This is a genomic window from Sphingomonas radiodurans (genome assembly GCF_020866845.1).
Classification (GTDB): Bacteria; Pseudomonadota; Alphaproteobacteria; order Sphingomonadales; family Sphingomonadaceae; genus Sphingomonas; species Sphingomonas radiodurans.
The window spans coordinates 1,194,838-1,249,636 of record NZ_CP086594.1; the positions used below are offsets into that span (position 1 = coordinate 1,194,838).

General features: G+C 66.6%; 57 protein-coding genes, 1 tRNA gene and 1 pseudogene (1 of these 59 cut by a window edge). 27 read left to right on the top strand and 32 right to left on the bottom strand.

The genetic code is table 11. The features are described 5' to 3' along the window. The first annotated feature begins 71 nt into the window (after nt 1-71). The gene (locus tag LLW23_RS05755) at nt 72-923 is read left to right on the top strand and encodes a sensor domain-containing diguanylate cyclase (RefSeq protein ID WP_228947813.1); all 852 of its coding nucleotides are present in this window, start codon (nt 72-74) and stop codon (nt 921-923) included. Here the strand turns inward: LLW23_RS05755 and LLW23_RS05760 are convergent, their stop codons facing one another. From LLW23_RS05760 to LLW23_RS05780, 5 genes are all read right to left on the bottom strand, one after another. Then, entirely contained in the window at nt 924-2,711 is a 1,788-nt protein-coding gene (locus LLW23_RS05760; protein ID WP_333473795.1) for an SLC13 family permease, read from the bottom strand. Between the two features lie 72 nt (nt 2,712-2,783). After that, complete coding sequence (locus LLW23_RS05765) at nt 2,784-5,009, bottom strand: xanthine dehydrogenase family protein molybdopterin-binding subunit (protein WP_228947814.1); 2,226 nt, start codon at nt 5,007-5,009, stop codon at nt 2,784-2,786. Further along, nucleotides 5,009-5,992 (bottom strand): FAD binding domain-containing protein, encoded by a 984-nt coding sequence (locus LLW23_RS05770; RefSeq protein ID WP_228947815.1) that lies wholly within the window; start codon nt 5,990-5,992, stop codon nt 5,009-5,011. Before LLW23_RS05770 ends, LLW23_RS05765 begins: the two co-directional genes overlap by 1 nt. After that, nucleotides 5,989-6,525 (bottom strand): 2Fe-2S iron-sulfur cluster-binding protein, encoded by a 537-nt coding sequence (locus LLW23_RS05775; RefSeq protein WP_228947816.1) that lies wholly within the window; start codon nt 6,523-6,525, stop codon nt 5,989-5,991. The genes LLW23_RS05770 and LLW23_RS05775 overlap by 4 nt, the downstream gene beginning before the upstream one ends. A 423-nt stretch (nt 6,526-6,948) precedes the next feature. After that, a complete protein-coding gene (locus LLW23_RS05780; RefSeq protein WP_228947817.1) occupies nt 6,949-7,413 on the bottom strand; it encodes a (deoxy)nucleoside triphosphate pyrophosphohydrolase in 465 nt (154 codons plus the stop codon). Nucleotides 7,414-7,452: 39 nt separating this feature from the next. Between LLW23_RS05780 and LLW23_RS05785 the strand changes: the two genes are divergently transcribed. Together LLW23_RS05785 and LLW23_RS05790 are read left to right on the top strand one after the other, a co-directional pair. Beyond that, entirely contained in the window at nt 7,453-7,659 is a 207-nt protein-coding gene (locus LLW23_RS05785; protein ID WP_228947818.1) for a Flp family type IVb pilin, read from the top strand. 149 nt (nt 7,660-7,808) lie between these two features. After that, nucleotides 7,809-7,976 carry a Flp family type IVb pilin gene (locus LLW23_RS05790; protein WP_228947819.1) on the top strand — a complete coding sequence of 56 codons (168 nt, stop codon included), beginning with the start codon at nt 7,809-7,811 and terminating at the stop codon, nt 7,974-7,976. A gap of 91 nt (nt 7,977-8,067) precedes the next feature. Here LLW23_RS05790 and LLW23_RS05795 read toward each other — a convergent pair whose 3' ends face one another. From LLW23_RS05795 to LLW23_RS05810, 4 genes are read right to left on the bottom strand one after another with little or no spacing between them, the layout of a single operon-like run. Further along, a complete protein-coding gene (locus LLW23_RS05795; RefSeq protein ID WP_228947820.1) occupies nt 8,068-9,021 on the bottom strand; it encodes an acetyl-CoA carboxylase carboxyltransferase subunit alpha in 954 nt (317 codons plus the stop codon). Between the two features lie 9 nt (nt 9,022-9,030). Then, the gene (locus tag LLW23_RS05800) at nt 9,031-9,930 is read right to left on the bottom strand and encodes a tyrosine-type recombinase/integrase (protein WP_228947821.1); all 900 of its coding nucleotides are present in this window, start codon (nt 9,928-9,930) and stop codon (nt 9,031-9,033) included. Between the two features lie 2 nt (nt 9,931-9,932). Continuing rightward, a complete protein-coding gene (locus tag LLW23_RS05805) occupies nt 9,933-11,699 on the bottom strand; it encodes a hypothetical protein (RefSeq protein WP_228947822.1) in 1,767 nt (588 codons plus the stop codon). Continuing rightward, nucleotides 11,680-11,817, bottom strand: a complete 138-nt coding sequence (locus tag LLW23_RS05810; RefSeq protein WP_228947823.1) for a hypothetical protein — start codon at nt 11,815-11,817, stop codon at nt 11,680-11,682. Before LLW23_RS05810 ends, LLW23_RS05805 begins: the two co-directional genes overlap by 20 nt. 86 nt (nt 11,818-11,903) lie before the next feature. Between LLW23_RS05810 and LLW23_RS05815 the strand changes: the two genes are divergently transcribed. The 3 genes from LLW23_RS05815 to LLW23_RS05825 are packed head-to-tail and all read left to right on the top strand — an operon-like array spanning nt 11,904 to nt 13,704. After that, entirely contained in the window at nt 11,904-12,467 is a 564-nt protein-coding gene (locus LLW23_RS05815) for a shikimate kinase (protein WP_228947824.1), read from the top strand. Continuing rightward, a complete protein-coding gene (gene aroB, locus LLW23_RS05820) occupies nt 12,464-13,564 on the top strand; it encodes a 3-dehydroquinate synthase (RefSeq protein WP_228947825.1) in 1,101 nt (366 codons plus the stop codon). The genes LLW23_RS05815 and aroB overlap by 4 nt, the downstream gene beginning before the upstream one ends. Beyond that, entirely contained in the window at nt 13,564-13,704 is a 141-nt protein-coding gene (locus LLW23_RS05825) for a DUF2256 domain-containing protein (RefSeq protein ID WP_228947826.1), read from the top strand. Before aroB ends, LLW23_RS05825 begins: the two co-directional genes overlap by 1 nt. 7 nt (nt 13,705-13,711) lie before the next feature. Here the strand turns inward: LLW23_RS05825 and LLW23_RS05830 are convergent, their stop codons facing one another. Genes LLW23_RS05830 through radA form a run of 5 tightly spaced genes read right to left on the bottom strand, consistent with a single transcriptional unit; the run spans nt 13,712 to nt 18,214 of the window. After that, entirely contained in the window at nt 13,712-14,044 is a 333-nt protein-coding gene (locus tag LLW23_RS05830) for a DUF423 domain-containing protein (RefSeq protein ID WP_228947827.1), read from the bottom strand. Continuing rightward, entirely contained in the window at nt 14,041-15,798 is a 1,758-nt protein-coding gene (locus LLW23_RS05835) for a cation:proton antiporter domain-containing protein (RefSeq protein WP_228947828.1), read from the bottom strand. The genes LLW23_RS05830 and LLW23_RS05835 overlap by 4 nt, the downstream gene beginning before the upstream one ends. Then, on the bottom strand, nt 15,799-16,224 hold the full coding sequence (locus LLW23_RS05840) for an iron-sulfur cluster assembly scaffold protein (protein ID WP_228947829.1): 426 nt from the start codon (nt 16,222-16,224) through the stop codon (nt 15,799-15,801). Further along, on the bottom strand, nt 16,221-16,781 hold the full coding sequence (locus tag LLW23_RS05845) for a CvpA family protein (RefSeq protein WP_228947830.1): 561 nt from the start codon (nt 16,779-16,781) through the stop codon (nt 16,221-16,223). The genes LLW23_RS05840 and LLW23_RS05845 overlap by 4 nt, the downstream gene beginning before the upstream one ends. A gap of 59 nt (nt 16,782-16,840) precedes the next feature. Then, the gene (gene radA / locus LLW23_RS05850; RefSeq protein ID WP_228947831.1) at nt 16,841-18,214 is read right to left on the bottom strand and encodes a DNA repair protein RadA; all 1,374 of its coding nucleotides are present in this window, start codon (nt 18,212-18,214) and stop codon (nt 16,841-16,843) included. Between the two features lie 83 nt (nt 18,215-18,297). Here radA and LLW23_RS05855 point away from each other — a divergent pair, with 83 nt between their 5' ends. The 3 genes from LLW23_RS05855 to aat all read left to right on the top strand — a co-directional run bounded on the left by LLW23_RS05855 (nt 18,298) and on the right by aat (nt 20,911). Then, complete coding sequence (locus LLW23_RS05855) at nt 18,298-19,617, top strand: Y-family DNA polymerase (RefSeq protein ID WP_228947832.1); 1,320 nt, start codon at nt 18,298-18,300, stop codon at nt 19,615-19,617. Between the two features lie 76 nt (nt 19,618-19,693). Then, the gene (locus tag LLW23_RS05860; RefSeq protein ID WP_228947833.1) at nt 19,694-20,077 is read left to right on the top strand and encodes a hypothetical protein; all 384 of its coding nucleotides are present in this window, start codon (nt 19,694-19,696) and stop codon (nt 20,075-20,077) included. A 96-nt stretch (nt 20,078-20,173) separates the two neighbouring features. Continuing rightward, nucleotides 20,174-20,911 carry a leucyl/phenylalanyl-tRNA--protein transferase gene (gene aat, locus LLW23_RS05865; RefSeq protein WP_228947834.1) on the top strand — a complete coding sequence of 246 codons (738 nt, stop codon included), beginning with the start codon at nt 20,174-20,176 and terminating at the stop codon, nt 20,909-20,911. A gap of 35 nt (nt 20,912-20,946) precedes the next feature. Here the strand turns inward: aat and LLW23_RS17600 are convergent. The 5 genes and pseudogenes from LLW23_RS17600 to LLW23_RS05890 all read right to left on the bottom strand — a co-directional run. Then, nucleotides 20,947-21,180 (bottom strand): annotated as a pseudogene (locus tag LLW23_RS17600) (DUF2155 domain-containing protein); the annotation flags it as partial. Nucleotides 21,181-21,386: 206 nt separating this feature from the next. Then, complete coding sequence (locus LLW23_RS05875; RefSeq protein WP_228947835.1) at nt 21,387-21,779, bottom strand: NADH:ubiquinone oxidoreductase subunit NDUFA12; 393 nt, start codon at nt 21,777-21,779, stop codon at nt 21,387-21,389. Between the two features lie 82 nt (nt 21,780-21,861). Then, nucleotides 21,862-22,344 carry a DUF192 domain-containing protein gene (locus tag LLW23_RS05880; RefSeq protein ID WP_228947836.1) on the bottom strand — a complete coding sequence of 161 codons (483 nt, stop codon included), beginning with the start codon at nt 22,342-22,344 and terminating at the stop codon, nt 21,862-21,864. Between the two features lies 1 nt (nt 22,345). After that, nucleotides 22,346-22,924 (bottom strand): cold-shock protein, encoded by a 579-nt coding sequence (locus LLW23_RS05885; RefSeq protein ID WP_228947837.1) that lies wholly within the window; start codon nt 22,922-22,924, stop codon nt 22,346-22,348. Nucleotides 22,925-22,991: 67 nt separating this feature from the next. Next, entirely contained in the window at nt 22,992-23,519 is a 528-nt protein-coding gene (locus tag LLW23_RS05890) for a regulatory protein RecX (protein ID WP_228947838.1), read from the bottom strand. A 122-nt stretch (nt 23,520-23,641) separates the two neighbouring features. Between LLW23_RS05890 and LLW23_RS05895 the strand changes: the two genes are divergently transcribed. Beyond that, nucleotides 23,642-25,363: a fatty acyl-AMP ligase gene (locus LLW23_RS05895; RefSeq protein WP_228947839.1), complete on the top strand. Its 1,722-nt coding sequence runs from the start codon at nt 23,642-23,644 to the stop codon at nt 25,361-25,363. 126 nt (nt 25,364-25,489) lie between these two features. Here LLW23_RS05895 and LLW23_RS05900 read toward each other — a convergent pair whose 3' ends face one another. Beyond that, on the bottom strand, nt 25,490-25,741 hold the full coding sequence (locus tag LLW23_RS05900) for a YciI family protein (protein ID WP_228947840.1): 252 nt from the start codon (nt 25,739-25,741) through the stop codon (nt 25,490-25,492). Between the two features lie 311 nt (nt 25,742-26,052). On the opposite strand from LLW23_RS05900, the gene LLW23_RS05905 reads away from it, so the two are divergent. The 6 genes from LLW23_RS05905 to nusG all read left to right on the top strand — a co-directional run bounded on the left by LLW23_RS05905 (nt 26,053) and on the right by nusG (nt 31,016). Next, nucleotides 26,053-26,964, top strand: coding sequence for a glutathione S-transferase family protein (locus tag LLW23_RS05905; RefSeq protein WP_228947841.1), 912 nt, complete (start codon nt 26,053-26,055; stop codon nt 26,962-26,964). A 94-nt stretch (nt 26,965-27,058) separates the two neighbouring features. Then, entirely contained in the window at nt 27,059-29,413 is a 2,355-nt protein-coding gene (locus tag LLW23_RS05910; RefSeq protein ID WP_228947842.1) for a putative bifunctional diguanylate cyclase/phosphodiesterase, read from the top strand. A 68-nt stretch (nt 29,414-29,481) separates the two neighbouring features. Next, nucleotides 29,482-29,558: transfer RNA gene (locus LLW23_RS05915), tRNA-Trp, on the top strand. 60 nt (nt 29,559-29,618) lie between these two features. Beyond that, a complete protein-coding gene (locus LLW23_RS05920; protein ID WP_228947843.1) occupies nt 29,619-30,098 on the top strand; it encodes a hypothetical protein in 480 nt (159 codons plus the stop codon). Nucleotides 30,099-30,270: 172 nt separating this feature from the next. Beyond that, nucleotides 30,271-30,468: a preprotein translocase subunit SecE gene (gene secE, locus LLW23_RS05925; protein WP_228947844.1), complete on the top strand. Its 198-nt coding sequence runs from the start codon at nt 30,271-30,273 to the stop codon at nt 30,466-30,468. A gap of 11 nt (nt 30,469-30,479) precedes the next feature. Further along, nucleotides 30,480-31,016 (top strand): transcription termination/antitermination protein NusG, encoded by a 537-nt coding sequence (gene nusG, locus LLW23_RS05930; protein ID WP_228947845.1) that lies wholly within the window; start codon nt 30,480-30,482, stop codon nt 31,014-31,016. A 113-nt stretch (nt 31,017-31,129) separates the two neighbouring features. On the opposite strand, the gene LLW23_RS05935 is transcribed toward nusG, so the two are convergent. Beyond that, on the bottom strand, nt 31,130-31,867 hold the full coding sequence (locus LLW23_RS05935; RefSeq protein ID WP_228947846.1) for a CPBP family intramembrane glutamic endopeptidase: 738 nt from the start codon (nt 31,865-31,867) through the stop codon (nt 31,130-31,132). Nucleotides 31,868-31,878: 11 nt separating this feature from the next. Further along, nucleotides 31,879-32,844, bottom strand: a complete 966-nt coding sequence (glpX, locus tag LLW23_RS05940) for a class II fructose-bisphosphatase (protein WP_228947847.1) — start codon at nt 32,842-32,844, stop codon at nt 31,879-31,881. Between the two features lie 104 nt (nt 32,845-32,948). Here glpX and LLW23_RS05945 point away from each other — a divergent pair, with 104 nt between their 5' ends. The 3 genes from LLW23_RS05945 (at nt 32,949) to LLW23_RS05955 (ending at nt 36,485) form a co-directional block, all read left to right on the top strand. After that, the gene (locus tag LLW23_RS05945; RefSeq protein WP_228947848.1) at nt 32,949-33,461 is read left to right on the top strand and encodes a hypothetical protein; all 513 of its coding nucleotides are present in this window, start codon (nt 32,949-32,951) and stop codon (nt 33,459-33,461) included. A 153-nt stretch (nt 33,462-33,614) separates the two neighbouring features. Beyond that, a complete protein-coding gene (locus LLW23_RS05950; RefSeq protein ID WP_228947849.1) occupies nt 33,615-35,663 on the top strand; it encodes a TonB-dependent receptor domain-containing protein in 2,049 nt (682 codons plus the stop codon). Nucleotides 35,664-35,858: 195 nt separating this feature from the next. Next, entirely contained in the window at nt 35,859-36,485 is a 627-nt protein-coding gene (locus tag LLW23_RS05955; RefSeq protein ID WP_228947850.1) for a trimeric intracellular cation channel family protein, read from the top strand. A gap of 6 nt (nt 36,486-36,491) precedes the next feature. On the opposite strand, the gene LLW23_RS05960 is transcribed toward LLW23_RS05955, so the two are convergent. From LLW23_RS05960 to LLW23_RS05990, 7 genes are all read right to left on the bottom strand, one after another. Continuing rightward, complete coding sequence (locus LLW23_RS05960) at nt 36,492-37,055, bottom strand: GNAT family N-acetyltransferase (RefSeq protein ID WP_228947851.1); 564 nt, start codon at nt 37,053-37,055, stop codon at nt 36,492-36,494. A gap of 49 nt (nt 37,056-37,104) precedes the next feature. After that, nucleotides 37,105-37,530 (bottom strand): hypothetical protein, encoded by a 426-nt coding sequence (locus LLW23_RS05965; RefSeq protein WP_228947852.1) that lies wholly within the window; start codon nt 37,528-37,530, stop codon nt 37,105-37,107. Continuing rightward, complete coding sequence (sppA, locus tag LLW23_RS05970; RefSeq protein WP_228947853.1) at nt 37,527-39,401, bottom strand: signal peptide peptidase SppA; 1,875 nt, start codon at nt 39,399-39,401, stop codon at nt 37,527-37,529. Before sppA ends, LLW23_RS05965 begins: the two co-directional genes overlap by 4 nt. Nucleotides 39,402-39,460: 59 nt before the next feature. After that, complete coding sequence (locus LLW23_RS05975; protein WP_228947854.1) at nt 39,461-39,961, bottom strand: asparaginase domain-containing protein; 501 nt, start codon at nt 39,959-39,961, stop codon at nt 39,461-39,463. 266 nt (nt 39,962-40,227) lie between these two features. Continuing rightward, nucleotides 40,228-41,004, bottom strand: a complete 777-nt coding sequence (locus LLW23_RS05980; RefSeq protein ID WP_228947855.1) for a Crp/Fnr family transcriptional regulator — start codon at nt 41,002-41,004, stop codon at nt 40,228-40,230. Between the two features lie 543 nt (nt 41,005-41,547). Beyond that, nucleotides 41,548-43,011 carry a S41 family peptidase gene (locus LLW23_RS05985; protein ID WP_228947856.1) on the bottom strand — a complete coding sequence of 488 codons (1,464 nt, stop codon included), beginning with the start codon at nt 43,009-43,011 and terminating at the stop codon, nt 41,548-41,550. Nucleotides 43,012-43,075: 64 nt separating this feature from the next. Then, entirely contained in the window at nt 43,076-43,498 is a 423-nt protein-coding gene (locus LLW23_RS05990; protein ID WP_228948484.1) for a DUF1810 domain-containing protein, read from the bottom strand. A gap of 69 nt (nt 43,499-43,567) precedes the next feature. Between LLW23_RS05990 and LLW23_RS05995 the strand changes: the two genes are divergently transcribed. After that, nucleotides 43,568-44,215, top strand: coding sequence for a YbhB/YbcL family Raf kinase inhibitor-like protein (locus LLW23_RS05995; protein ID WP_228947857.1), 648 nt, complete (start codon nt 43,568-43,570; stop codon nt 44,213-44,215). Between the two features lie 362 nt (nt 44,216-44,577). On the opposite strand, the gene LLW23_RS06000 is transcribed toward LLW23_RS05995, so the two are convergent. Further along, nucleotides 44,578-45,687, bottom strand: coding sequence for a GGDEF domain-containing protein (locus tag LLW23_RS06000; RefSeq protein WP_228947858.1), 1,110 nt, complete (start codon nt 45,685-45,687; stop codon nt 44,578-44,580). Between the two features lie 51 nt (nt 45,688-45,738). After that, nucleotides 45,739-46,275 (bottom strand): peroxiredoxin, encoded by a 537-nt coding sequence (locus LLW23_RS06005; RefSeq protein WP_228947859.1) that lies wholly within the window; start codon nt 46,273-46,275, stop codon nt 45,739-45,741. A 65-nt stretch (nt 46,276-46,340) separates the two neighbouring features. Here LLW23_RS06005 and LLW23_RS06010 point away from each other — a divergent pair, with 65 nt between their 5' ends. Then, on the top strand, nt 46,341-47,147 hold the full coding sequence (locus LLW23_RS06010; protein ID WP_228947860.1) for an inositol monophosphatase family protein: 807 nt from the start codon (nt 46,341-46,343) through the stop codon (nt 47,145-47,147). A gap of 125 nt (nt 47,148-47,272) precedes the next feature. Here the strand turns inward: LLW23_RS06010 and LLW23_RS06015 are convergent, their stop codons facing one another. After that, complete coding sequence (locus LLW23_RS06015) at nt 47,273-49,393, bottom strand: AsmA family protein (protein ID WP_408642037.1); 2,121 nt, start codon at nt 49,391-49,393, stop codon at nt 47,273-47,275. Between the two features lie 149 nt (nt 49,394-49,542). Between LLW23_RS06015 and rpmI the strand changes: the two genes are divergently transcribed. From rpmI to LLW23_RS06045, 6 genes are all read left to right on the top strand, one after another. Continuing rightward, the gene (gene rpmI / locus LLW23_RS06020; RefSeq protein WP_228947862.1) at nt 49,543-49,746 is read left to right on the top strand and encodes a 50S ribosomal protein L35; all 204 of its coding nucleotides are present in this window, start codon (nt 49,543-49,545) and stop codon (nt 49,744-49,746) included. Between the two features lie 17 nt (nt 49,747-49,763). After that, entirely contained in the window at nt 49,764-50,129 is a 366-nt protein-coding gene (gene rplT, locus LLW23_RS06025; protein ID WP_228947863.1) for a 50S ribosomal protein L20, read from the top strand. Between the two features lie 109 nt (nt 50,130-50,238). After that, the gene (gene pheS, locus LLW23_RS06030) at nt 50,239-51,345 is read left to right on the top strand and encodes a phenylalanine--tRNA ligase subunit alpha (protein WP_228947864.1); all 1,107 of its coding nucleotides are present in this window, start codon (nt 50,239-50,241) and stop codon (nt 51,343-51,345) included. A 13-nt stretch (nt 51,346-51,358) separates the two neighbouring features. Next, nucleotides 51,359-53,710 (top strand): phenylalanine--tRNA ligase subunit beta, encoded by a 2,352-nt coding sequence (gene pheT, locus LLW23_RS06035; protein WP_228947865.1) that lies wholly within the window; start codon nt 51,359-51,361, stop codon nt 53,708-53,710. Nucleotides 53,711-53,843: 133 nt separating this feature from the next. Further along, on the top strand, nt 53,844-54,719 hold the full coding sequence (locus LLW23_RS06040) for an aldose 1-epimerase family protein (protein ID WP_228947866.1): 876 nt from the start codon (nt 53,844-53,846) through the stop codon (nt 54,717-54,719). Further along, nucleotides 54,716-54,799: the start of a class I SAM-dependent methyltransferase gene (locus tag LLW23_RS06045; protein WP_228947867.1), read on the top strand. 801 nt of this gene lie beyond the right edge of the window; only the first 84 of its 885 coding nucleotides appear in the window; its start codon is at nt 54,716-54,718; the stop codon falls past the right edge of the window. The genes LLW23_RS06040 and LLW23_RS06045 overlap by 4 nt, the downstream gene beginning before the upstream one ends.

The following is a 54,799-nucleotide window of genomic DNA, read 5'->3' on the forward strand; positions in this document are numbered from 1 at the left end:
GCGGCGGGTTTCCGCCGGTCTGGCCGGCTCTACCCCTGCCGAACAGGATCGATCCACTGGTCGACCGGGCAATGGCGTTGGCGAAGGCCGGTGCATGGTCCTGCAACCTTACCGACAGCCGTTTGAGCTGGACCTCGGGCGTCTACGACCTCTTCGGGCTACCGATCGAAACTGCGCTCGATCGGCGACAAGCGGTCGAGATGTACACCGAGGAATCGCGCGAAGCTCTGGAGAGGGTTCGCTCCCAGGCAATCACGGCCGGCGGCCCGTTCACACTCGATGCGGAGATCGTCCGTCCGGCCGGCGACAAGCGGTGGATGCGTGTCACCGGCGAGATGACCCGCGCCTATGGAGCGCCCGTCCTGCACGGCCTGAAGCAGGACGTAACCGAGGAGAAGCTGCGCTTGGAGACGCTGCGACGTCTCGCGGAGAATGACGCCCTCACCGGGCTGGCGAACCGCGCCGTGTTCGAAAGCCGCTTTCTCAACAGGCGGCGCACCGCCCCGAATCTCGTGCCGCTCGGTGCCCTCATCATTTTCGACATGGACGGCTTTAAGGGGATCAACGACCGGCTGGGCCATCTGGCTGGTGACGCTTCCCTGCGCGTGTTCGCAGAGCGGCTATCCGCAAGCTTCCCGGACGCGCTGCTGACCGCGAGAATAGGCGGCGACGAATTTGCCGTGATCGTCAGCAGCGATGAGCCGACCGCCGCTATCGAGGTGCGGGTCGCGCGCTTCAAAGCCCGGCTTCGCGCACCGATCTTGTGGCGAGATCTCTTGTTTACCGTCGCGGCGACGAGCGGCATCGCCGTTCCGATCGATCCGTTTCACTACGACCCCGAAGAGTTGTTCACTAGGGCCGACGCTGCGCTCTACACCGCGAAAAGGACGTGCCGGCGCGGCCGGGCATCCGATCACCGCTGATCAGTATAGGCCGTAGCGGAACACCAGCAGCGCCGACAGCGTGGTGATCATGATCGCGACCAGTGGCAGCCCGGTGCGAGTATAATCACTGAAATTATAGTCACCGGCTGACATGATCAGCATGTTCGTCTGGTAGGCGACCGGGGTCGCGTAACAGAGATTGCACCCGAACAGCACTGCCAGGACCAGCGGCTCGACCGGTATGCCGAGCTTATGCGCAAGGCTGAAGGCGATCGGCGTTCCCACCGCTGCGGCGGTCGTGTTCGATGCGAAATTGGTGAGGATGGTGACGAACAGCATCACCGCCGCCAGCACGGCCGAGGCGGGGAGGTACTGCAATCCGATCGCCAGCAGGCCGCTCAGCCATTCAGCCGCACCGCTGTCGAGAACGATACGGCCAATCGCGATACTCGCGGCGACCAGCACCACGACCTTCGCCGACAATGCGCGACCGATCCGATCGAAGCGAACGCAGCCGGTGACGAACATCGCAATTGCGGCTGCCAGTGAGGAGATGGCGATCGGCACCAGCCCCAGGCTTGCGGGAATGACGGCCGCGGCCATGATCGCGAGCGCGAGCGGCGCCTTGGCGGTACGGGGCTGTTCCTTGGCACCCTCGAGGACCAAGAGCCCTTCGACACGCGACAACTCGTTCAGGTCCGGCATGGCGCCGGTCGCCAGAATGATGTCGCCTTCACCGAAAACGGTGTCTGCCGGTCGCTGGTGCGAGATCAGGCGCTGGTGGACTGACCTGCTCGCGTCGTGGATGCCGAGCAGTGCGACATTGTAACGTTCGGCGAGGTTGGCGCTGGCGACGCCCTTGCCGATCAGCCCGGAATCTTTGCCGATCGCCAGTTCGACGACTGTCAGATCCTCCCCGGTCTTGCTGTAGCCATTCTTAAGCCGCTCCATCAGCAACGCAGGAGCGGCTGTCGCGCCCAATACGCGCATTGCTTCCTCCAGCGCGACATGCGTCCCGCTGACCCGCAGGCGACCGTCCGCGATAGGCGACCGTATCTCGATGTTGCTTGGCAGCAGCCCCTTGAGGCGATCCATATCGAGGCCATGCGCTGCCGACGTTTGGCCGAGCCTGAGCGTTGCGGTGAAACGCCGCGGTTCATGCCCGCCGGCGACCGAATTGTCGGGCAGCAGCCGTGGCATGACCAGCCAAATGAAGGGCATAGCGACCAGCGAGGCGACCAAAACGATCGGCGTGAAATGGAACACGCTCATCGGGGGAAGGCCCAGATCACTGGCGATCGAGACGACGAGCAGATTGGTCGATGTGCCGATCGTGGTGGCCATCCCACCGATCAGCACCGCACTGTTGATCGGGATCAGCGTCTTTGAGGCCGGCAACCCGCCGTTCGCCGCGATCGCAGCCATCACCGGCAGCAACAGGACAAGCACCGGCGTGTCGTTGACCAGCATGCTCATCGCCATCGCGAGCAGCAACGTAACCAGCATGCCGACCTGATGATTGAACCGCCACACGCGCGTCAGCAGCCGCGATGCCGGTTCAAGCGCGCCTGTGGTGACGAGACCACGGCCCAGAATCATCAGCGCGCAGATCGTGATCAGCGCGTAATGGCCGAAGCCTTCGAACGCGAGCTTTAGGCCGTCGGTCGGGGCCTGCCCGGGCAGTGGAAACAGGTAGAGCCCCAGCGCGATCGCGCTGATCGTCAGCAGCGAGATGATCTCGACGCGCGCCCGTCCGGAGACGAAGCCGTAGAACATCGCGACGGTGAGCAGCATCGCGGCGAACGCATGTGGAGAAGGATACGTCACGACAATGCCGTCAGTTTAACGCGCAACGCCCGTTCTGAAAGCCAAGAAATCGCGCGGTAATTCTCGGTCAAGTCAGTCCGGCAACTCAGCGATGATCTTGTCCAGCGTCAGCGGGAAATCGCGCACGCGGACGCCGCAGGCGTTGTAGACCGCGTTGGCGATTGCCGCGCCCGCGCCAGAGATGCCGAGTTCGCCGATCCCCTTGGCGTGGAGCGGGTTGGCGTGGATGTCGCGTTCGTCGAGGAAATGGACATCGATCTGCGGCACATCGGCATTCACCGGTACATGATATTCGGCGAGATCGTGGTTCACCGTCTTGCCGTTGCGAGTATCGTGAACGAGTTCTTCGGTCAGCGCAGCACCGATCCCGAACGTCATGCCGCCAAGGCATTGCGACCGCGCGGTCTTGGCATTGAGGATGCGGCCGGCGGCGAACACGCCGAGCATGCGGCGCATCCGCACTTCGCCGGTAACGGCATTGACCGCGACTTCGGCGAAGTGCGCGCCGAACGAGGCTTGCGTCGTTGCCTTCTCTTGCTTGCCGGGGCTGATCTCCCCGGTCGCGACGATCCCGTCGCCCGCGAGGTCGCCGAGCGGCGAGGCGCGATTGGCGGCGATCACCATGCCGTCCTTGAACGTCACATCGGCGGCCTCGACGCCAAGCTTCTTGGCAACATCCTCGCGAATTCGCTCGCACGCCAAGTACACTGCCGAGCCCGAGCCGCAGGCGCCCCACGATCCGCCCGAACCGGACGACGGTGGCGCATCGCTATCACCCAGCTTCACGGTAATCGCGTCGGGCGTCAGCCCGAGCAGTTCGCCGGCGATCTGCGCCAGGATCGTGTACGTGCCGGTGCCGATATCGGTCATCGCGGTTTCGATCGTCGCGTGGCCCGACGAATTTACCGTCACCTTCGCGGAGTCGCTTTGCAGCAGGTTGCTTCGCGTCGCGCTCGCCACCCCCATACCGAGCAGCCATTCGCCGTCGCGCCGCGCGCCGGGCGCCTGCCGTGCGTCCCACCCGAACAGTTTCGCACCGGTATCAAGGCATTCGATCAGGCTGCGCGAGGAGAAAGGAACATCCTTCTCGGGATCCTGCGCCGGCTCGTTGCGCCTGCGCAATTCGATCGGATCGAGCCCGACCTTTTCGGCGAGCATGTCCATTGCTGACTCCAGCGCGAGCATGCCGACCGCTTCGCCCGGCGCGCGCATCGAGCCCGACAGGGTTAGGTTCATCCGCACCAGATCGTGCGTGATCCGGCGATGTTCGCCGGCGTAGAGGAAATGCGTGCCAATTCCCGTCGGCTCGAAGAAGTCCTCGCCGGGCAGGTTGGCGCAGAGCGTCTCGTGGCCGATGCCGGTCAGGCGACCATCGGCATCGGCGGCAAGGAGGATACGTTGTTCGGTATTTGAACGGCGCACGGTGGCATCGAATACCTGCTGGCGCAGCATCACGGCCTTGACCGGCCGGCCGAGCTGCTTGGCGGCGATCGCCGCGGCAGCGCTTTCGGGCGAAATGCCGAGCTTCGACCCGAAGCCACCGCCAATATATTCGGAGACGATCCGCACCTTCTTCGCCGACAGGCCGAGCGCATCGGCGAGCTGCTGCGCGTCCTGGCTCGGGATCTGATACGCACCGTAGATCAGGAGCTTGCCGTTGTCCCACGTCGCGACCGAAGCGTGCGGCTCCATCGCGGCCGAATTCTGGCTGGGTGTCGTGAAGGTTTCGTCGATCGTCACCGCGGCGTCGGCCATCGCGGCGTCGAGATCGCCTTGCGACGAATAGGCGGGGATGTTGTTCGGCGGTGGCACGTCGGTCTCGCCGCGGTGTCCGTCGAAATCGTACCGACCCTCCGCATCATCGATCGTTAACGGCAACCGGATCGCGGCATCGCGGGCGGCCTCATAGGTTTCGCCGATCACGATGGCGATCACCTGGCCGAAATACGCCACCTCTTCGACGCCCATGGTCGGCGCCTTCTTCTCACCGCCTTGTTGCGCGTTACGGATGAATTTCTTGAAGTCCGTGACGACGTCGATCACGCCGGGGAGACCGCGCACGGCATCGGCATCGATCGAGCTGACCTTGCCAGCGCCGCGGCGGGCGCCGACGAGCACGCCATAAGCCATGTTCGGGAGCATATATTCGGCGGAATAAAGCGCCGTGCCGGACACCTTCTTGGGCCCCTCGTACCGATTCACCGGCTTGCCGACGAGGTGCTGTGCGCCGCGGTCGATCAGGCTGTCGGGGACGGGCTTGTCCATCGTCAGGCTGTTGGTGTGGCTGAATCCGAACATCACTTTGCTCCGGTCAGATCGCGCAGGGTGGCGATCAACGTCCGCCGTGCGAGAGGAATCTTGAAATCGTTCGAGCCATGCCCGCGCGCATCGGCGAGCAGCGCGTCCGCCGCCGCAGCAAACACCGCGTCCGACGGCGCCTGGCCGACAAGCGCAGCCTCGACCGCCGGATCGCGCCACGGCTTGTGCGCAAGCCCGCCGAAGGCCAGCGCCGCGCTGGCAATGCGGCCGTCCTGCATGTCGACCACGCCAGCGACCGAAACGAGCGCGAAAGCGTAGGAGGCGCGATCGCGCACCTTGCGGTACGTTTGGCGACCTGGCGGCGGCGGGGGCAATTCGATGTTGGTGATCAGTTCGCCCGGCGTCAGCACATTCTCGATGTGCGGCGTGTCGCCCGGCAAGCGATAGAAGTCGGCAATCGGAATGCGGCGCCGGTCGCCGTCCGGCGCTAGCGTGACGATCGTGGCATCGAGCGCCATCATCGCGACGGCCATGTCACTAGGGTGAGTCGCGATGCAGTGCTCGGACGTGCCGAGCACGGCGAGGATGCGATTAAACCCGCCGATCGCCGAACAGCCGCTGCCGGGCTCGCGTTTGTTGCACGGCGTCGCGATGTCGTAGAAATAATAGCAGCGCGTCCGCTGGAGCAGATTGCCGCCGGTCGAGGCCTTGTTGCGTAACTGGCCGGTCGCGCCGGCGAGCAGCGCGCGGGAGAGCACTTCATAGCCGACGATGATACGCTCGTCGGCAGCAAGATCGCTGTTCGGCACGAGCGCACCGATCGTCAGGCCACCGTCGGGCCGCTGCTCGATCTGATTTAGCGGAAGGCGGGTGATATCGATCAGACGGTCCGGCGTCTCAACCTGAAGCTTCATCAGATCGAGCAAGTTGGTGCCGCCCGCTATAAAGCGGGTGCCGGCGCCGCCAGCGTTTGCGCTGGCCGCTTCCACAGTAGTGGCGCGTTCGTACTGGAACGTCCTCATGCCGCAACCTCGCGCGCGACGGCTGCGTTCGGATCGCGCTCACCAAGCCCGGCGACCTCGCGGATCGCATCGACGATATTCGGATAAGCTGCGCAGCGACAGATATTACCACTCATCCGCTCGGAGATTTCCGCATCGTCGAGCGAGACGTCGGCAAGGTCGCTCGACACGTGGCTAGCCCAGCCCTTCCCCACCTCGTCGAGCATGCCGACGGCCGAGCAGATCTGGCCCGGCGTGCAGTAACCGCATTGATAGCCGTCGTGGCGCACGAAGGCGTCTTGCAGCGCATGGAGGTTCCCGACCTGACCCAGCCCCTCGATCGTCGTGATCTCGTCGCCTTCGTGCATGATCGCGAGCGACAGGCAGCTGTTGATCCGCCGGCCGTTCACTAGCATCGTGCAGGCGCCGCACTGGCCGTGATCGCAGCCCTTCTTCGATCCAGGCAGCCCGAGATGCTCGCGACATAGATCGAGCAGGGAAGTGCGAACGTCGACATCGACATCGCACGTTTGGCCGTTGATGGTGAGTTGCATGTTGCCCCCTTTGGGTTGGCGCGGAGCGGAGCAGGCGGGATCCGTTAGCCGGACTTCGCTTGATGAACGCGACCACACCGCATCGGCTCCGCCTGCGAACCACTCTCATCATGAGTCCGCGCATTTTCTCGCGCGAAATGAGCAAGCTGTTACGGGCACGCGGTCGCTTTCGTCGACAACTCGTCGCGATTGACATGCGTCTGCAATGGTTGGGGAGCACAGCGACTGCCGTTCAGGGGGAACAGACATGCATCGCACCAACGGCGATTCGGAATGGCTCGTGCGCTCGCACTTGTGGCTGGTCCTTGCCTTCGTGATCGGCAGCATGAGCGCTTGCCTAACGGCCTGAGCGGATTGCCGGATCACGTCGACCCGGCATGAATACCGCGCCGAAGTGGAAGCTCCGTTCCCGGCCGTCAGCGTTCAGGTGGTTTTCGCGGGCTGACCGACTACCGCATCGGCTTCGCTGAAGCCGTGCGCGAGAATTTCGACGAACGGGGCATCGGCCGGCGGCATCGGCAGCATGCGCAGCTCGGTGATGGTCACCCATCGCAGCTCGGTCGCCTCGATGGCGCGCGGCTCTCCTTTCCAGCGCATGACGCGGTAGAGCAGCAGGACGAGATGTCGCTCGCCGAGCGCCTCGCTGGCGAACATGAGTGGCACGAAATCGACCGGATCGACGTCGATGCCGAGTTCTTCGGCCAGCTCGCGCACAAGCGCCGCCTCCGGATGTTCGCCGGGTTCGATCTTGCCGCCTGGGAATTCCCAGAGGCCCGCGTGCTGCTTGCCGGGCGGGCGCTGCTGCACCAGGATACGGCCATCGCCGCGCACCAGAGCCGCCGCAACGACGAGCATCAGCCGGGGATTTGTCTCGGCGGAGTCGCGCATCTCGACCTTTCGTTAAGCCTGTCGTGCGATCAGTAGCCGATGCGCCGACGTCCGTCCCGGTCGAACCTTTCGCTCGCCCTGTTGCTGCGGCGGCTGGCGCGCGACCAGCGCGGCGCGACGGCGATCGAATATGGCCTCATCATCGCGGTGATCGTGATTGCCATGATGGTGAGCTTCATGGCCGTGGCCGACACCACCAAGACGATGTGGCAAAATGTCAGCACTAAGGTGACGCAGGCGCGCTGACCCGCAAAGATAAAGACGCGTCGCGAACATCGCCGGCTGCGCCTTAAGTTTTTTTCAACTCACCGCGATTATCGAGTCGATTACCGGAAAGGGCAATCTTCCGATCCGGTCGGGTGACTGAAGCTTTAGACAACCACTGGAGATCGAACATGCAGAAGATCCGCACCTTTCTGAAGAATTCGCGTGGCGCCACGGCGATCGAGTACGGCCTGATTGCCGCCCTGATCGCAGTCGCCGCGATTGCCGCAATGGGCACGCTGGGCAACCAGCTGAAGACCACCTTCGGCAACGTCTCGACGAACATGAAGGCTTCGTAAGCCTCTTTTCGACGGTGAGAACGGGGGCGGCGAACCTTAGGTTCGCCGCCCCTTTTTCATTGCGGTCAGAATGAAGGTCACCTGAGCCCTATCAGCTCAGCACACGGCCCATGGCGAGGAACTTCTCACGCCGATCGCGTCGCAAGGCCTCCGCGGTAAGCTGCGTGAGATCGTCCAGCGCCCGCTCGATCGCATCGCCAAGCGCGCTGATCGCCGCGGCGGGATTGCGATGCGCGCCGCCGAGCGGCTCAGTGACGATCGTGTCGATCACCCCCAGAGCCTTCAGATCCTGCGCGGTGATCTTCATCGCCTCGGCTGCCTCGGGCGCCTTGTCCGATGTTCGCCAAAGGATTGAGGCACATCCCTCGGGCGAAATGACCGAATAGACCGCGTGTTCGAACATCAGCACGCGATTGCCACTGGCAAGCGCGATTGCGCCGCCCGATCCGCCCTCACCCACCACCGCCGACACCAGCGGCACGCCAGCCGCGAGGCACGCCTCGGTCGAGCGGGCAATTGCCTCGGCCTGTCCGCGCTCCTCCGCCTGCAGCCCCGGGAACGCGCCCGACGTATCAACCAGCGTCACGATCGGCAGCGCGAAGCGGTCCGCGAGTGCCATCAGCCGCACTGCCTTGCGATAGCCCTCGGGCTTTCCCATCCCGAAATTGTGGCGCAGCCGCGAGGTCGTGTCGTCGCCCTTCTCGTGGCCCATCACGAGTACGCGCCGCCCGCGAAACATCGCGAAGCCACCGAGGATCGCCTGGTCGTCGCCAAAGGCGCGGTCACCCGCGAGCGGCAGGAATTCGGTGAACAATCCGGCGACATAGTCCTTGAAGTGCGGCCGTTCGGGGTGGCGCGCGACTTGTGTCTTCTGCCACGGCGTCAGCTTCGCGAACGTGTCCTTGAGCAGCTTGTCCGATTTCGCCTGGAGCTTGGTGACTTCCGAAAGGATGTCGACGCCGCCCTCGGCGCCGGTTTCGCGCAACTCGTCAATGCGGCCCTGAAGCTCCGCGATGGGCTTTTCGAAGTCGAGGAATGTCGGCATCGCGCGGGGCTAGGGCCGCGGTTTGGTTACGTCAACGAGCGGGTGGCGTTCGTTGACGAGCGCCACCAGCCGAGCGCGATCGACATGGGTATAGATCTCCGTCGTCGCGATATCGGCGTGCCCGAGCATCGATTGCAGCGCGCGCAGATCCGCCCCGCCCTCCAGCAGATGCGTTGCGAAGGCGTGGCGTAGCACGTGCGGGCTGATGCGGTCGGGCGGGATGCCCGCCTCGGCGCCGAGCGCGCGGATGATCTGGAACAGCCGTACGCGCGAGATATGCCCCTTGCCCGAGGGAAACAGATGCGCGCGGTCCACCGCGACATGCCCGCGCCACACCGCCACCGCCGCGCGTGCGCGATCCGAGATCGGCACGAGCCGCTCCTTCCCGCCCTTGCCGGCAAGGATCAGGAACGGGCGATCGGGATGGATTGCGTTTCGCGGCAGCGAGACCAGTTCGCTCGCGCGCAACCCCGAGCCGTAAAGCAGTTCGAGCAGCGCCGCGTTGCGCAGATCGGCCGGCAGCGTCGCTTCGCGTCCAACACGTTCGGCGGTCACCGCAAACAGGCGGTCGATGTCTGCGTGCGTGAGCGTCTTCGGGAGCGCGCGGCGCGTGCCGGGTTTAGGCAACGCCTTGCCGGGATCATCGGGCCGCAGGCCTTCTTCGGCGAGAAAGGCGTAGAACCGCCGCAGCGCTGCCGCCTTGCGCGCAACGGTGGCGCGCGAAAGGCTCGCCCAGCCATCGCCGAGCCTAGCCAGCGCTCCAGCATCTGCCGTTGCCAGCGCGCCGCCGAGCACTTCCGACGCGAGCATGAGGTCACTGCGATAGGCCGCAATCGTATTGCGCGCGGCGCCTGCCTGCGCGCTGAGCATTTCGAGAAAGCGGTCGATCGGGGCGTCGTCGGCGCCCATGGTCAGAGGCGCGTGAGCGCCTCGGCCGCGATCATCCGCGCCTCGCCGCCGAGCCCGACCGCGCGCAAGCCGGCGACGATGCGATAGAGCGCCGCCGGCGGCACACCACGCCAGTCGCCGGTCTGCACCGCAATCGCCGACAGCAGGATCACCGTCGCTGGCTGCTGATCGCGCACCGCGCGATCGAGCGCGCGCGTCCAGGGATTCGCCGCACCGATCCGCACGTCGAGGCTTTCCGCCCCACTTTCGATATCCTGCGCCGACAGCCGGCCGAGCCCCGCCAACCCAGCGAAGAACATCCGCCGCTTGAGCGTGGCGTCGGCCTTGCCCGCATAATTTCCCACGCCACCGATGGTAAGCCGCGTGCGCGCATCGGGATCGGCGAGTTCAAGCATCGCCCAGGCGTCACCGCCCTCCTCGACCTGCCCACGCCAGCGCTGCGCCGTGCGATCGAGCCCGGCCGACAGCATCGCCGCGACGATCCGATCGGCCTCCTCGCGGCCGTTGGCGGGACGGACGCGGGCAGCGGCGCGTGCAGTGAGGATCAGCCGGGCATAGCGTGCCTGCGGTGTTTCCGCGCCGTTCCACAACTGGCGCAGCGCACTTAGCCGTGTCGCAACGTCCGCGCCGACATAGGCCGCGCGCAGATCCGATGCGACCGCACCAAGCGCCGCCGGGGTCTCGTCGCCGGCGTCGAGCGCGGCATAGAGATCGACCAGCGCAGCGCTAGAAACGACGCCCATCGCGGCAGCGGCCTCGGCCGCCGGCGCACGGTCGGCGATCGGAATCGCTGGGGCGAGCGCGCGCCAGCCGGTAACTTGCGGACCGACCGTCTCATATAACGTCGCCGGGATCGCGACGCCGGTGGCGGTGGCGAGGCCAAAGCGCCAGGCGGTGAGCTGGACCACAGGGTCCCATTCGATCGTGATCGCCTGGCGGCTGTCACGCCCGGCGCCGACCACTTTCTCCGCAAGCTGAAGATCGATCCCGCTCGCCACGCGGCGACGACGCGCTACCGCGAGCAGCGGCCGCGCGCCGCCTTCGGCGTTGCCAAGTGAGGCGCACATCGCGCGCGCCATGATCCAGCCACGCTCGCTATTGCCGGCGGCGTCGGCGAGTGGGCAAAGCCCGGCAGGATCGGCATTCGCGAGCATCGCCTGCATCGCCACTTGACGGTATTTGGGCGTCGCATTGTTGGTATCGACGCTCTGGATCACGCTTCGCGCCGCCACCGACTCGCCCATGCGGAGCAGCAGCCAAGCGCGCTCGGCGGCGAAATCCGCGCCGTTCAGCCCCGCCGGCGTATCGACCCGCGAGACGAGCGCACGGCGCAGCGCGATCGACAACCAGCGCGACGGCAGCGGCGCCGACAGTCGCCGCATCAAGCCTTGAAGATAGCCGCCGTCAGCTGCGCCGAACGCATCCACGCGCAGTCCGCCCTCAGCCGTGCCGATCGCGCCGACTAACGAGAGCGAGCGCCGCGCGAACAGCGGCATCTCATATTGCGCCATTTCCGCCGCGCTTGGCGGCGTCGGCGTGGGTGTAGGGGTGGGCGGAGTCTCGGGCGCGGGCAGTTCAAGTGGACCGGGCGGCAACGGCTGCACCGTCGCCCCGTCCGGTGCCTGCGCAGCCGGAGGGGGCGCGACGGGCTCGCCGAAGCCTGGCGGCAGCAGTGATTCGGGGGCTTGCTGGTTCTGCGCGACCGCGGTGGCGGCTAGAAAGGCAGCGGCGGCAATCGCCGCCAGCGCCCTAGCTCGCGAGGTTGCCAAGCTCGACCGCCTTTTCGACCTGCGTCGTCGGCCGTTCGGTCGCGCTTCCTGCGAGGAAGAACAGCCCACCGACCACCACGACCAACAATACAATAAGCGAGACGATCAACCGCGACATGTTTCAACCTTGTACGACGCGAGCGAACCCGCCGACCCACGAAGCTTGTGCCGGGGGCGCCGACGCGCTGTATAGCTCGCCAGTCCATGTTGCAAAGCCCCGACCATCCCGATCGCGACCGTCAGCGCCGCTGGCAGCGCGAGCCGATCGTGCTCGTCGGCATGATGGGGGTCGGTAAGTCGACCGTCGGGCGGCGGCTCGCGCATCGCTTGGCCCTGCCGTTCGTCGATGCCGACAACGAGATCGAAGATGCCGCCGGCATGCCGATCGCGGAGATCTTCGCGCAGTTCGGCGAGCCATATTTCCGCGATGGCGAACGGCGGGTGATCCAGCGGCTGATCGACGGGCGCCCCAAGGTGATCGCCACTGGCGGCGGCGCGTTCATCAACGATGCGACCCGCGCGCTGATCCTGTCCGACGCGCTCGCGATCTGGCTAGATGCTGACATCGACGTGCTGGTCGAGCGCGTGCGGCGTCGCGACACCCGGCCGCTGCTGCGCGACAAGGATCCCACGACCGTGCTGCGTGAGCTCGCCGCGGTGCGCACCCCGCTTTACGCGCAGGCGCACTTTCGCGTTGCCAGCAACAATGCGCCGCACGAAGCGACGGTGCGTGCGATCCTCGAGGCGATCGGTTACGGGGCGGCATGACGATTGTTCGAGTGGCGCTGGGCGCGCGCAGTTACGATGTTGTGATCGAGGCCGGGCTGCTGGGGCAAGCGGGCGAGCGGATCGCGCCGCTTGCGCGCGGGCGGCGCGTGCCGATCGTGGCCGATGCCAACGTCGCGCCGTATCTCGAAACGCTGCGGGCGTCGCTCGACGCGGCAGGCGTGCCAAGCGAGGCGATCGTGATCCCGGCGGGCGAGAAGTCGAAGAGCTGGGCGACGCTCGAGATGCTCACCGACCGGCTGCTCGATCTAGGCGTCGAGCGCGGCGATCATGTGATCGCGCTGGGTGGCGGCGTGATCGGCGACCTCGTGGGTTTCGCCACTGCCATCCTGAAGCGCGGGTGCGGCTTCGTCCAAATCCCAACGACCTTGCTGGCGCAAGTCGATTCGTCGGTCGGCGGCAAGACCGGGATCAACGCGCGGGCGGGCAAGAATCTGATCGGCGCCTTCCACCAGCCCAAGCTCGTGCTGATCGACCCGACGGTGCTCGACACGCTGCCGCCGCGCGAGCTGCGCGCGGGCTATGCCGAGGTGGTCAAATACGGCCTGATCGACGACGCAGAATTCTTCGCGTGGTGCGAGACACACGGGTCGGCGTTGCTGGCGGGCGATGTGGCGCGGCGCGAGTTTGCGATCGCGCACTCGGTCGCGGCCAAGGCGCGGATCGTTGGCGAGGACGAGTTCGAGACGCTCGGCCGGCGCGCGCTGCTGAACCTGGGGCACACGTTCGGCCATGCGCTGGAGGCGGAAGCGGGGTTCTCGGACAGGCTGCTGCACGGCGAGGCGGTGGCGGCGGGGTGCGCGCTGGCGTTCGGCTATTCGGCGGCGCACGGGTTTTGCTCGGTGGAAGATGCGGTGCGCGTGTCGTCGCACTGGCAAGCGACCGGGCTGCCCGACGGGCTGGCTGCGGCCGGGATAGCAGCACCCGCCGAGACGCTGGTCGAGCATATGCGACACGACAAGAAGGCAAGCGGCGGGCAAATCCCATTCCTGCTCGCGCGCGGCATCGGCCGGACGTATCTCGACAAGCAAGTGTCGCTGGAGGATGTGCGCGACTATCTTGCGATGCAGCCGCGCTGATGCCCAACGGCGTCGCCAAGCGCGACTTGCCGACGAAAATGTGCCCGGCGTGCGAGCGACCGTTTACGTGGCGCAAGAAATGGGCGCGGGACTGGGATAGCGTGATCTATTGCTCGGATGCGTGCCGGAAGAAGCGTTAGAACCGGATCAGCCCCGCATCCCGACCCAAGCCAGCCACAGCCAGCCGGCGATCAGCAATGCCCCACCGATCGGCGTGATCCCGCCGAACCAGCGCGGCGCGCCTAACGCCATCAGGTACAGCGTACCCGCGAACAGTGCGCCGCCGGCGATGAACAACCAGCCCGGCCCGCGTGCCTCAAGCCGCAGCGCAACCAGCGCCGCGACCGCGTGGATCAGTTGATACTGCCCGCCGGTACGCAGCCACTCCGCCGCCTGCCCGCTCGCGCCGTGCGCCCCAAACGCCCCAGCCCCGACGGCCAGCGCGCCCGATAGCCCCGCGAGGATCATCAGCCAGTTCATTTGTCATTTCCCCACGGCTGCTCGGCCGCGACCATCGAGCGCGCTGCGCGGATGTCGCCAGCTTCGATCTGGATGCGCAGCCGTTCCTTGTCGCGTGCGCGGTACATGTCCTCCGCGCGATCAATGTCGGCGCGGTCGATGCCAAGCCCTTCCATTGCGAGCCGCGCCATCTTCACCGCCGATTCGAGCACTTCGCGCACCACCAACGTCGCCGGGCCTGCCTTCAGCTTTATCAGCGAGCGGCGGTCATAAGCGCGCACGTAGATGGCCGCGTTCGGGAACGCTTCATGCACCCCCTCGACGATCTCGGGCGTCATCTGGTCACCGTCGATGCAGAACAGGATCAGCTCGGCCTCCGCCGCACCGGCCTGACGCAGCAAATCGAGCCGCGTGCCGTCGCCGTAATAGACTTTCGCGCCGAACTCGCCCGCGATGTCGATCATTTCGATATCGGTGTCGATCAGTGTGACGGGAATGTCCTGTGCTAGCAGCATCTGCCCGACCGTCTGCCCGAACCGGCCGTAGCCGACGATCAGCGCATTGGCGCCGTCCGCCTTCGGCCCCTCACGTTCCTCGGCGACGATCGGCTCCTCACGAAAGCGGCGCGTGGCAGACATCAAAAACGGCGTAGTCGCCATCGACAAGGTGATGATCGCGCCGAACAGCGAGGCGGCGTCGGGCGCGATTAGGTACGCATTGGTCGCCTGCGCGAACAGCACGAAACCGAACTCGCCGCCTTGGCTGAGCAGCAGCCCAAGCGCGAGCGCCGAGCGCCATGTCATCTTGAACAGCATACCGATGCCGAAGATCACCAGCGTCTTGGTCGCGATCAGCGCGAGCGCCATCGCCAGCACGAAGAACGGGCGTTCGGCGATTGCGCTGAGGTTCAGCATCATGCCGATGGTTAGGAAGAACAGCCCGAGCAGGATCGAGCGGAACGGATCGACATCCGCCTCCAGCTCGTGGCGATACGGGCTGTCCGCCAGCATGACGCCCGCGACGAACGCACCAAGCGCGGTCGAGAGCCCCAGCGACTCCATCAGCGCGGCGCTGGCAATCACGGTGAACAGCGCCGCGAAGACGAACATCTCGCGCTCGCCCATGTTGCCGATCCAGCGGAACAACGGGCGCAGCAGGAAGCGGCCCGCCGCGATCAGCCCGGCGACCGCGCCGACGGTGTAAAGGATCAGCAGCCACCCCGGCGGCCCCCCGACATCGGCCGGGTTGCGGCTCATCGCGGCGATGATCGTGATCAGCGGGATGATCGACAGATCCTGGAACAACAGGATCGAGAAGGCACGCTCGCCGAACGGCGTGCGCAGCCGCCCCGACGACTGCAGCATCGGCAAGACCTGCGCGGTCGACGAAAGCGCCAGCGGCAGGCCGAGCGCGAACGCGGCGGGAATCGAGAATTGCACGAATACCACGATGATCGCGGTGATCGCCGCGCCGCAAATAACGACCTGCAGCAGGCCGAGGCCGAAGATATCCTCCTTCAGCTTCCATAGTCGCGTCGGATTGAGTTCGAGACCGACGACGAACAGCAGCAAAGTGATGCCGAGTTCGGCGACGCCGAGCTTCGATTCGGCATCGCCGACGAGGCCCAGAACCTGCGGCCCGACGACCGCGCCCGCGACGAGATAGCCGAGCGTCGCGCCCAGCCCGAGCCGCCGGAACAGCAGCACGAACCCGAGCCCCGCGCCGAGCAGGATGAACCCGTCGCGCAGCAACGATCCGGTCGCCCCGTGCTCCATTCAGCCCCCTTTGGCTTGCCTCGCCGCATCCGCGGCGGCCTCGAACGCCAGCCGAATCGAGGCGTGTCGCGCATGATAATCGAGCGCCGGGGCCAGCGCGTCCAGCCCCGGCCAATCGGGCAGTTCGCCTTCACGCGCGAGCCAGCCAGTCAGCGCGTCGCGTGCGGCGGCCAGTTCCTCGGGGGTGCGGCCAATGACGTTGCCGGCAAGCAGCGACGACGAGGCCTGGCCAAGCGCGCAGGCACGCACCAACATGCCCGCCTCGCTCACGCGGCCGTCCGGGCCGAGATTGACATCCACCGTCACGCGGCTGCCGCAGATTGGGGAGCGTTTCTCGCTTGACCCTTGCGGATCGGGCAACCGCTCGTCGATCGGATTGTCGGTCGCGAGCTTTAAGATCGCATCGTTGTAGAGCGTCGCACTCATGATGGGCTACTCGAATTGCCGAAGGCGGGTGGGGTGCGCGGGCCGAACACCGGCTGGCCGCGGCGGCGGCGATCGACGAAATCGGCGATCGCGGCGCTCGTCGCGTTCAGCAGCGGATAGGTCCGCGCTTCCTTGATCCACAACGGCCGACGCGTCGGCCCGCCGCCGATCGTGTCGAGCACCAGCACGATTAGCAGAAAGCCGAGGCTGGCGAGGATCAAGCCTTTCAACGCACCGAAGCCGAAGCCGAGCGCGCGATCGACCGGCCCGAGCACCGACTTGCGCACCCGCCCGCCGATCGCGTTGGCAACCATCCGGCCGAGGAAATAGGTGACGCCGCCGAGCAATACGAACGCCAGCGCTGCTGCGCCCGAGGTAGTGCCGACCATACCGGTCAGCACCTGCGAGAACGGCAAGTGGAAGATCTTCACCGCGAAGATCACCGCGACCCAGGCGAACAGCGCCAGCACCTCGGTGACGAACCCACGCTTCAGCCCGAGCAGCGCGCTGCCACCGACGGCGGTGAGCACCGCGATATCGAGTCCGTTTAGGTTCATGGCCTGCATCTAGGGGGTGGAGGCGGGATTGAGAACCGGTCGGTTGTCAGGGGGCGCTCTCACCCCCGCCCCAGCAGATGATCCACCAGCCGCCCGAGCGTCGGGAACCCCGCCAACCGCAGCGCGCTCTTGTCCGCCGCCATCGCCGCGGGCACCAGCGCCTGCGCGAACCCCAGCTTCGCCGCTTCCTTCAGCCGCAGCGCGCCATGCGCGACGCTGCGCACCTCGCCCGACAGCGCCACCTCGCCAAACGCCACGGCATCTGCCGGCACCGGGCGTTCGGACAGCGCCGACACCAACGCCGCCGCCACCGCCATGTCCGCCGCCGGATCCTGCACGCGATAGCCGCCGGCGACATTGAGATAGACTTCGGCCGAGGAAAAACTCAGCCCGCAGCGCGCCTCGAGCACCGCAAGGATCATCGCCAGCCGCCCGCTGTCCCAGCCCACCACCGCCCGCCGCGGAGTCGCGCCGCTCGCCAGCCGCACGACGAGCGCCTGGATCTCGACCAGCACCGGGCGGGTGCCCTCAAGCGCAGGGAAGACGATCGCGCCGGTGACGCTCTCGTCGCGCTGCGTCAGGAACAGCGACGACGGGTTTGCCACTTCGGTCAGCCCCTCGGTCTCCATCGCGAAGACGCCGATCTCGTCAGTGCCGCCGAAGCGATTCTTGATCGCGCGCAGGATGCGATATTGATGGCTGCGCTCGCCCTCGAAGCTCAGCACGGTATCGACCATATGCTCAAGCACGCGCGGGCCGGCGATGCTACCGTCCTTGGTGACATGACCGACGAGCACCACCGCGGTGCCGCGCTCCTTGGCGAAGCGGATCAACTCCTGCGCCGAGGCGCGCACCTGGCTGACGGTGCCCGGCGCGCCTTCGATCAGATCCGAATGCATCGTCTGGATCGAATCGATCACCAGCAGTGCCGGCGGCTTTCCGGCACTGAGCGTCGTCAGGATATCGCGCACCGACGTGGCGGAGGCGAGCCGTACCGGCGCTTGGCCGAAGCCCAGCCGCCGCGCGCGTAATCGAACCTGATCGGCGGCTTCCTCGCCCGAGACATAGGCCACGTCCGCGCCCGCAAGCGCCATCTTCGCCGCCGCTTGGAGCAACAGCGTCGACTTGCCGATACCGGGATCACCGCCGATCAGCGTCGCGCTGCCCTCGACGAACCCGCCGCCGAGCGCGCGATCGAGCTCGGCGATGCCGCTCGCGAGCCGCGCGGGCAGCGGCACTTCGGTATCGAGCGCGACCATCGTGACCGCGCGGCCGCCGCCTTGGAGATTATGTTTCGCCTGAAACGGCGTGACGATCGCCGGCGCTTCCTCGACGATCTTGTTCCATTCGGAGCAATCGACGCACTGCCCCTGCCACCGCGAATGCACCGATCCGCAGGCCTGGCAGACGAAGCGCTTCTGGAGTTTCGCCATGGTTCGACTTGGTCCCTTCGCGGCAGATGTAGCCAGAAAACAAATAGGGAACAAGCGCGTGTGCTGCTATCCATGCAGCCATCATGCTCGCCTCCGAGTCGCCCCCCGCTCCGCGACCCGATCTGCCGCCGCGGCCGTTGCGATGGCTGTTCCTCGATCTCAATTCCTATTTCGCCAGCGTCGAGCAGCAACTCCAGCCGGCCCTGCGCGGCCGTCCCGTGATCGTCGCACCTGTCGGCAGCGATACGACGGTCGCGATTGCCGCCTCGATCGAAGCCAAGCGCTTCGGGATCAAGACGGGCACGCCCGTGTGGGAGGCGAAGCAATTGTGTCGCGAGGTGGTGGTCACGCCGGCGCGGCACCGCCGCTATGTCGAGTTTCACGATGCGATCGTCGCAGAGATCTGGCGGCACATCCCGGTCACGCGCGTGTGCTCGATCGACGAGGTCGCGTGCCGCCTGCTCGACAATGAGAATGACCGCGCCTCCGCGATGGCGCTGGCGCACCGGATCAAGGCGGGGATCCGCACGCACGTCGGCGCGTGCCTCACTTCGTCGGTCGGGATCGCGCCCAATCGGCTGCTGGCGAAGCTCGCGTCCGATCTGCAGAAGCCCGACGGATTGGTGGTGTTCGAGGATCGCGACCTGCCGCATGCGCTCTTCGGCCTGAAGCTCACCGAAATCGCCGGGATCGGCGCGAAGATGGAGCGGCGGCTGGCGCGCGACGGGGTCAACGACATCGCGCAATATTGCGCGCGCCGCCCGCGTGACGCCGGCCACGCCTGGGGCGGCACCGATGGCGATCGGCTGTGGTATCTGCTCCACGGCGTCGATCTGCCCGAAAAGGCAACGCAAAGCCGCACCGTCGGGCACAGCCACGTCCTCTCGCCGAGCAAGCGCGGCTACGAGCCGGCGCGGCTCACCGCGCGGCGGCTGGCGCTCAAGGCAGCCAGCCGATTGCGGCGCAAGGGCTATCGCGCGCGCCTGCTGGTGCTCCACGTGAAGTTCGAGGACGACAAGAGCGGGTGGCGTACCTCGATCAAGCTTCCCGAAACGCAGGACAGTTTCGTCGTGCTCGACCGGCTCGACGCGCTTTTCCCGCGGCTGCGCGAGGCCGGGCACGAGCGTCCGGGAGGCTTCCGGCTGCGCATGATCGGCGTGACGCTAGCGGAGATCGCGCCGGTCGCGGGCGAGCAGGCGAGCCTGTTCGCGCATCTCGATCCGACCGATCCGCTAGCGCGCGAGACGCGCGGACTGGCGCTGAGCCGCGCGATGGACCGGATCAACCAGCGGTTCGGGCGCAATGCGGTATCGGTCGGGCCGCTGGGTGGCGGCCGGGTTGATCGGGTGGGCAGCAAGATCGCGTTCGGCCGCATTCCGGAGCTGGACGAGTTTCACGAGTAGGCAATACGCAAGAAAATCTGACCTGGATTAGCCGCCGACTTGACGCCTTATGCTGCATGCGCGAAATCGCCGCGGCATGAAGAACATCCTCCCCTTCGCCGCTGCCGCCCTTCTCGCGCTTGCAGCATGCAGTTCCGAGCCACAGGCGCCTGAGATCGTCGATACCAACCCCGATCCGATGGCGAAGGAACTTGCCAACGCGGGCGCTGTTGAGCTGCCGCCGGCGATCAAAGCGGACAAGACGATGCGCTGCAAGGACAATAGCCTCGTTTACGTCAGCTTCTTCGAAGGCGATAAGCAGGCGATAGTGCGCACCGAAAAGACCGGCACGCCCACCACGCTGACCGCGCCCACCGCGGGCGAGCCGCTGGTGGCAGAAGGCGGCTGGAAGCTGACCGGCACGCCGGAGAACATCACGATCGAACAGCCGGGCAAGCCCTCGCTCACCTGCCGCTCGTAACTACATCGTGCCGTCATCCCGGCTCGATCCGGGGTGACGGAAGAGCCGACGCACGAAATCGTAGCATCGCCGCGCTTATTTGGTAGCGTGCGGCAGATGTCCCGCCACCGCCCCTCCTTCGAACAGCTCGACGCCGCGACCGTGCTCGGCGCCTACGCAGTCGGCGTGTTCCCCATGGCCGATGCGCGCGATGCACCCGGCGTCTATTGGGTCGAACCGCGGCATCGCGCGATCCTGCCGCTCGATCATTTTCATCTCTCGCGCTCGCTGCGCCGCGCGCTCCGCTCCGAACGCTTCCGTTTGACAGCCGATACGGCGTTCGGCGACGTGATTACCCTATGCGCCGAGGCTGCCACCGACCGCCCGGAGACGTGGATCAACCGCTCGATCGAGCGCGTCTTTCGCGAACTCCACGCCGCCGGCTTCGCGCATTCGATCGAATGCTGGGAAGGCGATGTGCTGGTCGGCGGGCTCTACGGCCTGGCGCTGGGCCGCGCGTTCTTCGGCGAAAGCATGGTCAGCCGCACCACCGATGCGTCGAAGGCGGCGCTTGCCGCGCTCGTCGCGCGGCTCCGTTTCGGGGGGTTCACGCTGCTCGATTGCCAATTCATGACCGATCACCTCGCCTCACTGGGCGCGATCGAGATCGAGCGCTCGGATTATGTCGCGTTGCTCGGCGCGGCGCTTTCCGACGTGCTCGGCTCGGCGGCGTCGGGCACCTCCTGGGATGTCGGCGCGGCAGACTTCCGCGCAGTGGACGGCGCACCGAGCACCTCGGTCGCCGGGCCCTTGTCCGGGAACGACATCGTGCAGCTCTTGGCCCAGACATCGTAGATCGGGTGCTGGACGACGTTGAGCGCCGGGCGTTCCTTGTAGAGCCAGCCCGAAAAGGCGCGGCGCCACTTCTGGTCGGCGCCCTGCACGTCGAGCTGCACGAACGCGCCGGTCAACTGTTCCTGCTCCCACGGCGCCGTGCGCTCACAGGCGCGCAGCCGGACGATAGTGTCGCCGACGCGGAGCGCCTGGCCGGGCTTGATCGTGAGATCGCGGCTGACGCCATTACGCTTGTTGAGCAGCCCGACGACGGCAACGCGCTGCGCCATCGGCGTTGCGCCCGCATCGACCGGCGCTGCCTCGCTCTCGATCGTCACCACGTCCGAGGGGGTATCGGCTTCGGCTGCGACAGGCACTTGCTGGCTGGTCACGGGCGCCGCCTCAGGCGCGTCCGCACCGAACCAGCGGGCGCCCTGCCATGCGCCGACGCCAAGCAGAGCGGCCAGAGCGAGCGCGCCGGCCGCGACCGCTGGCTTCACGCGTCGGGGCTCCACGCCTCGTAATCGCCCGACGATCTCGCACGCACGCCGCCCTTCTCGAGCGCACCCGAAGGGCGATACGCCTCGGGCGTGCCGGTCATGTTCGCCAGCGCCGGCTTCTGCCACGCGCGCGGCAGCGGCAGCGCGTCGTCGGGTGCGCCATCGACCTGATGGTGCAGCCAGCTGAACCATTCGGGCGAGACGCGGCTGGCATCGTTCGCGCCATTGTAGATCACCCAGCGGCGCGGATTGCCCGCAGTGTCCTTGCGCCCTTCGTAATAGACGTGGCCGAGCGCATCCTCGCCGATCCGCGCCATGCCGCGCAGCCCGAACCAGGTGCCGATGGTGGCGCCGTTCCACCAAGTGAAGGGATTGAGGTTGATACCCATGTCGCGGCGGGGCTTAGCGGCTGGCGCGCGGGGCTTCAATGGCGTGGGTGGGCATTGTAGCGCAGCATGACGGCGCTGCCCCTTACTTCCAGCTGACCTTGTCGCCCTCTGCAATTCCCAATTCCGCCGATCGCCCCCCATTGAGCTCCAACACCGCGCTGATCGGCTCGCCCGACGGCACCTGCGCTTCGGAGAAAGGCACGGTATTCTCGGCGATGCGCGCGATCGTGCCGTCGGCGCGAATGAAGATGATGTCGAGCGGCGAAGGCGTGTTCTTCATCCAGAAACTCGCCTCACGCGGTCCGCTGCCGTCGGTCGGATACGGCGCGAACAGCATGCCGCCATCCTTGGGGATGTCGGTGCGATACATCAGGCCGCGCTGCTGCTGCGGCTCGGTGCTCGCCAGTTCCACGCGGAACACGTGCCGCCCGGTCGCGCTGGTCACCGTTACCGTGGTCAGCGCCGCGCGAGCAGCCTCATTGCCCGCGGCAGCGGCGGCGTCGCGGCCAGTGCATGCGGACACAGCCATCAGCAGCGCGATAGCTGCCAACCCGTGGAACTTCATCCTAAATCTCCTGCGCGACGCTGACCGCCATTGGGCCCTTGCGCCCGTCCACGACGCGCGCGCGCAGCCGTTGCTCGGGCTCGACCTCGACGATCTCGCCGCGCCGCAGCGTTTCCATGTGTACGAAGATATCCCCTGGCGTGCCGTCGCGCACGAGAAAACCGTAGCCCTTCAGCCGGTTGAACCATTTCACGGTCACCGGCTCCCACTCGCCTGCCTCGTCGATCAGCGCAACGGGGTCGATCCGGTTAGTCGCGCGTGGCGCCGGCTCGATCGCAGTCGACGTGTCGAGCGCGACGATCTTGCGCGCCTGGAAGCCGCGGTCGCGCCGCACCGCGATCGCATCGATCCGCGCGCCTTCGGGCAGGCTGCGGCGACCGAGCGGCTGCAGCACGGAAAAGTGGATCAGCACGTCGCCGATCCCCGGCTCGTCGGGAACGAGGAAGCCGAAGCCGCGCGTGACATCGAACCATTTGAGCGTGCCTGACACAGCCACGCCTTCTTCGCCCGTCGCGTCGGCGCCGGTCTCGTCATCATCGCGGTCGTCAGCGGCGTCAGGCAATTGGCTGCGCATGTCCATCAAAAATCCCCGGCCACGAACGCTAGCACGGTTGACGCATCGCACAAAACCCACGCGCTATCACAAATCATGTATCTGGATCGGGAATGTCCCCGGGCGCGGCGGAAACGATGCGCCGGGCGAGCGCGAAACCGTGGCCGGCGCGGATCATCGCCGCCATCTGGCGCTCGCGCAGCCGCTCGTCGGCTACCGCCGCCGCATAAGGGCCGAAGCGCCGCCGCCTCGCAAAGGCGAGCGCGCTATCGAATGCCTGGTCGGCGCTCCCCGCCAGCACCGGCTCGGCATCCGCGGCGTCGACATGCGCTGCACGCAACGCTTGCGACACGCGCCGCGTGCCATAGCCGCGACGCCCCAGCGCCCGCGACTTCGCCTCGGCGAACGCGCGATCATCGACGTAGCCCAGTCCCGCCATCCGCTCGGCGACCGCTTGCGGATCGGCCGAAGCGTCGCCGCTCCACCCCCGTTCGCGCACCTTCCGCGCAAGATACGCCGCCAGTTTGCCGCGCGTAGTAGCGAAACGCTCGACGTAGCGCAGCGCCAGGGCGTCGAGGCCGCGCGCGTCGAGCGGGGGTATGGGGCGGCGTTCATTCGGCATGCGCCTTGTTGTTGCCACACTGGCAGACGATTTTGAACGTGGCGACGGATCACTGCTGGGGCCAATCGTCGGTGCATTCATGTGCCGCATACGAGACTTGAGCGGATACAATGACGAGCGCGATGCCACTTCCAACCCCGAGCACGGATGCGCAGCCGCGCATTTTTGCCGATTTCGCCACGCTGGGGGAGGCGCTCGACTATGCCGCCGGGGGCGAGCGCGGCCTCAACTTCCACGATGCGCGCGGCACGCTGGTGCGGCCTTACCCGTTCCGCGAATTGCAGGCCGATGCGAAGGCTGCCGCCTATCGCCTGATCGCTGCCGGTATCGTGCCGGGTGATCGCGTCGCGCTGGTTGCCGAAACGAGCGCCGAATTCGCCGCCTTGTTCTTCGGCACCGTCTACGCCGGTGCCTGGCCCGTCCCGCTGCCGCTGCCGACGTCATTCGGGGGCAAGGACTCGTACATCGACCAGCTGCGCGTCCAGCTGACCAGTTGCGATCCGGCGATGCTGATCTACCCGCCCGAGCTGGCCGAGATGGCCGGCGCTGCCGCGACCGCGGTCGGCGCGCACGGGCTGGACTGGGCCGAACTGCTCGCGCGCAACGCCGATCCCGTCGCGCTGCCGCAAGCGTCCAGCGACGACATCGCGTATTTGCAATATTCCAGCGGTTCGACACGCTTCCCGCACGGCGTCGCGATCACGCATCACGCCTTGCTCAACAATCTCGCGGCGCATTCGCACGGCATGGAGCTGATCGAGGGCGACCGCTGCATTTCGTGGCTGCCTTGGTATCACGACATGGGGCTGGTCGGCTGCTTCCTGTCGCCGATCGCCAATCAGGTATCGACCGATTACCTCAAGACCGAGGATTTCGCGCGCCGGCCGCTCGCGTGGCTCGACCTGATCAGCCGCAATCCGGGGACGTCGATCAGTTACTCGCCAACCTTCGGCTACGACATTTGCTCGCGCCGCATGTCGAGCCAGACCAAGGCCGCCGACCGCTTCGATCTGTCGCGATGGCGGCTGGCGGGCAATGGCGCGGACATGATCCGGCCCGACGTGATGCAGGACTTCGTCGACGCCTTCGCCGACGCCGGCTTCGAAGCGACCGCATTCCTGCCTTCCTACGGCCTCGCCGAAGCGACACTGGCGGTGTCGATCATGCCGCCGGGCGAAGGCATTCGCGTCGAGCTGGTCGAAGAAACTCAGCTATCGGGCGTCCCCGCGGGGCAGGATCGCCCGCAGCGCTATCGCGCGATCGTCAATTGCGGGAAGCCCGTGCGCGACATGACGATCGAGATCCGCGAGGAAGACGGCACGCCGCTGCCCGAGCGCGCGATCGGCAAGATCTGGTGCACAGGCCCGTCGGTGATGGTCGGCTATTTCCGTGACGAGGCGGCGACCGCGGCGTGCATGCAGGATGGCTGGCTCGACACCGGCGACATGGGCTATTTGTCGGATGACTACATCTACATCGTCGGCCGCGCCAAGGACATGATCATCGTCAATGGCCGCAATCACTGGCCGCAGGACATCGAATGGGCCGTCGAGCAGCTCCCCGGCTTCAAGCAAGGCGATATCGCCGCGTTTGCGATCACCACGCCGGGCGGCGAGGAGACACCGGCGGTATTGGTGCAATGCCGCACCTCCGACGTCGAGGAACGCAGCCGCTTGCGTGATGAAATCCGCGATCGCGTGCGCGCCGTGACGGGCATGAATTGCGTGATCGAACTGATCCCGCCGCGCACGCTGCCGCGGACGAGTTCGGGCAAGCTCAGCCGGGCGAAGGCGCGCAACCTGTATCTCTCGGGCGAGATCAAGCCGTACGCCGTGGCGGCCTGATCGTATCAAATTCTCGCTAAAGCCCGAGAAGCCGCGAATAGTCAGCTAACGCCATGACGGGGATTGCTAGGAGGCGGTTGCGTGTCGCTCCATCATGGCGGCGGCTGCTACTCCGGCGCCTGCAAACTAGCTGGCAGGGTCGTACATGAACTCGCGAAGCTCCTGCGCGCAGCGGCAAGCGACGGCGATCCGCCGCGCCCACTCCTCGGCATCCCGCCTGGTCGGCAATTCCAGGACGGTAAACCCGCCATCCAAGTCGCTGCCCGGATAGATTTCAGGCTTTAGCGTGCCATCGGCAGCGACCAGCACTGCCTCAACGCTTTCATTGATGCCGCCGCCGAAGACGTAGACACCCGCCGCCTTCGCCTCCTCGATCACCGCACGCGAATCCTAGCCGGCGCGCGCAAGCTCCTCTTCACTGAGATCCATGGCTGCACTTGGAAATGAGATGAGGTACTTAGTCATGTTCCAGCAGCCCCGACCGACTCGATAGTCGATCATGTCCTTGGCTAACTACCGCGTCCAGACGTGAACGAATGGCAAGCAGCAACCAAACCTGCAGCTCGCAGACCACCGCGTTCAGGCGTTCACAAAAACCCCACAAAAGAAAACGGTCGACTTAGTCGCGCCGCGCGCTACCCACATCGCACAACGCTGCCGCCACGAGCAGCCATCGGAGGGGACAGGCGATGACGATCCTGCTGCACCAATACGATACCTCGCCCTTCTCCGAGAAAGTGCGCGTCTGCCTCGGCATCAAGCAGCTCGACTGGGCGGCGGTCGATCAGCCGGTCGTGATGCCAAAGCCCGATCTTCTCGCGCTGACGGGCGGCTACCGGCGCATCCCGGTCATGCAGATCGGCGCCGACATTTATTGCGACAGCGTGCTGATCGTCCGCGAGCTCGAGCGGCGCTTCCCTGAACCAACGCTGTTCCCGAGCGGCACGCCCGGCCTGGACCAGGCAAGCGCGCAGTGGACCGATCGCGGCTTCTTCCAGTCGGCGGTGACGGTGATCTTCGCGGGGCTCGGCGACGCGGTGGGCGAGGAGTTCATCCGTGACCGCGAGGCGCTGAGCGGCCAGCCGTTCGATCCCGCCGCGATGCGCGCCGCAGTGCCGCACATGGCAGCGCAATTGCGCGCGCATGCCGCGCTGGTGAGCGAGCAGCTCGCCGACGGCCGCACGTTCCTGTCCGGCGACCGGCCGGGCCTGGTCGACGCCAACGCTTATTGCAATCTGTGGTTCGTGCGGTCCTTCCACGAGCCGGCCGCGGCGGCGTTCGAGGATCTACCGGGGCTGGGCGACTGGTACGATCGGGTACGCGCGATCGGCCATGGGCAACGCAGCGCGATGAGCCGCGAAGACGCCGTCGCGGCCGCCGCCGACGCGACACCGGAGCCCGGCGAGGTCGCGCCAGCGGATACGGCACTAGCGGGGCGTGAGGTAACCGTGTCAGCGACCGATTATGGCCGCGATCCGATCACCGGCACGCTGGTCGGCTCGTCGCCGCACCATGTCGCGATCCGCCGCGAAGACCCGCGCGCCGGCGCGGTCGTCGTCCACCTTCCGCGGATCGGCTTCGCGATTACCACAAGCGCGTAATCAATCCGATCCGGTGTCGATAGCGCAGTATTTATGTCCTTTTTGGCACTTCCCCGAAACTTTCGGTAAACCGTGATCCTCTATGCCGTCGGGCGTGCCGAACTCGATCAACGCCGCGCGTCATTCGCCCGTCCCGCTTCGGCTGCTGCTCGGGCTGAGTGAAAGCCCCGATGAGGCGCTGTGGAGTCGGGTTCGCGCGACGCAATTGTTCGCCGGACGCCGCTTGGTGCTGCTGCTGCTCGCGGCCAACCTGCTCGGCGCCACGGTGGTGGCGCAATTGTTTGTCGATGCGGTCCCGCTGCGCTGGCTGATCGGCTGGTGCGTGGCAGTCACCATCGTCTCGGTGGTGGTAACGGTCCGGCGGCTTCGTACCGAGCAGTTCCAGGAAGGCGTCGCCACCCTCAATGACCTGCACGTGACGGCAATCGAGGGGCTGGCGCTTGCCGGCACATGGAGCGTCGCGCCGCTGATCTTCGCCAATGGGGCGGATGCCGCAACGCAGCTGGCGCTATGGACGGTGCTTTGCGTGCTGATGACCGCAGCGGCGGTGGCAATGGCGCCGCTGTTGCTCGCCGCGCTGAGCCTCATCGGCGGACTGGCGATTGCGGTGGCGTTGTCGCTAGCGATGAATCACGCATACCTGCCAGCCGTGGCGACGCTGCTGTTCGCCGGCTTGCTACTGGCAAATTGCATCACCCGCGCGCGCACGCTCGTAATGTGGCGCCGATCCGAGCTGACCCTGTCAGACCGCGACGAGACGGTCAGCCTGCTGCTCGGCGAACATGAAGACAGCGCGTCCGACTGGCTGTGGGAATGCGACGCCCAACGCCGGCTGTGCAAGGTCACCCCGCGGTTCGCCGCGGCGCTCGGTCGTACCCCGGAGCAGCTGGAGAATATGCCGCTGCTCCAGGCGCTCGCCGGCCCGACGTGGGAGGCGGGCACCTTCTCCTCCGGGTTGCGGCAGCTGGCCGAGCGGCTCAAGCGGCGCGAGAGCATCCGCCACCTTTCGCTGCCGGTGTTCGTCGGTGAGGAGCAGCGCTGGTGGGAAATGTCCGCCAGCCCACGCACCGACGAGCGCGGCACCTTCATCGGCTTTCGCGGCGTCGGTTCGGACGTCACCGAGCAACGCGCCTCGACCGACAAGATTAATCGCATGGCGCGGTTCGATGCGCTGACCGGCCTGCCCAACCGGCTCCTCGTCAACGAGGCGCTCGCCGCCGCGCTGGCGGAGGCCGAGAAATGGGGCAGACGCGCCGCCTTCATGATGATCGACCTCGATCGCTTCAAGGCGGTGAACGACACGCTCGGCCATCCGATCGGCGATCGGCTGCTCGGCCGCGTGTCCGAACGGCTGGCGCAATTGATCAGTGACACCGAGCTGATCGGGCGGCTGGGCGGCGACGAATTCGCCGTCGTGGTCAATGACGCCACCGACAGCGCGCGCGTGCGGCAGCTCGCGCAGACGATCATCGACACCTTGTCCAAGCCCTATGAGGTCGACGAGCATACGCTTTATATCGGCGCCTCGGTCGGCGTCGCCTGTTCGCCGCGCGACGGTCGCACCGCGGAAACGCTGATCCGCTCGGCGGACCTTGCGCTGTATCGCTCGAAGGATGCCGGCGGCGGCGTGTTCCATGCCTATGAGCCGCAGCTCCATGTCGAGGCGGAGGAGCGTCGCGTGCTCGAGATCGCGCTGCGCAAGGCGCTCGACAGGGGAGAGCTGCATCTTGAGTATCAGCCGGTCGTCAGCGCCGCCGACGAACGCCTGACCGGGTTCGAGGCACTGCTGCGGTGGCGCAGCGCGGAGTTTGGGCCGGTCTCGCCGATCAAGTTCATCCCGCTCGCTGAAGAGGCACGGCTGATCGGGCCGATCGGTGCATGGGTCGTGCGCACCGCATGCGAGGAGGCGGCGCGCTGGCCAGGCGACACGCGGATCGCGGTCAATGTCTCGCCGGAGCAGCTGCACAATCCCGAATTCGTCACAATCGTCGCACAAGCGCTCGCGACCTCACGCCTGCCCGCGCACCGGCTCGAGCTGGAAGTGACCGAAGGCGTCTTCATGAAGGAAGGCACCTGTGCGGTGCGCGTCCTCGAGCGGATCCTCGATCTGGGCGTGCGGCTGAGCCTCGACGATTTCGGCACCGGCTATTCGTCGCTTGGCTATCTGTCGCGCACGCGCTTCTCGTCGATCAAGATCGATCGCAGCTTCGTCCAGGCCGCGTCGAAGGGCGTTCCCGAAGCGACGGCGATCATCCGCGCCGTCGTGGCGCTCGCAGGCAGCCTCGGCATGGCAACCACCGCCGAGGGCGTCGAGACGGCGGACGAGCTGGCGATGATTCGCGATTTGGGCTGTTCCAAGATCCAGGGCTATTACTACGGCCGACCGCTGCCCGTGGCTGAAGCGCGCGCGGTGGCGACCCGGGCAAAGCCGAACGTCCGCGCCGCTTGAGCTCCAAAGCGCTTGCTCGCCGCAGACTTGTGCAGCGCTGCGTCGCCCGCTAATGGCCAAAATGCTGCAGGGGTGTAGCTCAGTTGGTTAGAGCGTCGGTCTCCAAAACCGAAGGCCCTCGGTTCGAGTCCGAGCTCCCCTGCCAAGCGCTCCACGACATCACCGCACAACATGGCTGGGTTCGATCGGGATGAAAGCAGCCACGGTGTTTCTGATCAGTGCGGCGCTGGTGCTGGCCGGGTGTGACTCCGCTTCGCCGCTGGAGCAGTACCAAGCCGCCAACACCGAAACCCCGTCCGAAAGCCCGGATGCGAAACTCTGCGAGGGCCTGACTACGGCCAGCGAGAGCGGCCATACCTCGATGCGCGCAGCATTCATCTCCGACCCCGAAGGCCGCGACTATGGCGGCGGGGTGATCAACGAGCTGACCCAGGCGGGAAATTATCGCTTCCTGGGGGGCGAGATGGTCGGCAAAACGTGCTATGCTTATGCTGAGGCGCGCGGCGAGCAATGGGGCAAGACCTTCAACCTTGCATGGCGCTGTCCGGTAAAAGTGCTGAGCGACAACCCGACCGAGGCCGGCAAGACCGTGCTCCAAGTCGTCGAGGATCGTGTCTGCGATTACGCGGTCGAACGTGGCGCACCCGCCCGGCGCGAGGTTGAGGTGGAACTGATCCACCAGTGACGCTCGCCGCCCGCGTTTCCGCGTCGGCGCTCTCCCCTTGCCCTTGCACGCCGGTGGCGCTATCTCGCCCAACGCATCCGACAGCGCGGACGGCCGTTAACCGTTTCCCCTCCCGGGGACGCGGTAGAAAGCTTATGTCTCGCTGACGGCAGAATGATTGAAGGCAAGGCACGTGGCGAAAACGTCTCCGATCGAGTTCATCAACCAGGTCCGTACCGAGACCAGGAAGATCGTCTGGCCCACGCGGCGCGAGACGATCATGACCGGCGTCATGGTGATGATCATGACGACGATCCTGGCGCTGTTCTTCCTGGGCGTGGACACGATGTTCAACGCGATCGTCAACGCGCTGCTCAGCCTGGCGAAGTAAGGGTTCAAGTCATGGCACGCTGGTACATCATCCACGCCTATTCGGGGTTCGAGGGCAAGGTTCGCGACTCGATCATGTCGGAAGCGACCCGTATGGGCCTCGATCAGCTGGTCGAGCAGATCGAAGTGCCGACCGAAACGGTGCAGGAAGCGCGCCGCGGCAAGAAGATCCAGGTCGAGCGCAAGTTTATGCCCGGCTACGTGCTGGCCAAGCTCGACATGACCGACCAGGTCTATCACCTCGTCAAGAACACGCCGAAGGTGACGGGCTTCCTCGGCTCGTTCGGCAAGCCGCAGGCGATCAGCGAGGCGGAAGCCACGCGGATGCTGAACAGCAAGGAAGAAGCCGCCGCCGCGCCGAAGACGAAGGTGAAGGTCGATTACGAGATCGGCGATTCGGTAAAGGTGCTCGACGGCCCGTTCGCGAGCTTCAACGGCACGGTCGAGGAACTCGATTTCGATAAGTCAAAGGTCAAGGTCTCGGTCTCGATCTTCGGCCGCGCGACGCCGGTGGAACTCGACTTCGAGCAGGTCGAACGCAGCAAGTAAGCAGTTCGGCGGACGGGCCACCTCCGGTCCGTTCGTCCCGAGTCATCGAGGTTGCCGAAATGACGTGTCGAGGGGCCGCCCAAGGCGGCGCGCCTCGATCGGGGTAACCCAGCCTATCTGCGCAATCGCCGTTCCACCCACGGCCGCACCACCAGCGCATTCACGTCGACCAGGGCGTGGAGCAGTGCAACGACCCACAGCAGCCCGGTCGCCAAATACAGCCATCCAAGCACCGCGCCCACTACACCTACAGCCAGCATCCCGCCGCGCCCCTGGTATTGGTGAGCCAGAGTGAACAGCCCCCAGCCGACGACGCACCCGATCGTGCCGCTGCCCGACACGATTGCCGCTAGCAACGGCACGAGCAGCCGAAAAAACAGCTCCTCGCCGACGCCCGCCGCAGCCGATAGCAGCAACGCGGCTGCAATCTCGGGCCGCGTGCGCACAATCGCGGGCGAGCGATAGGACGGGCCAAGGAGCCGCCACCCGCGCCACGCCGACAGCGCGACGAGCAGCGCACCGAGCGCGAACCCGCCCCCGATCGCCCCAGCGTAAATCCACAGCTCATCGAAACCGATCGGTGCCACCCCGATCCTCGCCGCGGCGGCGCGCAACTCAGATGGCAACGCCAGCACGGCGTCGAGCCGCCCGAGCAGCGCGAGCGCGATCAGCGACGTCGCGCCGTACATTACGAAAATGCCCGTCGCCCAGGCTGTGGCGTTGCGCCGGCGCGATGCGAAGGGGCCGCGCAAGCGCTCGGCCACCAACGCCGCCAGGCTCCGCCCGCGCCACCAGCCATGCGCGACCATCCCGATCGCGGCGACCAGCAGCGCGGCGGCAAGCCCAATCACGTCACGTCACGTCAGAGGCGGTGCTCGCCCTTCACCCAGCGCACCGTGCCGGACGAGGCGCGCATCACGACACTCTCGGTGGTCATGATCTTGCCGCGGCGCTTCACGCCCGCGAGCAGCGAACCGTCGGTCACGCCGGTCGCTGCGAAGATGCAGTCGCCCTTCGCCAGTTCCTTCAGGTCATATTGCTTGTCGAGATCGGTGATGCCCCACTTGCGCGCGCGGCCGCGCTCGTCCTCGTTGCGGAACAGCAGCCGCCCCTTGAACTGGCCACCGACACAGCGCAGCGCCGCGCACGCCAGGACGCCCTCGGGCGCGCCGCCCGATCCCATGTACACGTCGATCGTCGTATCGGGGTTGGTCGTCGCAATGACGCCCGCGACATCACCATCGCCGATCAGCACCACACCGCAGCCGATCGCACGCAGCTCGGCGATCAGCGCCTCGTGGCGCGGGCGATCCAGCACGCAAGCGATGATCTCGCGCGGCTCGACGCCCTTCGCGGCGGCGATCGCGTGCACGTTCTCGGTCGGCGTCTTGTCGAGGTCGATCACATTGGGGGGAAAGCCCGGTCCGACCGCCAGCTTGTCCATATAGACGTCCGGCGCGTTCAGGAGGCAGCCCTGCTCGCCGATTGCAAGCACCGCCAGGCTGTTCGGCCCGGCCTTGGCACAGATCGTGGTGCCTTCGAGCGGATCGAGCGCGATGTCGATCTTTGGGCCGGTGCCTTGGGCCGAGCCGACCTTCTCGCCGATGAACAGCATCGGCGCCTCGTCACGCTCGCCCTCGCCGATCACCACGGTACCATCGATCTCGAGCGTGTTGAGCGCCTCGCGCATCGCCTCGACCGCCGCGGCGTCGGCCGCCTTCTCGTCGCCGCGACCGATCAGCGACGACGCGCCGATCGCTGCCGCTTCCGTCACACGCACCATTTCGAGCACGAGGACGCGATCGAGCACCTTACTGGCTGTCGGCATTATATCCCCCAAAAAGCCTTTATTTGAGCGCCGCGATAGGCGGCTCCCATTGCGGTGTCGAGACGGCGCTTGCCGCTGCAGCATGGTGGCGCAACAAAGGACATATGGCGAAGCTGAAGGTCTATCGCACGCCCGCGGGGTTCTACGACGCCTATGTCGCGGCGCCGAGTCAGAAGGCAGCGCTCGCGGCATGGGGCAGCGACGCGAACCTGTTCACGCGCGGGCTGGCGGAAATCGTGTCCGATCCCGAGCTGACCGCCGAGCCGCTGGCGAACCCCGGCGCGGTTATCCGCCGGATGCGTACTGCCGAGGACGAACCCGAAGCGGCACCGACGACAAAGCGGCCGGGCAAGGCCGCCGCCGCGCCAGCCCCCAAGCGCAAGCCGAAGCCCAAGCCGAGTCGCGCGGCGCTCGACGACGCCGAGGCGGCAATCGAAGCGGCCGAAACACGTCAAGCGGAGGAGCGCCGCGCTCAGAAAAGCGCGGAGGAAGCACTGGCGGCCAAGCGCCGCGCGCTCGACAAGGCGCACGCCGAAGAGCGCATAAAGTTGGATCGCGCGCGAATTGCCGCACGCGACGATTACGACGCTGCGCTCGACGATTGGCGCGACGACTGAGCTGTCCGGAAGCGGACGGCAAGTGTCCGAAAATGGTCGGTTTTGATCGTTGGTTCTGCCACAGAGCCGTCAACCCAGCGCCAGCGGCGCTCCCGCACGACTGGCCCGCTGCTTGCGTACCGCCTATCGCGCGCGCGCCGGGGGAGTAGTAAAATGCGTTTTGAACTGGCCGTTGGCCTCGCGATCGTGCTCGCGTTAGCGCCGACTGGAGGCGCCGCTCAGACCGTCGATGCAACTGGCCGTACGACTTATGACGCTGCCTTTTTCCAGCGTTTCCAGCCGTCCAATGCACTGGAGATCGTCCGCCGCGTGCCGGGCTTCACGCTCGAAATAGCGCAGGAGGACGTGCGCGGCTTTGGCCAGGCGGCGGGGAATGTCGTCATCAACGGCCAGCGCCCGTCGTCGAAGAGCGACACGATCGACGTCGTGCTCGCGCGCATCCCCGCCAGCCGGGTCGCGCGCGTCGAAATCGGCTCGGGCACGGTGTTCGGCGCCGAATATAGCGGCAAGGCGCAGGTCGTGAACCTGATCCTCACCGGCGGCGGCGGCCTTGCCGGCACCGTCACGGGCAGCCTGCGCCGCCAATTCGACGGCAAGCTGCTCCCCGAAGGCAGCGTTTCGACCCTGGTTCGGAGCGGCAACTCATCGTTCAACGCGGCAATCGGCATCAACAACAACCAGAGCAGTGAAGAAGGGTTTGACCGACTGAGCGCGCTGCCGTCCGGCGAGCAGATCGAATTTCGCCGCAAGTTCAACGATATCGCCGATCCTAACGCCTTCGCCTCCGGATCATGGGACTATAAGGCATCGCAGTTCGAAACCGCGCGCTTCAACGCCCGCTATGCATTCGACCGCTTCCGACTGGACCAGACCAACGACGTATTCCTGGCGAGCGGCGTGGTGCGTGACGATCGTCTCAACCAGCGCTTCCACTTCGACGAATGGGAAGTCGGCGGCGAGGTGCAGCGACCGTTGATGGGCGGTGGGATCAAGCTGATCGGCCTCGCCACGCGGCGCGATCGCATCAACCGCGAGCTATCGCTGCTGCGCGTGGACAGCGAGGTGATCGACGGCTTCGAGCAGCAAGTGCGCAGCCAGCGCGACGAAGCGGTGCTGCGCGGCCTGTGGACTCGACCCGATCTTGGCGCGTGGTCGGTGGAAACCGGGATCGAAGGCGCCATCAATCGGCTGCGCAGCAAGGTCGACCTGTTCGGGATCAACAGTAGCAACGTGCGCACCCGCATCGACCTGCCAATCGACGACGCGATCGTCACCGAATATCGCGCCGAGGGGTTCGCCAATGTCAGCCGATCGGTGACGCCGAAGCTGCGTGTCGACCTTGCGCTCAACTACGAAGCCTCGCGGCTGACGGTGGCGGGCGATGCGGACGCCGAGCGCTCGCTCCAGTTCTTCAAGCCGAGGGCCAATGTCGATTGGCGGATCGGCGATGGCTGGCGGGTGCAGGCGTCACTCGCCCGGACAGTGGCGCAGTTGCAGTTCGAGGATTTCATCGGGGCCGCCGAACTGGCGAACGAGCGCGTCAACGGCGGCAATGCCGAGCTGCTGCCGCAACGCTCATGGGAAGCGCTGGCGACGATCGAGAAGCAAGTGCTCGGCGACGGCCAGATCAAGGTCGAACTCGGCTATACCAGGACCGCGCTGGTGCAGGATCGCGTGCCGACGCCCGAGGGATTCGATGCGCCGGGCAATCTTGGCGACGGCACCAGCAAGATCGCCCGCGCGACCTTCGATATCCCGGTCGCTCGGCTGGGCATCAAGGGCGGGCGGATCTCGGGCCGGCTGTCGTATGTCGGCACGTCGGTGCGCGATCCCTACACCGGACAGGACCGGCCCTATTCGGGCAATTCGCCGTTCGTGTACGAGGTGAATTGGCGGCAGGATCTCGGCTCCTTCGCCTGGGGGTTCGGCCTTGAGGGCGAGGACGCCTCCACCACTTTCCGCCAGAACGAGCTCGACACCTTCTATCCGGGCAATCCGTACATCACCGCCTTTGCCGAATATCGCCCCACGCCCAGCACGACGGTGACGTTGAGCGTCGACAATCTCGGCGACATCGCATCCGGCCGCGGCCGCCTATTCTTCGCTCCCGACCGCCGCACCCCAGCGCCGTTCCGGATCGAGGAGCGCCGGCGCAACCAGCACATCGTGCCGTATCTGACCGTGAAGCATAATTTCGGCTGACCGTCAGATCCTCCCCGAGCGAAGCTCGGGGAGGGGGACCGCCCGGCGCAGCCGGGTGGTGGAGGGGCCGAGCTACGCTCGGGATGGTCGAGGAGTGACTTAGCGGGACCGTTTCGCCCGGCCAGTCCCTACACCACCAGCCTGCGGCTGGCGGTCCCTCTCCCCGTTTCCGGGATGATCTGATAGCCGCACCACATGCCGCCCGCTGCCCTCCTTCCCGCCTTCGCGCCGTGGCTCGACCTTGCTGGCCTCGCGGTGTTCGCCGCGTCTGGCGCGCTCGCCGCCGCGCGGCGTGGCCAAACGATGGTCACGCTCGTCTTCTTTGCGCTCGTCACTGGGGTCGGCGGCGGCACGGTGCGCGATCTGCTGATCGGAGCCCCGGTGTTCTGGATCGTCGACAGCCGTGCGGCATCGGTGTGCCTCGTCGTGGCGCTGGTGATCTGGGTAACGCCTGAGCGCTGGTGGCGCGGCGCGGCGCTCGACTGGTTCGACGCGGTCGGGCTGGCGGCTTATGCCGTCTATGGCGCAGCCAAAGCGCTTGGCCATGGCGTGCCGCCAGTGCCGGCGTTCGTGATGGGCGTGCTCTCGGCCTGCGTCGGCGGGATCATCCGCGATGTGCTGGCGGGCGAGCCATCGATCCTGATGCGACCCGAGCTGTACGTCACCGCCGCCGCGCTCGCCGCGGCGCTCTACGTCGGGCTGAGCCTCCTCGGTCTGCCGAGCGCCGTGGCGGGAGCGGTTGCCGCTGCGGCAGGATTTGCGCTGCGCGCCGCGGCGCTGCGGTGGCAGCTACGCTTGCCGGCCTATCGCGGGCGGCGCTGAAAGCGCTTAGCCCCGCACGACGCCGACATCCGCGAACCGCCGCGGCTCGATCGGCGGGATGGCGCTGTCGTTCAGCTCGCATTGCCAGAAGCCGACGTCGATCCAGCGCCCCTGCTTGTAGCCGATCTCGCGATACAGGCCCGCACGGCGGAAGCCGACCGCCTCATGCAGCGTGATCGACTTGTCGTTGGGCAACGCGATCACGCCGATCGCCTGGGTGAAGCCCTGCGCGCGCAGCGTATCGACCAGCGCTTCATACAGCAGCCGGCCGACGCCCTGCCCCTGCACCGAGCCCGACATGTAGATCGAGGTCTCGACGGCATAGCGATACGCCGGCCGATCGCGGAAGCGACCGGCATAGGCGTAACCGACCACCGCCGCGTCGCCCTCTGCGCCGGATGTCGCGACCAGCCAGGGATACAGCCCCTCCCCCGCCGCCATACGCTGGCGCATCTGCCGCGTATCGGGCGCCTCGCTTTCGAACGAGACGGTGCCGGAGAGGACGAACGGCGCATAGATGGCGGCGATCGTTGCAGCGTCGTCGGGCGTGGCAGCGCGGATGTCGATCATGGCGTTCCCTTGAGTGACCCTGCGTTTTGGTGACGCAGGGGAGTAGCGATCAGCGCTGCACCGCCACGATCAGCCCGGTCACTTCCGTACCGCGCAGCGTGCCGCGAAGCCGGGCGCGGCGCGGCGGCGTGCCGGGCGTCGCTTGCGTGCCATAGACGCTCAGCTCGCCGCCCCCGTCGCTGCGGCAGCGCACGTCGAGCGATTGCACGTCGGCCAGTCGCGCCGTCATCCGCCGCGCCTCGGCGAGCGAGCCGGGATCGATCGTCCGCCCGGCGATGGTCAGCCGATCCAGCACCACACCCGTCCCCGCCAGCGGCGCAGCCGTCAGCTGGATTTCATAGGCCTCCGCCGCGCACGTGAACCTGCCCGTCAGCGTGCGCGGCGACGCCGGCTGCGTCGCGGACGGCGCCGGCACGGGCGCCGGTGCGGCCTCCGGTGCTGCCTGCAGCAGCGCCAGGGCCAGCACCGCGATCACAATCCGAGGCGCGCCAGCAGTGCGTCGAGCAACCGCCCGTCGCCGTCCGCTGCCTTGACCGGCCCGAACCCACCGCACTCCAGGCAACGCGCCTGGATGCCGCCACCCAGCATCAGCCGCCGCACGTCACCCAGCGCCTTGGCGAACATCTGGCGCTGCTCCCAGGCAATCCGCGCCAGCGCATCACCCGGCGCTGCCGCGTCGTCCTCATCGCTTCGGCCGATCTGGCGCGCGAGTTCGGCCGCCCAACCGGGCTTTTTCTCGAGATACACCGCCTTGGCCGTGGCTGGATCGAGCTTCGCGCGCTTCGCCGCCTCGGCAACCGCATCGTCGAGCGTGCCAAAGCGATCGACCAGCCCGATCTGCCGCGCCATGCCGCCGGTCCAAACACGCCCCTGCGCGATCTCGTCGACCCGCGCGACTGGCAGCTTGCGCGATCGCGAAACGTACGAGAGGAACTTGGCGTAGCCGTTTTCGATCGACGACTGGATCAATGCGTCGGCCTCGGGATTGGTACCGCCAAGCACGTCGGGCTGACCAGCAAGCGGGGTCAGCTTCACGCCGTCAGTCGTCACGCCGATCTTGGCGAGCGCGTTCTCGAATGTCGGGATGACGCCGAAGATGCCGATCGATCCGGTGATGGTCCCTGGCTCGGCGAAGATCACGTCGCCCGGCGTCGAGATCCAATACCCGCCCGACGCGGCAAGCCCCCCCATCGAGACGACGATCGGCAGCTTGCGCCGCTTCGCCTCGAGCAGCGCGGTACGGATCTTCTCCGACGCCGCGACCGATCCGCCCGGCGAGTCGACCCGCAGAACGAGCGCCTTCAGCTTCTTCTCGGCGAGTCCGTCGAGAATGTACTTGGCGATCGTATCGCCGCCCGCGCTGCCCGGTGACGCCTTGCCGTCGACGATCTCACCGGCGACGGTGACGATGCCGATCTCGCCCTCGGGCGGCAATGGGTTTGCATCGACATAGGCATTGAGCTTGATGCGCTTGAACCAGCCCGCCGGCTTCGCACTGTCGCCGCCCGCGATCTCGGCGACGCGGCGACCGAAGGCGAGGCGATCGCCCAGCTTGTCGACGATGCCGGAGGCAAGGTTCGCCTGGCCGATGTCGCCGTTTGCGGTGCGGACGATCTGATCGGGCGCCGTCAGCCAATTGGCGATTTGCGCTTTCGGGCGGGTGCGGGCGACCGCTTCCTTCCACTGATCGAACAGCGCGCCGTAAAGCGCGGTCGAAGCTTCGCGCGACTCCGGGCTCTGGTCGGCGCGGGTATAGGGCTCGACCGCCGACTTGAACTTGCCGACACGATAGACGTGCGCATTGACGCCGAGCTTGTCGATCAACCCCTTATAATACAGTTGCGTACCGCCCGGCCCGCGGAAGAACGTGCCGCCCATCGGATCCATCCAGATCTCGCTCGCCGCGGCCGCCAGGCGATAGCCGCCGTCGGTGTATCCGGTGGCATAAGCGAGCACTGGCTTGCCCGATTGCCGCACGCGCACCAGCGCATCGGCAACCTCGCCGAGCGCAGCGGGATAGGCGCCGCCGAAGCGATCGAGATCGAGCACGATCGCCTTGACCTTTTCATCGTCCTTCGCCTTGTCGATCGCGCGGACCACGTCGCGCAGGCGATATTGCTGGCCCACTTCCTGTCCGGTGGCGAAGGCCAGCGGCGGCGCTTCTTGCGGCTGCTCGACGATCGGGCCGTTGAAATCGAGCACCAGCGCGCCGTCCTTGATCGCGGTGGGGCTAGGCCGGCTGTTGAGCGCGGCGAACAGCAGCGCGAAGAATAGCAGCATCGCGACGAGCACGAGCGCATCCTTGATGCCGACCAGCAGTTTCCAGGCGCCGCGTACCAATTTCATTATGTCGTCCTGCGTTTCGGCACCGTTTTAGCCGAAGGTGTATGGCATGAGCAATACGGCTATTGTGCGACGAAGGCGTTCGCCGCGCGATCCTTCCGAACGCGGTCCGCGGGGAACATCGTGCCGTTCATCGCGATCCACACGCCGGCTGGCGCGACCTGCGCGGCGGCGAACGCCATGCCCAGGTTGAACGTCGCATCGCTCTCCGCGAACCGCGCCGGCGCCAGCGCGCCGACGAGCACGATCGTCTTCCCGCCGATGCCGGCGAGCGCCTGCGCGGTCTGCGTCATCGTATCGGTGCCGTGGGTGATCACGATCCGCCGCTCGGGCGTATCCGCAACCGCGCCAGCAATGTGGCTGCGGTCGGCATCGGTCAGCTCGAGACTGTCCTTGCGCATCAGCTCGACCAGCCGGAACGGCATCGTCACCCGCGCGATCTGCAGCAGGCTCCCGACGACGCTGTCGCCGATCTGATACGTGCTCAGCGCATCGAAATAGAGTTTGTCGATCGTCCCCCCCGTGGTGAGGATCAACACGCCATCGGCGGTCGTACCGGCCACGTCAGGCAATGCGCGACGACCGCGTGCCGTCGCTCTGTCCTGCAGCGGCTCGGCAATTCGTCGGCACTCGTGGTTCGTCGGCTCGTGAAACCGTCATCAAGTCTCTCTTCCGCGCCAGACCGCGCGCTCTCGGCGCCTTGGCAACAGCGAGACAATCACGCCAGCAGTTTCCACGTCCGCGACGCGGCTAGCCTTTGGCAAAGCGATAGGGGAAGGAGCGGCCCGCCCTGCCCCGAGCCACCTAACCAGCGTCGATCGCCGCGCAGCTAGGCGGAAAGCCGCATCGGCGTCGCCGGGTCGAGTGCGCGGCTGTTGCTGTCGAGGTGGAGATAGGTGCTGTTGAAATCGCCCGCACCCGCCAGCCGATCCCAATCGTCGATTCGCACCGACCGCAGCGTACGCGTGATCAGATTCTGCCGGTCGAGAACCTTCAGCGTCCGGTTCACGTGAACCGGGGTCAGCCCGAGACAATCGGCAAGCTGCTCCTGCGTCAGCGGCAGATCATAGTGCGTGCGTGAGCCCAACCCCGCCGCTTCGACGCGCAGCCCGAACTCGCAGAGCAGGTGCGCAAGCCGCGCCTGCGCATCGCGGCGCCCGACGTTGGTGGTCCACTCGCGCTGCGTCGAACCGTCGACCAACGTTTCGTGCCACATCGCCCGCGCCACGGCGGGATGCTGCTGAACGATGTCGAGGATCGCACCGCGCGGCATCAGCGCCACCTCGATCGCGGTCAGCGCTTGAACATTATGGTCGGCGATTCCCAGCACACCGTTCTGGAGATCGACCATATCTCCCTTGATATGAATCGCCACGATCTGCCGCCCGCCGTCGCCGACGATCTTCGATCGATAGGCATATCCCGACAGCAGCAGCGAGCAATATTCGGTGCGATCCCCGTCACGCGCGATATATTGCGCCGGCGAATAGCTACGGATCTTATACGGCAGCGACAGCACTGCCTCGCGATCAGCGCCACTGAACTCTGCCCACTTCTCGAGCTTCGACAGAAGCAGAGACAGGCGTGAATTGTCGGATGATGCCATCGTGAGTCTCCACCAAGCAGGTTCAGATCGGCCAAATCCCGCCAAAAACTAGAACCGCCGTAATTGTTTACGCTCACCATCGTCGGCCCAAATCTAACCTAAGCTAAGATTTGATCGCATCCATTTGCTGACCGTCACATGTAAAGCGGACAAGATCGGTAATAGTTTCAAATGAAGTGCTGATTGGTGCCAGAAGGCTTTAGGTAACGCTGCCTCGTGTGACCTTTCAACTATCGGCGCGGGCGCATGCTTGTGGTTCCAATCGCGCTGCGCCCGGCCTTGCCGCCTGCTTCCACAACAGCCATGCCCTAACTGATGATTCTTCACGCCAAGTGCTTGAATTGAAACGCCGCCCCCACATATCCCCGCCACTGTTCAACAACGGAAAGGAGGTGGTCGAATGTCTCATTGTCTCACGCCGCTCGCGGCAAGCCTGAAGGCTACGATCCCCACCCAGGGGGCTGTCGCCTGACGACGAGCCGAAGCTGGCTGACAATGGAAAGGCCGTCCCCGCGAGGGGGCGGCCTTTCGCTTTTCCCGGGTTTAGAAGGCGCCGGGCGCCTCGCGCTGGATCGTCGTCGGCCGATCGGGCGTCAGCAAGTCGCGCCGCACGCCCACATCGCGGGTGCGCGCCGCCGAGGCAGTCGCGCTCGCGCCATCGATCCGCGTGCAGCTCCGCCCGGCCAGAAAATCAAGCGCTTGCCGCACCGATGCCTCGCGCGGATCGCCCAGCGGAAACGCCAGATCGTCCGCCGCCTGGCACGTCGCCTCCATCACTGGCGCTAGGCCAGTGTAATAAGCGCCTTGCCGCGCGGCATTCTGCGTCGCGAACGCCACCACGCGCAGCCGATCGTCGCACACCGTCTGATCGCGCGCGATCTGCCCCACGGGTTTGCCGAAAGTGTTGGTGCCGATCAGCGCCGAAGCACTGTGGAGATACGGCGTGAAGGCGTTGATCACGAGCTCGCTCGCCGATGCCGATCCGCCGGTGCCGATGAAAGCAATCCGCGTCGGCGCGATCGACTGCGGCTGCGGCGTGAAAAATCTTGTGTCGTTCTCGGCCGCTTTCTCCGGCCTGAACGTGGTGTAGCTCAGCACTTCGCTGCGCGAACGATTGCCGCCGAGCAGATCGCCGAACAGCTCCGCGGTCGAAACCAGACCGCCACCATTGTAGCGCAAATCGACGATCACCTCGGTCACGCCGGCTCCGCGCAACTGCGCGAAGGCGTCGCGCAGCGCTTGATCGGCGGTCGAGATGAACGTGCGCAGGTTCACATAGCCAACGCGCCGCCCGCCCTCGTCGATGATCCGCACGCCGTAGCGGCTCGACACTGGCGCCAGAGCGAAATCGCTCTTCGCCACCGTCACGTCACGCTGAGTGCCGTCGGGCGCGCGCACGCGCAGCAGCCGCGAGACGCCGGCGTCGGAAGGCCCAAGCGCCTCGCTGACCGACTGCGCACCGCCCGCCTGGAACAGCGCGGTGACGGTCCGAAGGCTCTCCGTCGACGTGCCGATCGCCAGGATCTCGGTGCCGCGATCGATCCCGACCGCGAGCGCCGGCGCATCCTCGAACGACTCGGCCACGAACAGCCGGCTGGCGGATACATCATAGGACAGCCGCACGCCGAACCCGGCGCTCGATCCCGATCGGTAGAAGGCGTCTTCTTCCGCGATCGACGTCACGTAGGTGAAGAAGCGGTCCTTGTTCTGTGCCCGCGCAGTCGCGGTCAGCGCGTCGACATAATCCTGCAGCGTGGGATAGCCCGCCGGGTCGAGGCTGGCGGGCAGTGTCTCGGGGAAGAGATACCATTCGCGCATCTGCGCCGAGACCCACTGCTTGCGATCCGCCAGCGAGCAAGCAGCGGTCGGTGCGGGGGTCGCGGGGGGCGTGGGCGTTGCAGCAGTGCCGCCCGTAGTTGCTGCTCCCCCGCCGCCGCCATCGCCGCCGCACCCGGCAAGCAAAGCCAGCAGACAGGCCGAAGCCGAAATTCGCCGACCGATCCTCAACGCAGAAGCCTTTGCGATTACTTTCACGACGTTAGCTGGCGCGGGCAGGCGACGCCAGCGAGGATCACGCCTCCAGAATGGCAATCGTCGCGGGATCGCGATCGCCACCGAAAAAGCGCTCAAGCGCCGCGTCGAACGGCGCCGGATCGCTGGCCGCCACCGCGAACAGCGTCAGCATGGACCGCAGTTTCATCGCATCCACGATTCCCAGGATCGCTTCCGCACTGCCCCGCACCGTCACCAGCGCACCGACCGCTTCGTGCAACCTGGCCCCCAGCAGCGGATGATCGAGATACGCGCGCGCCTCCGCCAGCGAAGCAATGCCGTACTGCAATGCGGTCGCGCTGCGCCCAAGCCCGCGCAATTGCGGGAAGACGAACCACATCCAGTGAGTCGTCTTGCGCCCCGCCTTCAGTTCGGCAAGCGCCGCGGGGTAGATCCCCTGTTGCGCAATGACGAAGCGTTCGAGATCATACGGGTCGGCCATCGCTTGATAACGCGCGTCTGCATCGTCGGTGCCGGTTCGCGCGTTGGCGCTTCGGGAAAGGAATGCGAGATGCTCGGACACATCCCCGCCTGGCTTGGCCGCTCTTTGTCGGGCGTGCGCGCCGGGGCCGACAAGCTGGCGATCGCCCAGCCCGAACTCGGCGGGCGCTTCACCGCGATCGACCTGTCGAGCCCGGCCTTCGCCAGCGAGGCCCGCTTGCCGCCGCGCTTCACGGCGGATGGCGACGGCGTCTCGCCGCCGCTGGTGTGGGGCGCGGTGCCGGAAGGAACCGCGATGCTCGCGCTGCTGGTCGAGGATGCCGACGCCCCTACGCCGCAGCCCTTATGCCACGCCGTCGTTTGGTGCCTGCCGGCAGATGCCGGGCGTCTGGCGGAAGGTGCGATCCGCGCCGACGCCGCAGGCACACAACATGGCGGTGATGTCGGGCGCAATTCGTATCGGGGCGAAGGCTGGCTGCCGCCCGATCCCCCGACGGGGCATGGCGAACACCGCTACGCCTTTCAGCTGTTTGCGCTGGATGGGGAAGTTGAAGATCCCGGCCGCTCGCCCGGCCGCGGCGCGCTGGTGCGCGCCATGGCGGGGCATGTGCTGGCGGCGGGGCTGCTCATCGGCACCTATTCGCGCGGCGATCCGGCGCGCGGGGAGAAGGCTGCCCGCGGCATCGCTCAGGCTAGGGCCGCGGCGGCGTTGACGTAAAGCAGCAGCGCGGAGGTGCTGGCAAAGGAGGCGACGGCGAGGAAGATAGGGCGGATCATGAGTCTTACTCTCAGTTGAGGGTGGCTGATCGCGTCAGGCGATCGGGAGGACAGGAACGGCAGCGCTGATCATGAGCGATGCGAAGAAGAGCGCGCCGACGAAGCTGACGACGGTGTTCTGGATGCTGGTGAAACGGTTGGTCATTGTAGGTCTCCGAGGCGGCGGCCGGACCATCCGGCTGCCGATGCCAGAGACACTGCAGGTGCCGTGCCAATTTGCGCGGCGACGTGTTTTCAATGACTTGAGACAGCTCGGTTCAGGCCTTGGTAATCTGCGCCACTCCCCGCTGGCGCGGCGCACCATTATCCGGCGCGAAACACCCGGTTGCGGCCCGCTGCCTTGGCGCGATACATCGCCGCGTCCGCTTTTGCGTAGAGCATCTCGCGCAATTCGCCCGCCGTACCGACCGCGATCCCCGCCGAAATCGTCACCGTGCCAATCGGCGTGTCCGTCTCCCGCGCGCGGAAGCGCCGCGCCGCGACCGCACTGCGCGCGCGATCGATTGCCGTTAGCGCCGCATCGACATCCACGCCCGTCAGCAGCACCGCGAATTCCTCGCCGCCGTATCGCGCGACGAGGGCACCCTCGATCTCCGCCGCCAACGTCCGCCCGACGGCACACAGCACGCGGTCGCCTACGGCATGGCCGAATTCGTCGTTCACGCGCTTGAAGTGATCGATGTCGCACACCGCGATCACGACCGGCGCCGGCGTTTTCAGCGAATCGAAGGCTTCGTCGAAGGCGCGGCGGTTAGCGAGCTTGGTTAGCGGATCCTGCCGCGCAAAACCCCGCGCCTCTTCGAGGGCGTGACGCAGTTGATCGCTTTCGCGCTCGGCCGCTGCCAAACGACATTCTGCCGAATGAACGCGCTCGATCATGGTGCTCGTCAGCTGCGCGATATGATCCAGCGCAGATACCGGATTGGCCGCCTGGATTGCCGCCGCGCTCGCCGCCAGATCGCGCCCGAACCCGCTCGTCTCGGCATGGATCGACCGGACCGTATCGGTGAAGTCGCAGACCTGCAGTTCGGCGCGCGCCATCAGAAGCTCGGCCTGCTCCGCCCGTGCCTGATCCTCGGGATTTTCGGCAACGGGCTCGCGCTGCTCTACGCTTCGCACCGTCGGCGTGACTGCCGCTCCAGCCGTCACCACGCCGCCCAGTTCGGCAATGTCGTGGTGCGACAACCGCACGCCGCCGTCGGTGAGTCGCGCTACCGACTGGGCGAGCGCTCCTTGAGGATCGGAGAGCACTTGATGAGCAAAGGCGTAATGCGCCGGTTCGGGGCTAAGCCGATGATCGGACAGGAACATGCCAATGGCATCAAAGAGGTTGACCGGATCGGCCTCCGGCATCTTGACCACCATGCCCACGTTCGCCCGCCTCGCCACCAGCGCATCGCCCCTATCGCGCAACGCTTCCTTGACGACGCTGACTAATGCGCAACCGCTAACATTACGTTGTCGTTACGAGTTGCGCAGCTTGCGCACCGCGTCCAGCGTCAGCGTGACATGCCGCTCGGCGGAGAGGTCATCGTGAACGAACGCGATCCGCCCATCGCGCCCGATGACATAGCTGGTCCGCCGCGTCGCATCGCGCCCCTTGATTTGCCGCCCCAGCGCCACGTCATAGCCGGCGACGACGTTCGGCCCTGCGCTCGCCACGGCGAACTTGCCGGCGCATTCGGTCGACGAGAACTTCTGCAGATCCTCGACCGGATCGGCCGACATGCCGATCACCGTCGCGCCTGCGGCGCGGAAGTTCGCGACATTCTCAGCAAAGGCGCGCGCCTCGGCATTGCAGCCTGAGGTGAAGGCAGCCGGGAAGAAGTACAGCACCACCGGGCCCTTCTTCAGCTGCTGCGCCAGACTGACCGTCACCACCTTGCCGGCGATCGCACCGCGCGTCGTGAAGGCGGGCGCCTTGGCACCCACCGTGAGCGCGGCGTTCGCCGGGGCGGCGATCGCGAAAATACCTGCGGCGGCGGCGATGATGCGGCGCATGTGAAGCTCTCCTGTGTGTCGCGATGTTCCTAGCGCGCCGCGCAGCACAACGATAGGGCGATGCGATGCCCATCCGCCAAGCCGACCTCGATCTCGCCCACCGCCTTGCCGACGCCGCAGGCGAGGCAATCCGCCCCTATTTTCGCGGTGAACTTGGTACCGAGACGAAGGCCGATCACTCGCCCGTCACGCTCGCCGACCGCGCCGCCGAAGCCGCGATGCGCCGCATCCTCGATGCCGAGGCACCGGGCGACGCCGTCCAGGGCGAGGAATATGGCATCAAGGAAGGCGTCACTGGTCGCCGCTGGGTGCTCGACCCGATCGACGGCACGCGCAGCTTCACCGTCGGCCGCGCGATCTTCGGCACGCTCGTGGCGCTGGTCGAGGATGGCTGGCCGATGATGGGGGTGATCGACCAGCCGATCGCGCGCGAACGCTGGATCGGCGCCGCCGGCCGCCCGACGCTGTTTAACGGCGCCCCGACCCGCACCCGCCTCTGCCGCGAGGTCGAGGGCGCGATCCTCGCGACCACCAGCCCGCATTTGTTCTCGGACGACGAGGCAGCGCATTTCATGGCATTGGTCGCGGCGGTGTCGGGCGGGCACTCGCGGCAGGGGCCAGTCTATGGCGGCGACTGCTACAACTATGGCCTGCTCGCGAGCGGCCATCTCGACGTGGTGTGCGAGGCCGGGCTTGCGCTCCACGATTTCGCCGCGCTCGTGCCGATTGTCGAGGGTGCGGGCGGGCGGATGTGCGACTGGAACGGTGATCCGCTGACCGAGGCGAGCACAGGCCAGGTGCTCGCGATCGGCGATCCCGCCCGGATGGACGAACTGCTCGAGGCGCTCCACGCCGTCCCGCACGCGCATTGAAGACCACCACCGTTCGTCCCGAGTAGCCATCGAGCTTGTCGAGATGGCGTATCGAGGGACAGATGTCTCGATACGGGCTCTCGACAAGCTCGAACCCTACTCGACACGAAAGGTACCCGATCGTCTCAGAAGATCCCCAGGAACTTCTTCTTCTGTTCCTTGCCCGGCTTCTGCTCGCCCTTCTCATCCTTAGCCGTCGTCCCACGGCCGACATCGTCGCGCTTCTCGCCGCCGCGCGTCCGCTGCCCCGCCGCCGTCTCACCCTGGAGCACCGGCCCGCAGGCCGCCGACTTCGCATCTCCGACATCGACGAATGCCAGCACGCCGGCCACCGGCGTAGCGACGATCGCAAGGCCAAGAGCAGCGCCGGCGCGGCCGACCAGCTCGGGGCTGATCACGCTCATTCCCGGGGCAGCGAAGTGGCCATTCAGGCCGACCGGCGACTGGCCGGAAAACACGCTGAACTTCTTCGCGTCGGCGCGCACTGCCAGGTCGATCGCCTCGGTACGAAAACTGAAGCCACCGCGCCCGATGATCACGTTCTTGCGCGTGTCGATCAGGATCGGATCCGCCGCCGCAATGCCGCCGCGCACCGTAAAGCCGATCAACCCGCAATTGATCGACACTGGCTCCTTGAGCTGGCCAGCGAACATCTTCTGCACGAACGTGCCGATATCGAGCTCGGCGAGCTGTACGTTGCGTGTCGTCAACGAGCCCTTTGGCATCACGAACGCAATCCGACCGGCTGATGTCGCCAGCGAATCGGCGAAAGAATCGCCGCGCCCGGCCAGCTCGATGCGTCCCTTGATCGTCCCGCTCGTCCCCGCCTCGGTCACGCCCCAGCCGGCGAGCAACTGCCCCATCGGCGTCGGCGCGAGCCGCACGTCATAGCTGACAGCGCTCGGCCGCTTGCGCGTGTCGAACACGATGTCGGTGGCGACGTTGCCACGCGCCATTGCGAACGTCAGCGGCGACAGCGCCAGCCGCCCGTCCTTCAGCGCCAGAGTCATGTCGATGTTGGAGATCGGCACGCGCTTCGATTTCAGCGTGCGGATCGTCCACTTGAGGTCCGCGTCGAACGCACGCAGCTTCTCGACCGGCAGATCCGAATCGGGGATCAGCTTCTGCGGCCCCGCTCCGGTCGCCGCGGCGGCGGCGACGACGCCCTTCGTCTCGACGATATCGGGATTGTAGCCGATGATCGACGCGGCATCGATGATGTCGAGGTTGCGCGTGGCAATCGTCGATTCGAGGTGGACGCGATCACCATTGGTCACAGTCAGCAACCCCGAGACGTCGCTCCGCCCTACGGTGCCGGTCATGCGGGTGAAGCGGTAGACATCGCCGTCCTTCACCATCTGCGCCTTCACGGCGTAACGCCGCGTCTGGGGCATGACGACGCCGATGATGCCGAGCAGTTCGGACGCGTCACGCCCGCGCGCACGCGTCGCCAGCGGAACGTTCTCGATGTCGGCGATCGAGGGCAGCGTGCCCGACACGTCGATCACGTTGTTCGCGGCCCAGGCGCGCGCGACCAGCTTGTTCTCACCGCGGTTCGCCGTGGCGTCGGGCGACAGCAGCTGCGCCGTCAGGCGGAATGGCGTCTCGCGCAGCCGCCCGGTCCCCTCGACGCCGACCGCCTTGCCGATCCGCGCGTCGGTCGAGCGAATGTCGTCGATCTTCAGATCGGCCAGCAACCGCATCCGTGGATCGCGATAGCGCACCGTCGTGCCGCGTACCGTCACCTCGTCGATACGCGGGAACTCCAGCGGCTTGCCGCCCTTCTTGTCGCTGAACGTCCACGTATTGGCGGTGTGGCCGCGGTTCCACTCAAGATCGACCGCGCCATTCACCAGGTCGAGCCAATAGAGCCGGCGCTTGCCGAAGATCAGCGATAGTGGCGCGATCCGAGTGTCGATCCGTTCGCCGCGGAACAGATAAGGCTGCGTCGCCCAGGCCGGGTTCGCGATCGTGAAGCGCTCGGCATAGAATTTGATTCGCAGCGGCGCGAAATACAGCTGGAAATCGCCGCCGACCTTCACCTCGCGGTTGGTCATCCGGCCAACGATCGTCTCGAACGGCCCCTTCAGGAACCGCCCTTTGGTGATGTACAGCACCAGCCAGATAAGCGCGGGAATCGCGACGATCGCGATGATGATATTGCGGATGATGCGCCGGCGGCGTTCTCGACGCGGATCGCGCGGGGACGACGCCGGCGGCTCGATACGCTGAGTCGCCATGTCCATATCCGTCAAAATCGTTTCATGTGCGCATTGGTTGCATTTGGCAGGTGCCGCCGCTAAGGGCCAGCGCTTCTCCAAGCGAGGTGAACGAACCGCCCGGCTAACAGGGCTGCCGCGGCTGTTCCAGTCTCGCTCGAACTGAAAGGAACAAAATGCCCAAGCTCAAGACGAAGAGCGGCGTGAAAAAGCGCTTCAAGCTCACTGCTACCGGCCTGCTCAAGCACGGCGTTGCCGGCAAGCGCCATCGCCTCATCACCCACAATGGCAAGTACATCCGCCAGAATCGCGGCACCAAGGTGCTGTCGAAGGCCGACACCGCAGCGGTGAAGGCCTGGGCGCCGTACGGCCTGCGTTGAGCGAGAGGAACTGAGATATGGCACGCGTAAAACGGGGCGTAACCACTCGCGCCAAGCACAAGAATATTCTGGAACAGGCCAAGGGTTACCGCGGCCGCCGCAAGAACACGATCCGCGTCGCGCGGCAGGCCGTCGAAAAGGCCGGCCAGTATGCGTATCGCGATCGCAAGGTGAAGAAGCGCACCTTCCGCGGCCTGTGGATCCAGCGCATCAACGCCGGCGTCCGCGCCGAGGGGCTGACGTACAGCCAGTTCATGCACGGCCTGAAGCTGGCGGGCGTCGATCTGGACCGGAAGGTCCTGGCCGACATCGCGATGCACGAAGGCGCCGCATTTAGCGCCATCGTCGCTCAGGCGAAGGCAGCGTTGCCGGCAGCGGCATAACGCTTTTCGACTGACGCGACACGAAGGGCGTGGGTGGCAACACCCGCGCCCTTTGCGTGTCCGGCGCACGTGACTACAGCGCCCCCATTCTCTCGTTCGGGCAGGAAGCATGACCGACACTGACGATCTGAAGACCCACCTGCTCACCGCCGTCGCGGCGGCGGCGGGGATCGAGGCGCTGGAAACGGTGCGCGTCGAGGCGCTCGGCAAGCAGGGGCGCGTCACCGCGCTGCTGAAATCGCTCGGCGGCATGTCGCCCGAGGAGCGGCAGGTGCACGGCCCCGCGATTCACGGCCTCCGCGAGGCAGTGACGAACGCCATCGCTGCGCGCAAGGAGGCGCTCGACGCCGCCGCGCTCGAGGCGAAGCTCGCCGGCGAACGCCTCGACATGACGCTGCCGGTCGATGCGCCGCTCACCGGCACGATCCACCCCGTCAGCCAAGTGATGGACGAACTCGCCGAGATCTTCGCAGACTTGGGCTTCGCGGTCGCCACCGGCCCCGAGATGGAGACCGACTGGCACAATTTCACCGCGCTCAACATTCCCGAAAGCCATCCCGCGCGCGCGATGCACGACACCTTCTACCTCGACGGCGAGCAGGGCGCGGAGGATCGCGAGAAGCCGCGCCTGCTGCGCACGCACACCAGCCCGGTGCAGATCCGCACGATGCTGTCGCAGAAGCCGCCGATCCGTATCATCGCGCCCGGCCGCACGTACCGCTCAGACAGCGACGCGACGCACACGCCGATGTTCCATCAGGTCGAAGGTCTCGTGATCGACAAGGGGATCACGATGGGCCACCTCAAATGGACGCTCGAAACGTTTCTGAAGGCATTCTTCGAGCGCGACGATATCGTGCTGCGCCTGCGCCCAAGCTATTTCCCGTTCACCGAGCCTTCGGCGGAGGTCGACGTCGGCTATACGCTGCAGAAGGGCAAGCGCGTGATCGGCGGCGGCGGCGATGTTGCGGACGGCGGCTGGATGGAAGTGCTCGGCAGCGGCATGGTCCATCCGAAGGTGATCGCCGCCTGCGGGCTCGATCCCGAAGAATGGCAGGGCTTCGCCTTCGGCTGCGGCATCGATCGGCTAGCGATGCTGAAATACGGCATGGACGATCTGCGCGCCTTCTTCGACGGCGATATTCGCTGGCTCAAGCATTACGGCTTCTCCGCCCTCGACGTCCCGACCTTGTCGGGCGGCGTCGGCGTGGCGTGACGGAAACAGACCAATGAAATTCACGCTTTCCTGGCTCAAGGATCACCTCGAGACCTCCGCCGCGCTCGACGAGATCGTCGTCGCGCTCACCCGCATCGGGCTCGAGGTCGAGGGTGTCGACAATCCCGGCGCGAAGCTCGCCGCCTTTCGCATCGCCAAGGTGCTGACCGCCGAGCGCCACCCGCAAGCGGACAAGCTGCAGATTTTGTCGGTCGACGCCGGAGACGGCCCGCTGCAAGTCGTCTGCGGCGCGCCGAACGCGCGCGCCGGTCTAGTCGGCGTGTTCGGCGCGCCCGGCGCGACGGTGCCCGCGAACGGCATGGTGCTCAAGGTCGCAGCGATCCGCGGGGTCGAGTCGAACGGCATGATGTGCTCGACGCGCGAGCTGGAACTCGGCGACGATCACGACGGGATCATCGAGCTCGCAGCAGACGCCCCGGTCGGCGCGACCTACGCCGAATGGGCAGGGCTTAACGATCCGGTGATCGACGTCGCGATCACGCCCAACCGCCAGGATTGCATGGGCGTCCGCGGCATCGCCCGCGATCTCGCCGCCGCGGGCCTGGGTACGCTGAAGCCGCTGACGGTCGAACCTGTCGAGGGCGGAGGCCCCGGCCCCGACGTCCGCACCGAAGACCCCGCCGGCTGCCCCGCCTTCTACGCCCAGGGCGTCACCGGCGTCGTCAACGGCTCCGCCCCCGAGTGGCTCGCCAAGCGCCTGCGCGCGATCGGGCAGAAGCCGATCTCCGCGCTCGTCGACATCACCAACTACGTCACCGTCGATCTCGGCCGCCCGCTGCATGTCTACGACAAGGCGACGCTCACCGGCGGCCTCGTCGCGCGCAAGGCCACGTCCGGCGAGACCGTCCTCGCGCTCAACGGCAAGACCTACACGCTCGACGAGAGCATGACCGTCATCGTTGACGAAGCGCATGTCCATGACATCGGCGGCATCATGGGCGGCGAGCAATCGGGCGTGTCGGAAACGACCACCGACGTGATCATCGAATGCGCCTTCTTCGATCCCGATCACATCGCGCGCACCGGGCAGAAGCTGCAGCTCACCAGCGACGCGCGCCAGCGCTTCGAGCGCGGCGTCGATCCCGCGTTCCTCGACGACGGCCTTGCGATCGCCACGCGGCTGGTGCTCGATCTGTGCGGCGGCACCGCCACCGGCATCACCCGCGCCGGCGAGCCACCGCTGGGCAAGCGCAACTACGCTTACGACCCCACCCGCGCCGAAACGCTCGGCGGCCTCGCGGTCGCGCCCGAACGCCAGCGCGCGATCCTCGAATCGCTCGGCTTCACCGTCACGGACGACTGGCAGGTCACCCCGCCAACATGGCGCCGCGACGTGGACGGCACCGCCGATCTGGTCGAGGAAGTGATCCGCATCGAAGGGATCGACAATATCCCCTCCACCCCGCTCGCGCGCATCCCCGGCGTCGCCACGCCCACCGCAACGCCCGAGCAGAAGCTCGAACGCCGGGTCCGCCGCGCCGCTGCCGCTCGCGGCCTCGACGAAGCGGTAACGTGGAGCTTCATCTCCGAGGCCGAAGCCGCGCCATTCGGTGGCGGCGCTTTTAGCCTCGCCAATCCGATCAGCGAAGACCTCAAGGTCATGCGCCCGTCGCTCCTCCCCGGGCTCCTCTCCGCCGCCGCGCGCAACGCGAAGCGCGGCGCAAGCAGCGTGCGGCTATTCGAGATCGGCCGCCGCTACCTCGCCGACAAGGAACGCGCGACGCTCGCCCTGATCCTCACTGGCGAGCGCCGCACACGGGGCTGGCAGTCGGGCAAGCCGCAAGGCTTCGACGCGTTCGACGCCAAGGCCGAAGCGCTTGCCCTCCTCGCCGCCGCCGGCGCCCCGGTCGAGAATTTGCAAGTGTTCGGAGAGGCCGGTGACGCCTGGCACCCCGGCCAGTCGGGCACGCTGCGGCTCGGGCCGAAGACGGTGCTCGCTGCCTTCGGCATCGTCCACCCGCGCGTAACGAATGCGTTCGACCTCGACGGCAGCGTCGCGGCAGTCGAACTCTCCCTCGACGCGATCCCCGCCAAGCGGTCCGCCGGCTTCACGCGTCCCGCCTACACGCCGCCCGCACTGCAAGCGGTACGCCGCGACTTCGCCTTCCTTGTCCCCCCCGCCCTCGCCGCCGACGCGCTGGTCCGCGCGGTGAAGGGCGCCGACAAGGCCGCGATCGTCTCGGCGCGCGTGTTCGACGTCTTCGCGAAGGACGGCGAAACCTCGATGGCAGTCGAAGTGATGCTGCAACCGACCGAAAGGGCGTTCGTCGAGGCCGAATTGAAGGCGATCGCCGACAAGGTGGTCGCGGCAGCGGGCAAGCTGGGGGCGTCGCTCAGGGGATAACGCCCCCTCCGTTCGTGCTGAGGAGGCATTGAGCCTGTCGAAATGCCGTCTCGAAGCACATACCCTTCGAGACGGTGCTTCACCTTCGGCTCAGCACCTCCTCAGGGCGACCGGCGTGTTGTATGGAACGCACATGGCCGACTGGATCACCATCGCGAACGAGCATCTCACCGCCGCGATCAACCCGCTCGGCGCCGAGCTGTCGTCGCTGAAGGACGCTGACGGCCGCGAGTTGATGACCAACGCCGATCCCGCCTTCTGGACCGGCCGCGCGCCGCTGCTCTTTCCCGTCGTCGGCAAACCCGCCGACGAGACGATCCGCGTCGATGGCGGGCTCTATCCAATGAAGCAGCACGGCTTCGCCCGCCGCCTGCCCTTCGCCGTGATCGAGCAGGGCAACACCCGCGCGCTGTTCCGGCTCACCGCCAGCGAAGAAACGCGCACCCACTACCCGTTCGATTTCACGCTGGATGCGCTCTTCCGGCTCGACGACGCGACGCTCTGCATCGAAATCACCATCCACAACCCTGCCGACACCCCCCTACCCGCCAGCTTCGGCTTCCACCCCGCCTTCGCCTGGCCGCTGCCCTATGGCCGCGACCGCGCCGATCACCGCATCACGTTCGCGCGCGACGAGCCCACCGCCCTGCGCGTCATCGCCGCCGACGGCACGATCGCGCCCGGTACGAAGCCGTCACCGCTCGACGGCCGCACGCTCGCCCTCGCCGACGATCTGTTCGTGCACGACGCGCTGGTATGGGATCCGGTCCGCTCGACCCGGGTCTGCTACGGCGCCAGCGACGGCCCCAGCCTCGAGATCGCCTTCCCCGACACGCCAATGCTCGGCATCTGGACCAAGCCCGGCGCGCAGTACATCTGCGTCGAGCCCTGGCACGGCATCGCCGACCCCGAAGGCTACGCCGGCGAACTCGCCGACAAGCCCGGCATCTTCCTCATCCCCCCCGGTGGAGCCAAGCACATCGTCATGTCAGTCACGCGCGTTCCATGAAGCTCGACACGCTGGTCGGAGAACCATGGGGCGATTACGGCCTCGTCGATTGCGGACATGGACGAAAGCTCGAACGCTAC

What these genes read in the sequence shown, in the direction of transcription:
- LLW23_RS05855 (WP_228947832.1), top strand. Translation starts at nt 18,298, where the DNA reads ATGCTCGCCTCCGAGTCGCCCCCCGCTCCGCGACCCGATCTGCCGCCG.
- aroB (WP_228947825.1), top strand. Translation starts at nt 12,464, where the DNA reads ATGACGATTGTTCGAGTGGCGCTGGGCGCGCGCAGTTACGATGTTGTG.
- LLW23_RS05800 (WP_228947821.1), bottom strand. Translation starts at nt 9,930, where the DNA reads ATGGGCGCCGACGACGCCCCGATCGACCGCTTTCTCGAAATGCTCAGC.
- LLW23_RS05775 (WP_228947816.1), bottom strand. Translation starts at nt 6,525, where the DNA reads ATGCAACTCACCATCAACGGCCAAACGTGCGATGTCGATGTCGACGTT.
- glpX (WP_228947847.1), bottom strand. Translation starts at nt 32,844, where the DNA reads ATGCCGACAGCCAGTAAGGTGCTCGATCGCGTCCTCGTGCTCGAAATG.
- LLW23_RS05890 (WP_228947838.1), bottom strand. Translation starts at nt 23,519, where the DNA reads ATGCCGAATGAACGCCGCCCCATACCCCCGCTCGACGCGCGCGGCCTC.
- LLW23_RS05790 (WP_228947819.1), top strand. Translation starts at nt 7,809, where the DNA reads ATGCAGAAGATCCGCACCTTTCTGAAGAATTCGCGTGGCGCCACGGCG.
- pheT (WP_228947865.1), top strand. Translation starts at nt 51,359, where the DNA reads ATGAAATTCACGCTTTCCTGGCTCAAGGATCACCTCGAGACCTCCGCC.
- pheS (WP_228947864.1), top strand. Translation starts at nt 50,239, where the DNA reads ATGACCGACACTGACGATCTGAAGACCCACCTGCTCACCGCCGTCGCG.
- LLW23_RS05845 (WP_228947830.1), bottom strand. Translation starts at nt 16,781, where the DNA reads ATGAACCTAAACGGACTCGATATCGCGGTGCTCACCGCCGTCGGTGGC.
- LLW23_RS06010 (WP_228947860.1), top strand. Translation starts at nt 46,341, where the DNA reads ATGCCCATCCGCCAAGCCGACCTCGATCTCGCCCACCGCCTTGCCGAC.
- LLW23_RS05795 (WP_228947820.1), bottom strand. Translation starts at nt 9,021, where the DNA reads ATGCCGACATTCCTCGACTTCGAAAAGCCCATCGCGGAGCTTCAGGGC.
- rplT (WP_228947863.1), top strand. Translation starts at nt 49,764, where the DNA reads ATGGCACGCGTAAAACGGGGCGTAACCACTCGCGCCAAGCACAAGAAT.
- LLW23_RS06015 (WP_408642037.1), bottom strand. Translation starts at nt 49,393, where the DNA reads ATGGACATGGCGACTCAGCGTATCGAGCCGCCGGCGTCGTCCCCGCGC.
- LLW23_RS05880 (WP_228947836.1), bottom strand. Translation starts at nt 22,344, where the DNA reads ATGAAGTTCCACGGGTTGGCAGCTATCGCGCTGCTGATGGCTGTGTCC.
- LLW23_RS05885 (WP_228947837.1), bottom strand. Translation starts at nt 22,924, where the DNA reads ATGGACATGCGCAGCCAATTGCCTGACGCCGCTGACGACCGCGATGAT.
- LLW23_RS05860 (WP_228947833.1), top strand. Translation starts at nt 19,694, where the DNA reads ATGAAGAACATCCTCCCCTTCGCCGCTGCCGCCCTTCTCGCGCTTGCA.
- LLW23_RS05980 (WP_228947855.1), bottom strand. Translation starts at nt 41,004, where the DNA reads ATGGCATCATCCGACAATTCACGCCTGTCTCTGCTTCTGTCGAAGCTC.
- radA (WP_228947831.1), bottom strand. Translation starts at nt 18,214, where the DNA reads ATGGCGAAACTCCAGAAGCGCTTCGTCTGCCAGGCCTGCGGATCGGTG.
- LLW23_RS05840 (WP_228947829.1), bottom strand. Translation starts at nt 16,224, where the DNA reads ATGAGTGCGACGCTCTACAACGATGCGATCTTAAAGCTCGCGACCGAC.
- LLW23_RS05825 (WP_228947826.1), top strand. Translation starts at nt 13,564, where the DNA reads ATGCCCAACGGCGTCGCCAAGCGCGACTTGCCGACGAAAATGTGCCCG.
- LLW23_RS05810 (WP_228947823.1), bottom strand. Translation starts at nt 11,817, where the DNA reads ATGTCGCGGTTGATCGTCTCGCTTATTGTATTGTTGGTCGTGGTGGTC.
- LLW23_RS05830 (WP_228947827.1), bottom strand. Translation starts at nt 14,044, where the DNA reads ATGAACTGGCTGATGATCCTCGCGGGGCTATCGGGCGCGCTGGCCGTC.
- sppA (WP_228947853.1), bottom strand. Translation starts at nt 39,401, where the DNA reads ATGAAATTGGTACGCGGCGCCTGGAAACTGCTGGTCGGCATCAAGGAT.
- LLW23_RS05765 (WP_228947814.1), bottom strand. Translation starts at nt 5,009, where the DNA reads ATGTTCGGATTCAGCCACACCAACAGCCTGACGATGGACAAGCCCGTC.
- LLW23_RS05950 (WP_228947849.1), top strand. Translation starts at nt 33,615, where the DNA reads ATGCGTTTTGAACTGGCCGTTGGCCTCGCGATCGTGCTCGCGTTAGCG.
- LLW23_RS05960 (WP_228947851.1), bottom strand. Translation starts at nt 37,055, where the DNA reads ATGATCGACATCCGCGCTGCCACGCCCGACGACGCTGCAACGATCGCC.
- aat (WP_228947834.1), top strand. Translation starts at nt 20,174, where the DNA reads ATGTCCCGCCACCGCCCCTCCTTCGAACAGCTCGACGCCGCGACCGTG.
- LLW23_RS05945 (WP_228947848.1), top strand. Translation starts at nt 32,949, where the DNA reads ATGGCGAAGCTGAAGGTCTATCGCACGCCCGCGGGGTTCTACGACGCC.
- rpmI (WP_228947862.1), top strand. Translation starts at nt 49,543, where the DNA reads ATGCCCAAGCTCAAGACGAAGAGCGGCGTGAAAAAGCGCTTCAAGCTC.
- LLW23_RS05875 (WP_228947835.1), bottom strand. Translation starts at nt 21,779, where the DNA reads ATGGGTATCAACCTCAATCCCTTCACTTGGTGGAACGGCGCCACCATC.
- nusG (WP_228947845.1), top strand. Translation starts at nt 30,480, where the DNA reads ATGGCACGCTGGTACATCATCCACGCCTATTCGGGGTTCGAGGGCAAG.
- LLW23_RS05895 (WP_228947839.1), top strand. Translation starts at nt 23,642, where the DNA reads ATGCCACTTCCAACCCCGAGCACGGATGCGCAGCCGCGCATTTTTGCC.
- LLW23_RS05785 (WP_228947818.1), top strand. Translation starts at nt 7,453, where the DNA reads ATGCGCCGACGTCCGTCCCGGTCGAACCTTTCGCTCGCCCTGTTGCTG.
- LLW23_RS06040 (WP_228947866.1), top strand. Translation starts at nt 53,844, where the DNA reads ATGGCCGACTGGATCACCATCGCGAACGAGCATCTCACCGCCGCGATC.
- LLW23_RS05755 (WP_228947813.1), top strand. Translation starts at nt 72, where the DNA reads ATGGCGTTGGCGAAGGCCGGTGCATGGTCCTGCAACCTTACCGACAGC.
- LLW23_RS05955 (WP_228947850.1), top strand. Translation starts at nt 35,859, where the DNA reads ATGCCGCCCGCTGCCCTCCTTCCCGCCTTCGCGCCGTGGCTCGACCTT.
- LLW23_RS06005 (WP_228947859.1), bottom strand. Translation starts at nt 46,275, where the DNA reads ATGCGCCGCATCATCGCCGCCGCCGCAGGTATTTTCGCGATCGCCGCC.
- LLW23_RS05770 (WP_228947815.1), bottom strand. Translation starts at nt 5,992, where the DNA reads ATGAGGACGTTCCAGTACGAACGCGCCACTACTGTGGAAGCGGCCAGC.
- LLW23_RS05995 (WP_228947857.1), top strand. Translation starts at nt 43,568, where the DNA reads ATGCTCGGACACATCCCCGCCTGGCTTGGCCGCTCTTTGTCGGGCGTG.
- LLW23_RS05835 (WP_228947828.1), bottom strand. Translation starts at nt 15,798, where the DNA reads ATGGAGCACGGGGCGACCGGATCGTTGCTGCGCGACGGGTTCATCCTG.
- LLW23_RS05905 (WP_228947841.1), top strand. Translation starts at nt 26,053, where the DNA reads ATGACGATCCTGCTGCACCAATACGATACCTCGCCCTTCTCCGAGAAA.
- LLW23_RS05780 (WP_228947817.1), bottom strand. Translation starts at nt 7,413, where the DNA reads ATGCGCGACTCCGCCGAGACAAATCCCCGGCTGATGCTCGTCGTTGCG.
- LLW23_RS05990 (WP_228948484.1), bottom strand. Translation starts at nt 43,498, where the DNA reads ATGGCCGACCCGTATGATCTCGAACGCTTCGTCATTGCGCAACAGGGG.
- LLW23_RS05815 (WP_228947824.1), top strand. Translation starts at nt 11,904, where the DNA reads ATGTTGCAAAGCCCCGACCATCCCGATCGCGACCGTCAGCGCCGCTGG.